Consider the following 57,671-nt stretch of genomic DNA (forward strand, 5'->3'; position numbering starts at 1 on the left):
AAACAGGAAATCAAAGCCACCTTACAATTGGCATCTGTATAAAAAGCGTCATCTGATCGAAAACATGTTCGCAAAGCTGAAAGACTGGCGACGGGTGGCAACACGATACCAACGCTGCGCTCATACCTTCATGTTCGCAATCCACATCGCAGCAAGCTTCATCTTCTATCTTAAAGAATGAGTCCTGAGCTTAAATATACAATATTTCCCGGTATAAATTTTATTTTATCTATAACTATAATTTAAAAATTTTAATATAGTCTTCCACCCTACAAATTGAATACGTCATTTATTATTCTACACTTGCCAGCATAATTTTCAGACGTTTTTCCGCAGAAAGAAAATCTCAAAAAAAAACTTACCCCGATGTGAAGACCCGCACTTTCATTTCGTCTTCCTTTTATGACTCTCTTTTTGAGAACACATCTCAGTTGCATTTAGGAAGCCAGAGCCGATGGATGATATACGACGCCACGCGTCAGCCCCTCTTGTAAGTCTTTACCTTACTCTCCTCATATCCACCATCGCGCCTAGCCTGCTGTCACGGGCGGCTCATGCGGCAGAAAGTAACAGCGAAGCGACACACCATTTTTCAATTCCAGCACAATCACTCCGCACGGCGTTGCAACACTACCTTGAACAATCTGGTGTGCAGGTAGCCTACCCCACCCTTGCCGCAGGGAATGCCCGCTCAACGGCATTATCTGGTACCATGACCGCGCAGGAGGCACTTGCCCGGCTGGTGGCGGGCACTGGCCTCGCGCCCCGTTTCACCGGTGCGCATAGTGCCACCCTTGGCAAGGAGAATTCAGCCATCATGCTGGGGCCTGTGCGTGTAGGGGGGAGAGCGGCGACAATACAGGACGCACAGTCTGCTTACGGGCCGGGTGTAGGGTTTGTGGCAACGCGCAGTGCATCTGCTACCCGCACGGACACACCTTTAATCAGCACTCCCAAGTCTGTTTACGTTGTCACCCGACAGCAGATGGATGACCTCCAGCCCCTGACCATTGGTGCTGCGCTGCGTTATACACCCGGGGTTGTCAGTTTGACTGCAAACGACAGCACACCCTCGGCCAGCCTGTTTCAGCCTGTGCATCAACGAGGGTTTGAGTCCTATACTTTTGTGGATGGCCTTTTGAACGGCACATCCGTCACCGATCCGTTTTTTCTTGACCGGATTGAAGCGCTGAGCGGCCCCTCTTCTGTCATGTATGGGCAGGCCAACCCCGGCGGCCTGATAAACATGACACTCAAGCGCCCAACAGAAAAAGCGCAGGGGCAGGCAAATGTTGGCTTTGGCAATTACGGGCGCTACCAGGGGCAGATCGACCTGAGCGGTCCTTTAAACAAAAGCCGTACTTTGCTGTACCGGCTTATTGGCATGGGTGTGACGCAAGGCTCGCAAACACACTATAACCACTATAAACGCCTTGCGACACAGGGTGATATTGAATGGAAAATAGACAGAAAAACCGATATTACGCTTATTGGGCAATTTGCCTATGACCCACAAAGCTGGAGCCCGTGGATTGGTATTCCCGCCTATGGCAGCCTGATTAAAAGCCCAACAGGGCGCATACCTGTCTCACGGTTTTATGGTGACCCGGCTTTTAATGAAAACTGGAACCGGCAATATATGCTGGAAGCGCTTTTTCACCATGAATTCACAAAAAACCTTCAGTTTAATGTAACAGCGCGGTTTGATGCACAAAGTGATGGAAGTTGCAGCCTGATGTCTGGCGCGGTTAATGTTACAAAAAACATCATGAAACGCTCGGCATTTTGTAATAGCGATTCACACGGGCGCTCCTCACAGTTAACGGCAAATGTGAGTTACAAAGTAAAAACTGGCCCTGTTTCTCACTCCTTTTTGGTGGGTGTTGATTATCGTGGTCAATGGTCGCAGGGAAGCTGGGGTTTTGCTTCTGCCCCCGCTGTCAGCATTACTGACCCGCTTTATAACCAATATACGTTTTCAGATTATATTCAGGCTACGGGCGGTAAATCGACAACGGCAAAATATGCTTACTGGCAAGACGGTATTTACTTTCAGGACCAGATGAACTGGCGGCGTTTTTATGTAACCCTTGCCGGGCGGCAGGACTGGAATGGTTACGGAGAAATGTTTAACAGACCGTTTACATGGAATGCTGGCATCAATTATGTTTCCAAAATTGGGCTTGCTCCCTACTTCAATTATTCAAAATCTTTCATGCCGCAAACCGGGAAGGTTTATAGCGCAGGAAACCTTGTTCAACCCGATCCGCTAAGCGGACACCAGTGGGAGGTTGGACTGAAATATCAGATCCCGCACCTTCAGTCTTTTATGACCGTTGCTTATTATGACCTTTCTGAAAATAATGTGCTGGTCAGTGACCCTTATTTTCCACAATATAGTAGCGAGATAGGGCAGGTAAAATCGCGGGGGGTTGAAGTTTCAGCCCATGCCAATCTTGCACAGGGGCTTGACCTTATTCTGAATTATACATGGAATAAAGTTTACAATGCGCGCACAACTTTAACAGGCAACACCATTTCTGGTGAAAGTGTTTCTCTTTTGGGTAAACGCCTTGTGCAGCAACCTACCAATGCGGCATCAGGCTTCCTTGACTACCACCTACCTAAAAGCCTTGCCCCTGGCCTTTCGGTCAATTTTGGTGTCCGGTATCAAGATAAAAGCTGGGCTGACCAAGCCAACTCTTTACGAAACCCTTCTTTTATACTGTTTGACACAGGTATGAGCTGGAACGCGGGAGACGTGTTTAAAGCTGTAAAAGGGTTGAATTTTCGCCTGAACATGACAAATTTTGCAAATAATGCGTATGTTCAATGTGGTTCAGCCCGGTTCTGCCACTATGGTAACCAGCGCGTTGTTTATGGCACGATTGGTTACCACTGGTGAGCATACCCTACAGTCTGCTCAAGCGGCCTTTTGCGTTATCATAAAGGCCGCAACACCAGAATATGACCGGGGAGATAAAGCATTTTCAGCCCTGCGGTAGCCGCAATGGTTTTGAGTGCATCATCTATCCGGTCCAGACGAAAAGAGCCGCTTATTCGGGTATCTTTTCCTTTTTCTCTCCAAACATACACCGCACCATTCAGGTAGCGTGCCAGAGCCCGCACAGCCTCGGTTACTGTTGCGTTATCCAGCATCAGCTCACCGCGCGCCCAGACTGCAATATCGTCCGGGCTTATGTTTTTCTCAAATACAGCATCTCCATGCCCGCCATAGGTAAAACGCTCCCCTTCGTGCAGGCGCGCTGCAACACGGGGGGGCTGGGAACCATGCACATCAACACACCCCTGAAGAACCGAGACGCTCACTTTCTCCTGCTCGTCCCGCACCTCAAAAACAGTGCCGATGTCCTCTACCTTGCCGTATCTGTCTGCAACCTGAAAAGGCCGAGCAGGGTCATGCCGAACTTTAAAAAGAGCATTGCCGCGCAGTAAACCGATATCCCGGCGGGTGGCTGTGTAATGCACCGTAATAGCGGTATTGCTATCAAGAACAGCCTCGGAGCCATCAGCTAACATGACCGTGCGAACAGACGTGCCGGTCCATTGGTCGGCCTGCCACCATAGTTTGAGGGTGGGTGTGTACAACAAAAAGACTGTCGATGCAGCAAGTGCAGTCAGAGTATAAAGACGTGTTTTAAATTTATGCTTGCGCTGCAGACGGTGCGCGGCAACCTGCAAGGCGTGGTCTTGCAGGGGTGTAACAGCAAGCTTACGCCAGAGTGTGCGCTCATTTTCAAAAATTCTGTTATGTTCAGGGGAGAGATCACGCCATTTTTGAAAATCAGACAGTTCATCCGCTGTCATCTTGCCTGATGCCATGCGAACAATCCAGGACCGTGCAGTTTTTGCTATCTCATTGCGCGCGCTGATCAAGGTTTGTCCGTACTCAGTTGTTTTTTATTGTCATATTATCAAGTTATCACGGCGATAATCAGCAGGATAGTGACACGTCCTGACCCTGACAAAAGAGTATCATTTATCTCTGGCGCAAGACAACCTTTCCAGAGCCTGCTGAATATAACGATTGACAATAGAGACAGATTTACCATGGCGGCTGGCAATTTCAGTTTGCGTCAAGCCCTGGAAACGATTGAGATAGAAAAAGGTTTTCATGGGTTCTGGCATGGTATCTATAATATTTTCAACATTTTCGAGCTGTTTTTTTGCAGCCGTATACTGCTCTGCTGAAGGTTTGTCATCTTCCAGCCAAAGCAGGTCGTGAATACTGTCCTGCACATCATCCTGCCGCCCGATACGACGGGCATGGTCAATGGCAAGGTTAGAGGCCAAACGGTAAAGATAGGCTTTGGGGTTGGTAATTAGGCCTGGCTGCTCAATACGCAGGATTTTCTCAAATAGAGACTGTACAGCGTCTTCTGCTGCTTCTTTATTACGAATAATACGGTACATCAGGCGCAAAAGCACATGCCGTTCATCGACAATAATATCTGTTAGAAGGGCGATTGTGTCCTGCATTTGATGCCGGTATCCAATGAGAGCTAAGGCTTCCTATCATTTTTAAGAATCATTCGCAAATTCTTCTTACGCAGAACATGAACCTGCTGTCAGCAAGTAAATTTTAGTTCTGGCAAACCCCGTTTTATGCCGGATGAGACCCAAGTCATGTGGAATACAACATCGTATTACTGCCATCAGACATATAATTTATCTTCCCCACCAGATAAGCCGCCCCACCAGCAGATAGAGCGCCGGGGTCGTGAACATGGTCTGGGCCTGGCTGACGAGCAGGCCACCAATCAACGCGATGCCCAATGTTTGGCGCAGCTCCACGCCGTATCCGCCCATCAGCACCAGTGGCAGCGCGCCAAGAGCGGCGGCAAAGGTGGTCATGACGATGGGCCGCAGGCGCAGCAGGCACGCCTCGCGGATGGCGCCCCGCGGCGTCATGCCGCGTTCACGTTCGGCATGGATGGCGAAATCCACCAGCAGGATGGCGTTCTTGAGCGAAATGCCGGTCAGCAGCAGCATGGCGATCACCGCCATACCCGAGAACGGCAGGCCGAACAGGTCGAGCGCGACCACGGCCCCGATTCCGGCCGAGGGAATGGTGGAAAGAATGGTCAGTGGATGCCACACGCTCTCGTACAGCATGCCCAGCGTGATCCAGACAGCCAGAACGGCCGCGATAATCAGGATTTCGCTGTCATACGTGCTTTTGTCCAGATCACCTTCGTCACTCTGTAATTCCCCCATGATGCTCGCCGGTAGATGCAGGCTGCGCCATTCCTGATCGATGATCGCCTGCGCCTGTGACAGGCTGACGCCGGAGGCCAGTTCCAACGCCAGGGAGGCGGAACTGGCGTAGCCGATATGGGTAACCGCCACCGGGTCGAGACTAGGGGCAATGCGAGCCACGACCGACAGCGGCACCAGCGTTTCCGCCCCGGTCGCCACTGCTGATCCGGTCGAGGCATTGGCTCCCCCCGCCAGAGAATTGGCGATCTGGTTTTTGAATGCCGTGGCACTCGTTGAGGTTGTGGTGCTGGCCGCAGCCGATGTCACGACCCGGATGGTGTTGGACGCCGAGCTGCCCGAGGCGGAGCCGCCCGAGGGGCTGATCCAGAACTGCTTCAGGATTTCAGGATCACGCTGGAAGCGGTGTTCCACGGTCAGCACCACGTTATACTGCCCGTGTGTGGTGTAGACGACCGAGGCCGTGGTCTGGCCCAGCGCGTCGGACAGGGTGTTGCCGATCACCTGTGGCGTAACACCGACACGGGCAGCGGTATCACGGTCGATTGCCAGCGTGATGCCCTGCCCCGGCGGATCTACATCCGGGTCCACATCCGTGAACTCCCTGTGACGGCGCAGGGCTTTCGCCAGCCTGCGTGTCGCCGGTCCCAGCAGCCGGTCATCCTCGCTGCGCAGGATGTAACTGATCCCGCTGCTGTTCGAGCCGACTCGCATCATGATGTTGCCGGGCGCCTGTGCGTGATATTCGGCGTGAATGTCTTTCCCCATCCGGGCCACCACACGGGCCGCCACTTCCGTTCCCGAAGCGCGCCCGGTGGAGAGATCGCGCAGGGTGGCGAACACCATGCCGTGGCTGGAGCCTTCGCCGGTATCGAGATAGGCGATGACATGGCTGACGGCCGGGTCTTCCAGCAGCACCCTGCTGAACCGCTCCAGCCGCTCTTTTGTCTGCGCCAGTGAACTACCGCTGCCACGCGACCCGCCCGAGACAATGCCGATATCCTGACGCGGGAACACGACCTTTGGCATACGGGTGAACAGGACCACGCCCACCAGCAGGGTCAGCGGCAGCAGCAGCGCGGTCTTGCCGGGATGGCTCAGGCAGACTTCCAGGGTGCGACGATACAGACTGCCTCTGTGTTTTTCATGATCCAGAAAATCTGCGACATCCACTTCTGGATGCACGGCGGTTCTGTTTTCGGCAAAGCGCATGCACAGCGCCGTCAGGCATGGTGTGACCACGCAGGACAGGACCAGCGACACCGTCACGGCGATCCCGACCGTCCCGGCAAACTCCCGGAACAACCGTCCCGTCAGACCGGGGGCAAAGCCAATGGGCAGGAACACCGCCAGCACCGAGACGGTAATGGAGAGCAGTGTGAACGCCACTTCGCTGGCCCCGGCAATGGCGGCGTCATCAATGGACAGCCCGCGCTCGCGCATGCGGATGATGTTCTCGATCACCACGATGGCGTCATCCACTACCAGCCCCGTGACCACCGTCAGCGCCACGAGCGACAGATTGTCGAGCCCAAACCCCGCCAGATGCATCGGTCCGAGACTGGCGATCAGGCAACACGGCACAATGATCGCGGCTGCCATGGATGCGGTCCAGAACCGAAGGACCATCCAGACCACGACCAGCGCCAGAACACAGGAGGCCAGCAGTGTTACCAGCGTGTGGTGCAGGGAGGACCGGATCACAGCCGAGCCATCCCGCGCCACGGCGATATCCGCGCCGGGTGGTATCAGTGTCCGCAATTGTGGGAGGCGCGCTTTCACGGCCTCGACAATGCCGACCAGATTGGCTCCCGGCTGGGCGCGCACCATCAGCGTTAGCGCCGGTTTGCCGTCAAAAAAGGCGGCCGCGTTCACGTCCTGCATGCTGTCAGTGACAGTCGCGACGTCACGCAGCAGGATGGGGCGCCCATTTTTATAGGCAATCACCAGATCCCGATATGCTGCGGCATGATCGGCCTGATCGTTCACGGCCAACTGGTAACGCTGGCCCGCCATGTCGATCACGCCCTTCGGTGTATGCGCATTGGCCGAAGCAAGAGCTGCGCGCAGATTCTCGAACCCCATGCCATATTTGAAGAACAACAGCGGGTTCATCTCCACCCGCACAGCGGGCGCAGAACTGCCCATGAGCATCACATCCCCAACCCCCTGCACCTGTAGCAGCATGGGCCGCAGGGTGGTGTTCACCAGATCATACAGGTGGGACATGGGTTGCATGCCCGGTGTCACTGCAAGGATCAGCACCGGCGTCGCATTCGGATTGGCGCGATGATAGCTGGGATCGGACCCTGGCGTAGTCGGCAGGTCGTGCCGGGCAGCGCGGATCGCCGCTTCCACGTCCCTCGCTGCGCCGTTGAGATCACGGCCCAATTCAAACCCCAGCGAGATGGAGGTCTCCCCCCGCGTGGAGGAGGACATCATCTGCGTGACGCCTGTGATATTGCCCAAATGGCGCTCCAGCGGTGCAGCCACCGTGCGGGCCATGATTTCGGGCGAGCCGCCAGCGTTGGAGGCGGAAACCGAGATCACCGGCAGGTCCACATCGGGCAGGTCGGAAACCGGCAGATGGGACAGCGCCATCAATCCCGACAGCACAGCGGAGAGCAGCAGCAACGTTGTCGCCACCGGGCGATAGACAAACCAGGCGATGAATTTCAAGGAAAATGTCCCGTCCCTGCGGGAGGGCTCACTCTATTAGACGATCGATGCAGGCAGTTTTTCAGCGGACAAAGCGAAAAAAATCTTCGCCTTCTTTCAGCGGGCTTTCAAATCTTGCCCGGCTGACGATGTGACCGTGATGGCCGCAGCCTGCACGGCCAGCCCATGCTCGGCAGCCACCCGACGCAGCAGGGTCGCGACTTCAGGCGCGTTGCAGGCGATCTTCCGTCCGGTATCAGCCTCCACGAAGGTAATCGCGAGAGTTGCTCTGGGCTCCGGAGCCACGCTGTAGCGCCACAGCCGGTCAGGTGTGACGTCACGGCGTAGGATATCGCGTTCTACGAGTAAATTCAGGTTACGCTGGATAGACCCCTGAGAGGGAACGTGTCCCTGCTCCATGATCCTGCACAGCGTTTTCCAGATTTCTAACGCCGTCGCGTGTGGTCCGGCTTCCAGAAGACCGTGGAACAGGATGCGCCGCAGATCGGTCATTTTGATGCCGACTTCCTCGCTGCGTTCTTCCAGCCTACGCACGGCACTGCGGCTGGCGCCCATGCCGGGGCGGATCTGGTTCAGGGCGGGCGGAGAACGGCGATGTTCGGAGAAAGCGAGCATGGTTTTGATCCTGTCACGATCAGAGATAAGAAAACGTCGAAAACCTCAGTTTTCACCGGCATGGATGTAGAATTCGACGGGGACCGTCAGGGTAATGGGATCTCCCGCGACGCTGTCCGGCGGGATGGGTAATGGCTGAGCACGTTTTGGGAGAGCGACTGCCTCCTGGTCCAGCAGAGGATGGCCAGAAGAGCTGGCGAGTGTCACCGAAAGCACATGGCCTTTGCGGTCCATGGAGAAGGTCACCGTCGGCACGCCTTCCTGATGATCGGCCATGGCGTCAGACGGATAGCGCTTGAACTTTTCAAGCTGCGCCAGCAAAGCCCCCTGCCAGGTGACCGGATCATGTGACACCTTGGACGACGACGCACCGGGAGCCGGAGCGGCCTGTGCGGGAGCCGGAGGAGCTTCCGAAGAAGGCGGTGCTGTTGTCGCCTCGGCGGGTGGCGTCTTGTCCGGGATCGGCTTTTTGAGCATCGGCACCGGCTTATGTTTCTTGACCAGCTTCTTTGGCCTTTCGGGCTTGGGAACTGGCACTGGCGGATTGGGCGCAGGTGACGGCGGAGCCGTGATCTTGGGCGGTTCGACCGGAGCCGGATCCGGGATGGACTGGGTCTGTTGCGGTCCCGGAGGGAGATCAGTGGGCGGGGTTGGAGTGGAGAGCGGTTCGGGGGCCATGTCGATGGCAATCGCAGCCGGTGGTGGTTCGGGCACGGCCATGACTGGCGGGGGCAGCCGCATGACCCACCAGACCGCCCCACCACTAACGGCGAGCACGGCGAGGAAAGACAGGCCCCACCTTATCGTGTCCTCACGCCGGGACTGCCGCAACTGTCCGCGCTGCCAGTCGGCAAAGGACATGGAGGAGCTTTCGACAGTCTCACCCTGCCCCTGCACCATGTCCGCGGTGCTGCTCACGGCGTTGTTCCAGATGCTGGCGTAGCAGCGTTGCCGGACGGTACAGGCGTGGAGCCGGCTTCACTCCCTTCTTCCTGCCCCTGCAGATTGACCAGGGCGACCTTGAGATAACCAGCGGACCGCAATTTATCCATCACGCCCATCAGCGTGCCGTAATCGACCGTCTTGTCGGCGCGCAGGAATATGCGCTCGTCCTTCTTGCCTTTTGTCGCCGTTTCCAGCGCACTGGGAAGCGCATCGGTACTGATGTCGTCCTCGCCCAGCGCCAGACCATGATCGGCCTTCACTGTCAGAAACACCGGATCATCCGGGCGCGGCGTCGGCTTTTCGGACGAGGACGGCAGATCGACCGGCACGTTCACCGTGGTCAGCGGGGCGGTAACCATGAAGATCACCAGCAGGACAAGCATCACGTCGATGAACGGCGTGACGTTGATCTCGCTCGCCTCATGCGGGTTCTCATCGGTATGACGGATGCGGATCATGCCGCCTACTCCCCCGCGACCGAACGGGTGTCACGCGATGCGCCAAGCCGCACCACCTGTCCGCTGGCCGTCAGCGCCTGCATGCGCCCCAGATCACGGGAGACAAGACGCATGACCAGTGACGTCAGATCAGCCACCTGTGCGCGGCAGGAAGCCGTCTGGCGGGCGAGATGGTTGTAGATCACCACGGCCGGGATGGCGGCCACCAGACCCAGCGCCGTCGCCAGCAGGGCTTCGGCAATGCCGGGGGCGACAACGGCGAGACTGGTCGCCTTGCTGGCCGCGATCCCGGTGAATGAGGTCATGATCCCCCAGACCGTGCCGAACAGACCGATAAAAGGAGACGTTGCGCCAATGGTGGCCAGCACGCCCGTGCCACGCATGAGCTTGCGGCCCTCGGCGGCTTCAAGACGCTCCAGATGCAGGACGATGCGTTCCTTCAGGCCGTCGCTGTCATCGGGAATGTCCTGGGACCGCGCGCGTTCCGTCTCGGCGGCCATGACCAGTGTGTGAGCGATACCGTTCTGACGGGTGCCTTCCTCGCCGAGATCCAGCGTATTGGCCTGCTCCAGCGTCTGTTCGGCTTTTGTCAGCTTCATCCGCAAGCGCAGCAGCTCGAGCGATTTGGCAATGAAGATCGTCCAGGTCAGCAGCGAAGCCACGGCCAGCAGGATCATCACGCAGCGAACGACCGGGCCAGCGTTAAGGAACATCTCCCACGGAGAAAAGGAAATAGGAGCAAGATCGGTCATGAGAGACCTCCTTTGGAAGACGGTCGGCTCCATGCCCGGATCAGGCAGATGACCGTAACGATGAGGGGAATGGAAAGGGCCGCCCACGACAGGAGCAGCCAGATGCCGTGCTGGCCCAGCAGAGCAGAGAGCAGGCCGAAGGTGGTAAGCAGACCCAATGCGATCGGCCACGGCCAGACAGCAACCGGAGCACGCAACGGAAATGCTGCAAAGGATGATTGGGGCGTTTCGGATCGCAAGGCGTTCATCGCGCGCCCTCCCCTGTCAAGACAGAAACAGGCGTATCCTTAGCATCCTCCAGATCATACCCCAGTGCCCGCAGCCGGGCATCCGTGGCGATCTTCCGTTTGCCAGCCCACAGCACCAGACCGCTGACCAGCACACCAATCACGACACTATCGAGCAGCGCCCAGAGGATTTTCAAAGGCATACCACCGTAATCACCGAAATGCAGAGGGCGAGAGATTTCGAGGAAGCGCAGATACCAAGGCATCGGGTACGCTCCGGTCAGCTCACCCGTGCGGGCATCGACCAGCACCGGAGTGAACAGCCGGGCGCGCAACGGTGTCGCGCCTCGTGTCCACAGCACGTAATGCACCGGGCTGCCGAAGGAGGCACCGGGGAAGGACAGGCCCGTCACCTCGTTACCGGGGGCGGCTTTGCCCGCCGTGTCGAAGGCTGCCTGCACGGAGGATAGATGATCCTGCGAAGGCACAGGCAGGTTGGCGTAAGGTTTCAGGATCTGCCGTACATCGGTCACGCGCCACAGGCCGAACAGCGGCGTCTGGAGTTCATTCACAAACCCCGTAAAGCCCACCACCGTCGCCCAGACTAGTGTGGCGGTCCCCAGCAGGTTGTGCAGGTCCAGCCATGTCAGGCGTGACGCGCGATCCCGGCGAACCGAGCCGAACGGCAACCGCTTCATGAAGCGGCCATACAGCACCGTGCCGGACACGAGGGATGCAACAAAGACGCCACCCATGAGGCCGAGAAACAGGCGACCGGGCAGATACGCGAACAAACTGTTATGCAGGCGATTGCAGACGCCCATAATGATGCCGGTCCAGGTGCGCGGCTCCTTGGGGGAGTCCGCCGGACGGGATTGCTCCAGAACCTTGGCCGTGCGGGCATCGAATTTGATCCAATGACCGGAACTGCGGTCCGGATAATTCTCGTCGTCCTTCAGTGCCTGCCAGCTTGGCGCCATCGAGATCAGAACAGCCGGTTCATCGTCGTCCGGATTAACATTGGTGATGATCTGGCCGGGGTAAAGCGCCCTTGCCTTCTCCACTATGACATCCAGACTGGCATTTGGCGTTCCGGGCGGGAGAACTTCATACGGTGGATCATCGTCGCCGACGAACGTGTTCCAGATTTGCTCGGAAAACAGCAGCGGCAGGCCCGTTACGCATACGATCAGCAGGAACAGCGTACAGACCAAGCTCGTCCATTTATGGACGACAAACCAGTGGCGAAGCGTGCGGTTCGTCATGAAGGCTGCATACTCACAAATGCGTGTAAGAGTGAATCGCAACTATAAAATATACGCAAAACCTCTCCCCTCACCCTTTGTTCGCCGACTTGCTCAACACGACGCACAACTACATGCAAGTTTATGTCACAAGCACTTTATTCCAGATTGAAAACCGAACTCATTCTTCTCATTATCTAAGACGATCGGCGGGAGTATATTTTCATTTTTTTCGATATTTTGTGTCTTACCCAAAATGGACTTGTAACGGTTTTGTGCCTGTATCCGCCCAGACCGCGTTAAACTGTTCCAGATTATCGGGGAGAACAGTAAGGACGTCAGCGTTGCCACCCCCGAAAGAGTGGCTCGTTTCTACGCTGACGCTTGGGCGAAAGAGGTGGATAAATCTCCCAATCCAACACCACTAAAACGCGCTCTAAGTGACGGCTATCGCTAGTCAAAATACAAAGACCAAATTGCCGCAAACGATTTCAGATTTATATCTATGCAATATGTCATTAATGGCATAATCGCGTTCTCGGAAGCAGATGAGCAGGCGCAACGCCATGCTTATTATTGGTTTGAGGAAAAATGATAAAACGCATCGTAGATAAATTATTCATTTTCTATCCCCTTTTTCTTTCTTTATTGGTTGGTTTCCTCTCGGTATTAAGGAGGCAAGATACAAATGGGGATGTATGGAATTACCATCTTTATAATGCTTATGCTTTACTAAGTAACCGACTGGGGTATGATTTAGGGCCTGCCGGTGCGCATAGCTACTTAAACCCATACCTTGATGTAGCTTTCTACTTAGCAACCAGGCATCTAAATCCTTATTTGCTTGCTTATATAATGGGTGCTCTGCAAGGCTTGGTAGCTTATCCAATTATGTATATTTCTAAATACTTCATCGAAAACAAGAAAATACAATTAGCAATAACCGCATTATGCTGCTTCGGAAGCACTTTTTTTGTTGGAGAACTTGGTTCTTCCATGCATGATAATATAACGTCTGTTTTTATCTTGTCATCTTTATGCTTTATTTTATATGGCCTTGGTAAGAATGAATATAAATATATATCAATATCTGGTTTAGTTATTGGGGTTGCATCCGGTCTAAAGCTAACCTCTGCTCTATATATACCTGTTTTCCTCTCTATAATTTTAATATATTATTCAAAAAAAGTGAAAGAATCTTTTTGTTTCTGCTTAACAACCGTTACTGGTTTGCTAATTTCTACAGGGTGGTGGTGCTATAAACTCTATATAGTGTACGGAAGCCCCCTGTTCCCATTTTTTAATAATATTTTCCATTCTCCGTATGCATCTTTAGATAAGGATGCGACCCGCGACATGATGTTTTTCCAAACTGAAGGATTGGAAAAGATCATATACCCGTTTTATTTTGCTGAGCATATAAACCGAGTTGTAACAGCAGTTAACGACAAAAATCTAACTTGCTACTCAAGTATGTTTTGCTTTATTCTTCTTGTAATTTATTTTTCAATTTCCATATCGAAAACAGGATTGATTAAATCCCTAAAAAGGAAAATTAATCTCCTGTATTTATTTTTCTTTTTATCATTCTATGTTTGGCAGTACGTTTTTGGAGTATATAGATATTTTATATCAACAGACTTGATATGCCCTATAATTATATGTTCAGCCATAATTGAAATAATTAATATGCAAAAAATAAAAATAAATAACGCCAATTTTGTTGCTTTTATGTGCTCTGTGCCATTGGTTGCTATTAGTTATATTGGAGGTATACCTGATTGGGGTCGCGGTAGTTACAAAACTCCGTATTTATCAGGAAATATTCCAGTTGAAATTAGAAATGCGGATATTCTTTTTAATGCAAATTTTTTCTCCGCTTGGATTTATCCTGCAATAATTCCGAATGGTCATATTATCCAGATAAATAGAGGGATGTTTGATTTTGGAAGTAAACTATATTGGGATAATTATTATAAATTTATTCCTCATAATAGAGAGCCTAATCAGTATGTTTTATTCGAGGACATAAATAATTCTGATGCGAAGAATTGGGCTATAGATAAATTTAAAGATCACTACTCGTTAAAGATTGATTTTTCTTCGTGCAAGACTTTCTCTCTGCGGTTGTCTAGCTATGAAAGAGGCATAACATATTGCGCACTAAGGAAAATTTAGGCATAGCCGCACACAAAAGGAAGGAGGCATAATGATACGCCTGTCTATTTACGTCGGCGCTTTCGTCGTTGTGTCTGCCGTGGGTTATGCGGCTGTACAGCAGGTTTCTGCGGCACAAAAACATTACAGCGCCCAGTTCTCGACCGTTGTATCTAACGCGCCGTATACCGTAAGCGCACAACATTTAGTCAAAACAAATGATGTTTTCCTTTTACATCATAATGAACTTCTTTCTTTTTCCAAAAAATAGAATCAGTAACTATAAACCAATAACCACCGGTCATTCAGGCTCGTATATTGCGGGTCTGACGTCCCCTGTGTGTCTAGGAACGTCAATTCCCCCGTAAAGCCCAGATATTTACGCTGAACCAGACCTACCCTGTCACGGCAGGGAACATTCAGAAACACAGCACGGGAGTAGCCCTGCGTGTTGATCCCATCCACAAACTCAAGATCCGTGCTGCTGACAGGCTGAATGTTGGCTGAGAGAACGATGTCCTTATATTTCGGGGTGCGCTTGAATGTATCCGGGTCTTGATCCCAGAAATTGTTATCAGCGGCAAGCGCCACAGAGAAAGCCTACGAACAACTGATGTACGGGAAGCTGAAAGACGCATAAAGGCAATTCGAACTAAGATCGAGCGAACAGCCATTGGTATACCTGATGAAGAATCTTGGCCCGCAGCCGTTGTTCGATGGGCTTCAGAGGGGCTTTCTGGGGTGAAGCCCTCTGTGCACACGCGGTATCTTTTCAGCATTCGCAATTTCAATGGAATGTTCTCCGCCTTACTTATTGCGTCTATCGGTACTCGAGATATCGCTGATTGGGTTAGAGACAGAAAGTCAGGCGGCAAGTTATCTCGGAAGGAATGCGGAACGGATATTTCAAACGCATCCATACAGCGGAATCTAACAGCACTATCTCGCCTGATGAGTTTCTGCTGCTCTATCGGTTGACGCACAGATAACCCGGTTCAATCGTTTGACAGAACGATTATCAGAGAGAGAAGCGCGAGCCTAAGCGACCGCCAATACTTCAGGAAATTGAAATTGTGATGCAGGCTGCCCCGGCCGGGGTGGCCGGGATACTAGGCGTTCTCGCAATGACCGGCATGAGGTTGGCAGAAGCTGTAAATCTGGCGCGTTCACAGATCGATTCCAAGAACCAACAAATTCTCCTCCCCAAGACTAAGACCAGTCGCCCCCGCGCTATAGCCTGGGCAACGCCGGGTGGCGATGCGACCTATTTTTTGGAGAGTGGACGCAAACAGGGCTTGCTCTATGTGAGCGAGGCCACAAAAGAAGCGTATGCCAATTTTTCATCTAATGTAGGCCAAGTCCAGAGACGCATACTGAAGGAAAATCCTTTCTTCCCTCGATTTGGCGTACATGACCTTCGTCATGCATTCGCGTTGCGTTGGCTTAAATCTGGGGAAACATTTATCGACTCTCGCGGAATCTTGGTCAAAGCAGCGTAAAAGTTACAGAGCAAAACTATCTGGGTTACCTCACCGTCGAGGAGCAAGAGCGAGTTCAGTTAGGGTCTGAACAAGGGGCTTTCGAATAAGCCCCCCACAATAATCCCCACATGCGCAAATTAATTTGTGGGGTGATGACCCACAAAACCGTTATGGTGGAATATAAATAACTTACAGAAATCAGGGAGTTATTTGGCGGAGGGGAAGGGATTCGAACCCTCGATACAGTTTAACCCGTATAACGGTTTAGCAAACCGTCGCCTTCAGCCACTCGGCCACCCCTCCGCAAGAAGAGTGTAAAGATACACGACGTTTGCACTGGTGCTTTTAGGGGGTTCTGAGCATTCCGTCAAACCCCCTAAAAGCTTATTTTTAGGGATTTTTACATCCCGGTAAAAATCAGGCGTCCAGTTTGGCTTTCAGGGCGTCATTCACCAGGGCCGGGTTGGCTTTGCCCTTGGTTTCCTTCATGACCTGACCCACAAAAAACCCGAACAATTTGTCCTTACCAGAACGGTATTCAGCCACTTTGTCAGCATGTTTGGCCATGATGGCGTCAACCGCTGCGTCAATTACGCCGGTATCCGTCACCTGCTTCAGGCCTTTTTTCTCAACAATGGCATCAGGGCTTTCACCCGTTTCAACCATGTCTTCAAACACATCTTTGGCAATTTTGCCGTTGATGGTGCCGTCAGCAATCAGGTCAAGCATCTTGCCCAGCGCGTCTGCGCTGACAGGGCTGTTTTCAATGGTGCGGCCGGTTCGGTTCAGGGCAGAGAACAGTTCGCCCGTTACCCAAGTGACGGCCAGCTTGCCATCACGGCCCTTGGCCACGGTTTCAAAGAAGTCAGCCACGGACTGTTCCGCTACCAGCACACCGGCATCATAGAACGGCACACCGTATTGCTGCTGGAAGCGGGCCCGTTTAGCATCGGGCAGTTCTGGCAAAGCGGCTTTCAGGCCATCAACCCATTCCTGCTCAATAACCAGAGGCAGCAGGTCAGGGTCCGGGAAATAGCGGTAGTCGTGCGCATCTTCTTTGGAGCGCATGGTGCGGGTTTCACCCCGGCCTGGGTCAAACAGACGGGTTTCCTGATCAACCTCACCGCCATTTTCCCAGATTTCAACCTGCCGCGCGGCTTCAATTTCAATCGCCTGCATGACAAAGCGGATGGAATTGACGTTCTTGATTTCGCACCGCGTGCGGAAAGGCTCGCCCGCTTTGCGCACGGATACGTTGACGTCCGCCCGCATGGAGCCTTCATCCATATTGCCGTCACACGTGCCCAGATACCGCAGAATCTGGCGCAGTTTGCGCAGATAGGCTCCGGCTTCTTCCGGTGCGCGGATATCGGGCTCACTGACGATTTCCATCAGCGCAACACCAGACCGGTTGAGGTCAACAAATGACCGCGTTGGGTCCTGATCGTGCAGCAGTTTGCCCGCATCCTGTTCCATATGCAGGCGCGTGATGCCGATTTGACGAGTCTCGCCGCCCGCCAGTTCGATTTCGATTGAACCTTCCCCGACAATCGGGTGTTCAAACTGGCTGATCTGATAACCTTGCGGCAGGTCAGCATAGAAATAGTTCTTACGGTCAAACCGGCTCTGCAAATTGATGCGGGCGTTCAGCCCCAGACCAGTGCGCACGGCCTGCGCAACACATTCGCGGTTAATAACGGGCAGCATACCAGGAAATGCCGCATCAACCAGACTGACCTGCGAATTGGGCTCTCCACCGAATTTGGTCGATGCGCCAGAGAACAGTTTGGAATGGCTAATGATCTGGGCATGCACTTCCAGCCCGACCACAATTTCCCAAGACCCTGTTTTACCTTCGATTATGTAGCTCATGCACCTGCCTCCGCATGCAGGGTGGGCGTGTGGGCGAAGCCCGCAGCAGCCTCTAGCGCGCCGCCCACAGACAGCACGGTTTCTTCATCAAAATGGCGACCAATAATCTGGAGACCCAAAGGCAGCCCCTTGGCATCCAGCCCCACAGGCACAGACAAGGCTGGCACCCCGGCCATACTGGCGGGCACGGTGAAGATATCGTTCAGATACATCTGCACCGGGTCATCCGCGTTTTCACCCTGCGCAAAAGCAGCACTGGGGGCCGTTGGGGTCAACAGCACATCAACCTGTTCAAACGCCTGCACAAAATCGCGCTTGATCAGTGTACGCACCTTCTGCGCCTTCAGGTAATACGCATCATAATACCCGGCAGACAGCACATAGGTGCCCATCAGGATTCGGTTGCGCACTTCCTCACCAAAGCCCTCGGCGCGGGTCAGTTCATAAACGCCATCAAGCGTTGGGGCATCCTTCCGCACACCAAACCGGATACCGTCATAACGCGCGAGGTTGGAGGAACATTCAGCCGGCGCAATGATGTAATAAGTTGCCAGACCATATTTGGTATGCGGCAGAGACACATCCACAATTTCGCACCCGGCGTCACGCAGCCACGCAATCCCCTGCTCCCACATGGCGGAAATTTCAGGCGACAGACCGGGCGCACGATATTCTGCCGGAATACCAACCCGCAGACCCTTCACGCTTTTGCCAACGGCCTGCGCGAATGCCGGAACCGGCCGGTTGGAGCAGGTGCTGTCTTTTTCATCAAACCCGGCCATGGCTTCCAGCATCAGGCCAGCATCGGCCACGGTGCGTGTCATAGGGCCAGCCTGATCAAGCGAGCTTGCGTAGGCAATCGTGCCCCAGCGGCTGCACCGGCCATAGGTAGGCTTCAGGCCAACAATACCGCAGAATGCGGCTGGCTGACGGATTGAGCCTCCGGTATCCGTGCCGGTTGCGGCCAGTGCCAGCCCAGCAGCCACCGCAGCGGCAGACCCGCCGGAAGACCCACCCGGCACCAGAGCCGTTGCTTCATCTCCCTTGCGCTGCCACGGATTGAGCACCGAGCCAAATGCGGACGTGATGTTGGCCGAACCCATTGCGAATTCGTCCAGATTGGTTTTGCCTACAAAAACAGACCCCGCATCCAGCAGGCGGGCCGTCACCGTGCTTTCATAAAGGGGAATGAAATTGGCCAGAATTTTACTGGCGGCAGTGGTTTTAACGCCTTTGGTGCAGAACAGGTCTTTTACACCAACGGGCAGCCCTTCCATGGCGCGGGCCGTGCCGTTGGCATAACGGGCATCTGCCGCGTCTGCTGCGGCCAGCACGTCTTTTTCAGGCAGAACGGTAATATAGGCGTTCAGCTTCGGGTTCAGGCGATCAATGGCGTCAAGGTGCGCTTTAGCCAGATCACGGGCCGAAAACTTGCGCGCGGCTAGGCCTGCGCGTGCTTCAGTAAGGGTCAGTCTGGTCAGCATCTTATTCAACCACCTTGGGCACAGTGTAGAAAGGGCCAGATGTTTCTGGCGCACAGGACAGAACGGCCTGCTGGCAGTTACCGTCTGTCACCACATCTTCGCGTTGGCGCAGGGCTTCCATTTCCGTGCCGACCATGGGGGGCACGCCCTCAACATCCACCTCGGACAGCTGATCAACCCAGCCCAGGATGCCATCCAGCTTCTGGCGGACGGTTTCAAGTTCGGCATCCGCAAGGCCGATGCGGGCCAGTTTCGCAATACGTCGGGTGGTCGCGAGGTCAAGCGACATGAAAGCAGACTCTCTTCACGCTATTAAGGGGAAAAAAGCCCTAGCATAATCGGGCGCAAGGCAACATACCGTGCAGACATGGCACTTCTTAATCTGACTGACCTGACCGCTACCCTGACCCGCGATGACCGCCTTCTGGGCGTTGACCCCGGCCGCAAACAGGTTGGGCTGGCGCTTTCCGATGTCTCCCGTCTGGTGGCCACACCGCTGGAGACCGTGAAGCGCGGCAAACTGGGGCAAATGGCAACGCATATCCGCGCCTTGGCTACGCGTCATGGGATTGGGGGCATGGTTGTCGGGATTCCCCTTTCGCTTGACGGCTCTTTTGGCCCGGCAGCACAAGCCGCCAAAGACTGGGCCATGGCGCTTTCTGACCTGACAGACCTACCGGTTTGCCTGTGGGATGAACGGCTCTCCTCCTCCGCCGTGAACCGGATGCTGATTCAGGAGGCTGATCTATCGCGCAAAAAGCGCGAAGGCGTTGTGGACCAACTGGCCGCCGCCTACATTCTGCAAGCAGCGCTGGACAGCCTTCCCAGAGCGTAAACCCTGCACGTAAAAACTTAAACAAACTGTTTGGGATGCCTTTGGAATCAAGGCCTTCAGGGCGTGTCCTCATATTTGCCACAAACACTTTTCATGGTCATATCCAACACGTAATTCGTATTTGGAGGCCATTTATGGCGCATATCACCTTCCGCACTTTTGCCACGACTCTGCTTGGGGCGGCTGCTTTTTCACTGTCCCTGCCCGCTGCGCATGCAGAAGAACAGGGCACCCTAAACCGTGCATGGAATGACACGCGCTCTGCCACCACCAATACGTGGGATAAGACGAAGCAGGGCACAGCCAAGGCATGGGATAAAACCAAAGAAGGGTCTGAAAAGGCCTGGAACAAGACCAAAAACGGAACCACAAACGCGTGGGACAAAACAAAGGACGGCGCCGACAAAACTTGGGATAAAACCAAGGATGGTTCCGAAAAGGCCTGGGACAAGACCAAAAGCGGAACCGCAAACGCGTGGGACAAAACGAAGGACGGCGCTGACAAGACTTGGGATAAAACCAAGGATGGTTCCGAAAAAGCCTGGGACAAGACCAAAAGCGGAACCGCAAACGCGTGGGACAAAACAAAGGACGGCGCCGACAAGGCTTGGGATAAAACCAAGGATGGCTCCGAAAAGGCTTGGGACAAGACCAAAAGCGGAACCGCAAACGCGTGGGACAAAACGAAGAACGGCGCTGACAAGACTTGGGATAAAACCAAGGATGGTTCCGAAAAGGCTTGGGACAAGACCAAAAACGGAACCGCAAACGCGTGGGACAAAACAAAGGATGGCGCTGACAAAGCGTGGGATAAAACCAAAAGCGGCACGGAAGATGCTGCGCAATCCACCAAAGACTGGGGCAAGCGCACAGGCAAAAAAATTGGAAACTGGACGAAGCAGGCTGGCCAGGACATCAGCAACACATTTTCGGGCGATAGCAAGTAAGATCGCCTAGGATTTGTCGGGGCAGGCTTATGCTTGTCCCGCTTTTTTACTGGCCTCGCGGTTCTTCATCAGGGCAAGGCTTTCTGGCTCTTTTTCATTGCTTGACGCTTACTGCGTAAAAAACTGATAAATCTTAAAAAAATACTTTTTAGTGCGTGATAGTATTCTTCAAAAACTGTCATGATTTCTCCTTTTTGTTTCTCTTATTAATCTTTGCTTACATGGCATGAATGTGGCTTGTTTCTGACTTTTATTAAGAAATTTTCTTCAATTGGGTTTTCATTGAAATGTCACACCCCAGAGACACGAAAGAGAGTAAACCGCGCCCAGAAAGTGCGTAGGAAGGTCTCATGCCTTATTTTACAAAACGTCTGCCTGTCTTGAAGACAAACGAAAAATGGCGCGAAGCCAGACGGGAGATGTGGCAGGAAACATTGCTTTATATTTGGCAGCAGCCTGACCAACACCCCCGCCTGCCAGTGAGTCGTGCTCCGGCGCCAGTAACGGGTACCCTACAAACGGTAAGCCCGCCGCAGGCCGCACAATAAGCGCTTTCGGGAATTAACAGCGAACACCCGCCGATCAAGTGGCCTGATGGTCTGTTCGGTCAAAGGATGAGTCGGCCCAATCATTGTGTGGGACCGCAATCGGCGGCAGACACACCCGCCCATTGACCCGGTGCAGACACATACTGATAGCAACATCAATGCCTGAATTTTTCCAGGCTGTCCGTGTAAAGTCTCCGCCATACAAAGCAGAAAAAACCCGTAGAGGGTAAAACCCGCCATCAAGCGGAAGCAGCATCTGTAGAAACTTTTCCGCGCAGGCTGGGGTGATAGTGTAGCAACAGCACCCTGCAAACGCCTCTATTTTAGGGGCTCCATAGCTTTTGCTTTTTAGAAACTGTTCTTTCTCTTTCTCAAACAGCACCGTGGCCTTTGGCAGACCATTGCCAAACGATATTTCCAACGGCCAATCGGAATTAAATCCAAATACAAAAATATCGAAATCTGGGTTTTGAGTAATCAGATCTTTTTGAATATCAAAAAAATCATCCGTCAGAACACTATCATCTTCCATAATTGTTATGGGCTGGCCGCTTTCAAGACACAGTTTCCATAACTGTATGTGAGATAACGCAACGGCCAGGCCTATTGCATCATAACAATTAGCTTCCAGAACCAGACCAGCCTGCACAAGATCAGATCTGGAGAGTACTTTCCCATCGACTGCCTCAAAAACAGATATCTTCTCTGCGTGGGGCTTATTGTCTCTCAAGAAGTTAGAGAGCCTGTCGGGTCTGGACTTCAAGTTGATAACATAGTGCTTCATGCTGGCATCCTGAAGGTTATCCTTGGTCTGACCCTACGCCATCTATCATAACGGCGTGAGCATCATCTACCATACGTCAATACTCAACTCCACAGCCGCAATGCCCCGGCTTCTTTTTTAGTTAGACTGTTCTTAAATAAAGAAATTTTTCTTGTTGTGATTAGAGAAAGGCAGTTCAAACGAAAGAACAAAGCAATTCGTTTTGTAAAATAAAAGTTACGGCAATACTTGCCGATTTTATGAAGGGGTCAGTCAGATTTTCAGCTATGAAGGTGTCATAACAACAAGAACAGAAGTTCCAACAATGGCACAATCTGACACACTCCTTGCCAACCCCGCCCCTCTTGGCCTGATGGGCTTTGGTATGACAACCGTTTTACTTAACCTTCATAATGCAGGACTGGTGCCCATGGGGGCGGCCATTCTGGGCATGGGCCTGATGTTTGGTGGCTTTGCCCAGATTATTGCAGGCGTTCTGGAATTCATGAAGGGTAATACGTTCGGCCTGACCGCTTTTACCGCCTATGGCGCGTTCTGGCTGTCTCTGGTCGCGCTGATCGCCCTGCCCAAGTTCAATATTGCTCCGGCCACAGACCCTAGCCTGATGGGAAGCTATCTGCTGGTGTGGGGACTGTTCACGTTCATCATGTTCCTTGGCACGCTGCGTGCAACACGGGCGCATCAGACAATTTTCGCGTCTCTGGTTGTGCTATTTGTACTGCTGGGACTGGGTGACCTGCTGGCAGAACCCAGCCTGACCCTGATTGCTGGATATGAAGGCATCTTCTGCGGCCTGTCAGCCATCTATCTGGCAGCAGCAGAAATTCTGGAAGCACAGTTTCATTACGCCGTGCTGCCCGTTGGCCCCTATTCTCCGCCACTGCGCGTGGCTGTGGCCTGATCCGGCATACACGTTAGGTTCTCCTGACTGACTTGTTCTCTGTATTCTCCGCTTCTTACTAAACCGACATCACAGACCCCACCCTTTACATTTGGGTGGGGTTTTTGTGTTTGGGTAAAGTGCCAGCATTGTCTGCTACTTTGCGCATAAAACCATGTGCTGGGTTGGCAATAGGTCTTTCTTAGTGGGAACAAACGCGCCTTATAAACGTCTATGTCCTTCATCCTTGGCGTAACGCTGTCTGGAAGAAGAGAAGTCACCATGCATATCCTCGCCCGCACAACATTTGCTGCCGCCAGTATTCTGCTTATGTTGCTGGCTGTCCTGCTGGTCGGGTTTGGTCTTTCTGATCTTGTCACCCAGCTTTTTCACCGGTCATGGCAATCTGCCCAGACGGCCGTTGTGCATGCCATCAGCTACGTGGTGATTGCACTGGCCGTTTTTGATGTGGCCAAATATTTCATGGAAGAAGAAGTGATTCTATCACGCGGCAAGCACACCCTTGCTGAAGCCCGTGTCAGCCTGACCAAATTCATTACCAGCATTATTATTGCTGTGTTTGTTGAAGGCCTGGTCGGTGTTTTTGAAACCCGCGGAGAGGGAGCCGCAACGGTGGTTTACCCAGCAGCCTTGCTTCTGGTTGCCACGCTGATGGTTCTGTCTTTGGGTATTTACTTGAAATTAAGCGTCCAAGCTGAAGGCGAAAAAAAGAAAGAACAGCTTGAAGACTAAAAAAACAGCGTCCCTGCCCATAACTGGCAGATTGCGTTGACATGGATAGGTTTTTGGGAAAACTGGAGCAGCCAAAGCTGCCGGATAAAGATGGTGGGCGCAACAGGGATTGAACCTGTGACCCCTACCATGTCAAGGTAGTGCTCTACCGCTGAGCTATGCGCCCACGATCTTTATCTGGGGCGCGTTCTATCCTTCTTGCGTTCAAAGCGCAACCCCACAATTATGCGTAAATGAAAAATATCGCCCACACCCTTATCCGTCGCGGCCTGAATCGGGTTTTTCCGGGCGATATCGCACCCTTAGCAACAGGTGCAGACACTATGACTGCTCCAGCCCCGGTCGTGTTTTCTGGTGGGCTGACGACGCCGCTTGTCCTGGCATCACCCCATTCTGGCCGATTTTACGCCGACTCATTTGTACAAAGCAGCCGACAGTCCTTGGCCTTGCTTCGCAGCGGGGAGGATAGTTTTGTGGAAGAACTCGCCGCCGACGCCCACGCCCTTGGACCAGCTCTGCTTCATGCCACTTTTCCCCGCTCCTTCTGCGATGTGAACCGGGCGGCGTGGGATCTGGACCCGCGTATGTTTACAGGCCCTATCCCGGCTTTTGTTAAAGCCACCCATCGCGGGTTATCTGGGCTAGGGTCTATTCCCCGTATTGTGGCTGACAACCGCTCAATCTACCGCACGCGCCTCCCGTTCATGGAGGCTGCGCTGCGTATCCGCGATTACTGGATGCCGTATCATGCAGCGCTGGCAGATACCCTCACCAAGACACAGGCGCAGCACGGTTTATGCCTGTTGCTGGACCTTCATTCCATGCCCGACACGCCAGACGCTCCCTCGCCCGATTTCGTTCTGGGCGATGGGCACGGCACAACCTGCGACGGCCGTTTTATCCAAACCGCAGAAGACATTTTGCGTGCGCTAGGATTCAAAACCACACGGAATGACCCTTATGCTGGCGGATATGTGACACGTCATTACGGCCGCCCCAGTCAGGGGCTGCATGTGTTGCAAATTGAAATGCGGCGCGGGCTTTATATGGATGAAACCACGCGGGAAAAAACAGAGAACTTCTCCGCTATCCAGAAAGCTCTGGCAATCCTTGCAAAAGCGCTGCTTGACGACCTTTCGACGCCGCCCCTCCGCAGCTAAGAGGCTCGGTCGCGCCTAATGTTTCCTCAATAAAAAAGCCTGCCAGCAGACGCTGACAGACTTTTCTGAAAACCGGGGTTCACTCTTTTCCTTACACCGACCGTGACGGTGCAAGAAACCCGACAAACACGCCTTAGCTGCGGCGGTTCGCTTTTATAAGGCCCGAGACAAATTCCCATCCACGGCCAACGTCGCGGATAACACGCGCAATGGCAGGGGCCGTGGTGGGGCGCAGCAGGCGCTGATCATACCCCGAAAAGCGGCGATCATCCTCGGCAAGGCACAGATCCATAAATTCCGGCAGGCTGAGCTGCACGTTGGCAATATCCTTGGCACCCGTGACGGTGAAGTTATTGTCCTGCGTATGCACTTCGCCTTTGTCATCCACGCTTTTGGCAAGGCTGAGGCGTTCGTACCCCAGAAAAGCCCAGACGGCCCAGACCTTTGCTTCAAAATACGGACGGCGATACCACGGCATGACGGCCCGGTACCAGGCCAGCCAGTTGGCGAACAGAAGAATATGACGGCATTCTTCCTGCATAACGGGCTCGAACGTATCAATCAGTTCGGCAGGGAAAAATTCAGAACGCTTGGCCAGTTCAAACAGCCCGAAGGCAAAGAAGCTGTCCACACATTCTGAAAAGCCCGTCACCAGATAGGCCCACTCAACATCCTTGGGCTCAATATACGGTGGCTCCGGGGCCATAGTAATGTTGTATGCCGCAACCAGCTTGGACAAAACTTCCTTGTGCCGGTTTTCTTCCCACGCATTGCGGGAAATTGCGTCCTTGATATCCGGGTCCTGCACCAGCCGGGCATAGGCGGCCATACGCAGGCGGGCCTTCCCTTCTGTCTGCACGGCAATATCCCAGATAGGCAGGGACGTGACACGGTGCAGGGTTTCCGGGTCAAGTTTGGGCCAGTCGATAACAGATGGCTTGTAGGGATTGAACGTGTCGCGAAACATCTGGGCGATGGCGCGTTTGTGTTCGTCCGAACCCGGCTTCAGTGGCCCCTGAGCCGGGCTGACCCAGTGGCGGGCACGGTAATCAGCCTCGACCACGGCATCGCTATTCGGCGGGGGTGGCAGATCATCAATGCTGTCTGGCAGGCGGGAATAGATATCTGAAAGAGAACCCATTGTCAGGAACCCATGTGCTGGGAGCGCATCCCCTTCCCCTCGCCCCATAATGCGCTGTGCCGCGCGGGCGAAAGGCAGGAGAAAAGCCCGGGAGAACAAATTCTCAAGCCCCCTGCCCTGTGAGGGCGGGAGGCCGAGATGTTCTTCGATTTAGTGAAGATCAGAAAGCTGGGAAATGATCTTGGTCACTAAGCCATAATCAATCGCTTCCTGAGCGGACATCCAGTAGTTACGATCTGTGTCCTTGGCGATTTTTTCGTACGTCTGGCCTGTTTCACGGGCGAACAGACGGTTCAGACGTTCACGCATTTTAATGATTTCGCGCGCTTCGATATCGATATCTGTTGCCGGACCACGCACACCACCCATTGGCTGATGCAGCAGGAAGCGTGTGTTGGGCAGGCAGAAGCGGCGGTCTTTGTGGCCTGCTGCAAAAATCAGCGCGCCCGCAGACGCTACCCACCCCGTGCCGATCATGTTCACCGGGGCAATCGAATCGACAAAGCGGATCATGTCATGAATCGTGTCACCACTTTCCACATGCCCACCCGGGGAATTTACGTACACATCAATCGGCTTGTCAGACTCGCCAGCCAGCGCCAGCAGGCGGCCCGTTACGTCACGGGCGACCTTGTCATTAATACCACCGAAAATAAGCACTTTGCGCTGCTTGAACAGCTTGTGCTCAAGCTCACCAGCGGGGGCGCCGGGGGCTTTCACATCGTCTTTTTCGGGGGTTTCCGGTGCATCCGGTTCATCATCCAGCCTGATGGTGTCGCGGGGAATCATACCCGTCATGCCTGTCTCCGCATGGTGTGTGTCTCTGGTCATACGTCTTATCCTGCGCCGCCTGCGCGCTTGTGCCAAGGGGCAATCATGCGCAGCGGCATACTCCGGCCACAGGTGATCTCGCCACAACGGGCGTAAGGCGGTAAGGTGCCCCCTGATTTTCATCTGGCTTAGTCCTCTGGCCCAACGGAGCATCCGTCCCATTATGCAGCAAGAGCGCCCTGAACAGAACCGGCAGAACCGGCAGCCCGTTCGCACCGTTCTTTTTCAGGCAGGCGCTGCCAGCACGGACACCGACACAGCGGGGGCTGTGCATCAGCCAACCCCGCAGACCGGTTGCGGTATCATGGGGCCGGTTCGGCTGGGGCTGATGGTGACAACAGGCCTGCTGGTATTGGGCGGCTGCCGCCATCAGGATGCCGTGGACAGCACGCTGGAATGGACGCAGAAAATGCGCGGCGGCGTTATTGCTACACAGCGTCCCCCGCCACCGGGCCGGTATGATCCCTACCCCCACGTCGGGCTGACACCGACAAAAGCGCCTGATCTGCCATCACCACAGGCACGGGCCATGTTGACTGAACAACTGATCCGTGACCGCAACCTGACCTACCGCACGGTTGCGGCCAACGGCACGCTAACGCCCGTTATTCCGCCCCCACCGAACGCAGCGGCAGCCCCCAAGCCTGATGCCGGAAAAGCCGCCGCTAGTTCACCCGCACAGAACGCAGGCGCAGCAGCCAAAAACGCTGCGACAAATGGGGCACCCGGCAAACCGGGTGACGCCGCAGCCACACCGGATCAAGATGCGCCCAGCCTGCCACCGGGTATGTCGGGTGCCATTATGGATGCGGCTGAATCTTCCCCAACGCAGGATGCGCAGAAAACCGCGGCCGCCACACAACAGGACGCGAAGGCCGCGACTGATGCCGCGGCAAAAGCCGCCAAAGCCAAGAAGAAGGCGGATCAGGCCGGACAGGACGCAGACATGCCTGAACTGTCCATGCCTGAAGTGAGCAACAACGCACAAAAACCGTCCACACCGCCCGCTGCTATTCCGCAGATTCCGGCCGGGCCACCTGCCCCACCTGAATTTCCCGGTTTTGACGTGCCCTCTGACGCCAACCTGCGTGATGCCCCCCGCCCGAATTATGATCTGAACGAGCCCAAAGGCACGGCCCTGCACTTTATGCCGCAGTCTGACCAGCTTTCATCAGGTCAGGACGACACACTCGCCAAACTGGTGCAGAAAACACCACATGGGCCGTTTTATGTGAGGGGCTTTGGGAATTCAGCATCACTCTCTGCGCAAGATCAGGCCGATGCTGTGCAGCTTGGCCTGTTGCGGGCCGAACGCGTGTCAAAAGAACTGATCAAACATGGGGTGCCGTCTGACACCATTCATATCCGTGGGGATGCTTTTGGTACCGGGGTGCGGGTCGCTAACTCACCCTGATGCGCGGCTCTTCTAGACCAGTGGCAACACTGACTGATACTGCGCCCGCTGCATGGCCGGGAAACTGGAGACCGCAAAACCTTGCCAGCCATGCGTTGGCAAGCCAGCAAACAGGCCATGGGGGAGTTGCCTGATCCGTTTCTGCCATTACTATGTTTTTGCTCCGTAATCGTGCGGGATATGAACCCCCTTATTCAGGGCCCATGACGTCAATGACTGAAGAATTCCATCGCATCCGCCGCCTGCCGCCTTATGTCTTTGCCTCGGTAAACCAGGCCAAAGCGGCAGCCCGAGCCCGGGGCGAGGATATTATTGACCTTGGCATGGGCAACCCTGACAGCCCCACCCCGCCCCACATTGTGGAAAAGCTGGTGGAAACGGTGCAGAATCCGCGTGCGCATGGCTATTCAGTCAGCAAGGGGATTCCGGGCCTGCGGAAGGCACTGGCCGGATATTACGAACGCCGCTTCAACGTGAAGCTTGACCCAGAGCGTGAGGTCATTGCCACCCTTGGGTCAAAGGAAGGGCTGGCCAATCTGGCATCAGCCATTACCAGCCCGGGTGACACCATTCTGGTGCCTAATCCGTCTTACCCCATTCATCAGTTCGGGTTTATTATTGCCGGGGCGTCCGTTCGCTCTATCCCGGCCACGCCAGATGACAACATGCTGCGCGCACTTGAGCGCGCCGTGCGCCATTCCGTGCCAAAACCGACGGCGCTGATTGTCAATTTCCCGTCTAACCCGACCGCCTATCTGGCTGATCTGGATTTTTACAAGGAACTGGTGGCCTTTGCCCGTCGGGAAGAAATTTTCATTCTGTCTGATCTGGCATACGCTGAAATCTACTTTGGCGATCTGGTGCCCCCGTCTATTCTGGCCGTGCCGGGCGCCAAGGACATTGCGGTCGAATTCACATCCCTTTCAAAAACATACTGCATGGCAGGCTGGCGCATGGGCTTTGCCGCCGGGAACGAACGACTGATTTCCGCGCTGACTCGGATTAAATCCTATCTGGACTACGGGGCCTTCACCCCTATTCAGGTGGCAGCCGTTGCCGCGCTGAACGGCCCACAGGATTGCGTAGCCGACATCCGCGCCCTGTATAAGGAACGACGCGATGTGCTGATCCGTGGGCTGCATGCCGCGGGATGGGATGTGCCGTCGCCTGAAGGCTCGATGTTCGCGTGGGCCCCTATTCCCGAACAGTTCCGTGATTTGGGAAGTGTGGAATTCTCCAAACTGTTGCTGAAGGAAGCTGGGGTGGCTGTGGCCCCCGGTCTGGGCTTTGGCGAACATGGGGAAGGCTTTGTGCGTATCGGGCTGGTTGAAAATACCCAGCGTCTGCGTCAGGCCACACGCGCCATTCGTGGCTTTCTTTCAGCGCATGGGGTGAAGCCTGCCGCACCCTCTGTCTCTTCTTCTGCCCCTTCTTCTGCCAGCAAGCCGGAGCCTGTCCAATCGTGAGCGTTTCTTCCTCCTCTTCTCCTCTTCGTCTTGGTATTGCTGGACTTGGCACGGTCGGTGCCGGGGTTATTCACCTGCTTGAAACCAATGCAGAGCTGATTACGGCCCGTGCAGGCCGGTCCTTGCATGTTGTGGCTGTCAGCGCCCGCGACCGCACGCGTGACCGTGGGGTAAACCTGTCTGGCCTGCGCTGGTATGATAACGCGGTTGATCTGGTCTCCGACCCGGACGTTGACGTGGTGGTTGAACTGATTGGCGGGGCCGAAGGTCAGGCCCGTGCGCTGGTTGAAGCAGCTTTGGCTGCTGGCAAACCGGTTGTGACCGCCAACAAGGCCCTGCTGGCCATTCATGGCCCGGCACTGGCAAAAGTCAGTGCGGAAAAATCGGCCCCGCTTCTGTTTGAAGCCGCTGTGGCTGGGGGCATCCCTGCGATCAAGACCGTGCGTGAAGGGCTGGCGGCTGACCGTCTGTTGCGTATTGGCGGCATTCTGAACGGCACCTGCAATTATATTTTGACCGTCATGCGGGAAACCGGGAAGGATTTTGGCACGGTTCTGGCTGACGCCCAGAAGCTTGGCTATGCCGAAGCCGATCCCTCGACCGATATTGATGGGCTGGATGCTGCGCACAAACTGACTATTCTGGCCGGGCTGGCTTTTGGCCGCCCCGTAGCGTTTGACAGTGTGCACGTTGAGGGCATTCGCCGTATTGGCGCAGCAGACCTGAATTTTGCCCGCAAGCTGGGCTATCGCATCAAGCTGCTGGGGTTGGCCCGTATGGGGGATGCCGGGCTTGAAGCCCGCGTGACCCCTTGCCTTGTGCCTGAAGATGCCCCCATTGCACAGGTTGATGGCGTCTTTAACGCGGTTGTGGCCGAAGGCGCTTTTGCGGGCCGCCTGATGATTGAAGGCCGTGGGGCCGGGGCTGGCCCAACCGCCAGTGCCGTTACGGCTGATCTGATTGATATTGCCCGTGGCAACCATATTCCCGTCTGGGGTGTACAGGCTGCTGATATTACGTCTGTACAGGCTTGCCCTCTTTCTGCCGGAAAAGGCGCGTTTTATCTGCGCCTGCGGGTAGAAGACCGACCGGGCGTGATTGCTGACATCACCGCCGTGTTGCGAGACTGTGGTGTTTCGTTGCGCAGCATGTTGCAGCCCACGCCTGAAAAGAATGACACCGCCCCGCATGTGCCGCTTGTTCTGGTTACGCACCAGACATCAGAAGCAGCCATGCAGGATGCCGTGACGCGCATTGATGGCCTTGATGTGGTGACGGACACCCCGGTGATGATCCGGATTGAAACGGACTGACAGCAGGTTGGAACATCCTTCTGCCTGACTGTTGATCCACGCCTTGAAAATATGAGGATTTCTTTTGATGTCTGACACGACCGAGCCGAAACAGTTTGTTGTTTCTGACCGCAATCTGGCTCTTGAACTGGTGCGCGTTACAGAAGCCGCAGCCCTTGCTTCCTCTCACTGGACGGGGCGCGGCAAAAAGAACGATGCTGACGGCGCGGCGGTTGAAGCCATGCGCGTTGCCTTTGACACCGTAGCCATTGACGGCACAGTTGTGATTGGTGAAGGCGAAATGGACGAAGCACCGATGCTGTATATCGGTGAAAAAGTGGGCGCTGGTGGCCCGGCCATGGATATTGCGGTTGATCCGCTTGAAGGCACCAATCTGTGCGCCAAGGATATGCCGAACGCCATTACGGTTGTGGCTCTGGCTGAAAAAGGGAATTTCCTGCACGCGCCAGACGTTTACATGGACAAGATTGTTGTTGGCCCCAATCTGCCCGACGGTGTGGTTGACCTTGAATCCTCCATTGAAAACAACCTGCGTAATCTGGCCCGCGCCAAAGGCAAGGATATTGCCGATATTGTTCTGTGCACGCTTGACCGTGAACGGCACGAGGAACTGATTGCCAAAACCCGTGAAGCCGGTGCCCGCGTACGGCTGTTAAGCGATGGCGACGTAGCGGCCGCCATTGCCGCGTGTATGGATAACAGTCAGGTCGATATTTATGCAGGTTCGGGCGGTGCGCCAGAAGGTGTTCTGGCTGCGGCTGCTGTTCGTTGCGTTGAAGGTCAGATGCAGGGACGCCTGCTGTTTGAAGATGACGCCCAGCGTGACCGTGCGCAGAAAATGAACCCGGGCAAAGACCCTGACCGCAAACTGGGCCTGCATGACATGGCTGCGGGGTCTGTTCTGTTCTCCGCTACCGGGGTAACGTCTGGCACGCTGCTGCGCGGGATTCGACGCCTGCCAACACATGCTGTGACACATTCACTGGTCATGCGGTCAAAGTCTGGCACAGTGCGCTTTATTGAAGGCCACCACAATTTTGGCACCAAGACATGGACGCCAAAATAAGGTTTGCCTGATTTATACGCCGCATTGCCAGACATGAACGTCATGACACCCCTCAACGGCACGGACCAGACGGAAGCCCGTGCCGCACTGGGCGTTGATGCCAGCCTGACCGGACGCCGCTGGATGTGGCGGCCGGGGGCAGACAGCCCTGATCTGATGCGCCTGGGGGCTGCCATTGCCCAACGGGCCGGGCTGCCTGAAATTGTCGGGCGGCTGCTGGCATTGCGGGGCCTTTCGTTAGACAATGCAGCTGATTTTCTGGACCCGAAATTACGGGCCCTGATGCCTAATCCCTCCATTCTGCATGATATGGATGTTGCGGCTGCCCGCATGGCAAAGGCTGTTCAACAAGCAGAAACCATTGGTATTTTCGGCGATTATGACGTGGATGGCGCGTGCGCTTCCGGCATTTTGGCCTCTTTTTTTGAAGAACTGGGATGCGCGGTTCACACCCATATTCCTGACCGCATGACAGAAGGCTACGGCCCCAATGTGCCCGCCCTTGAGGGGTTAGTGGCACAAGGCGCGGCCCTTCTGGTCTGTGTCGATTGCGGGACTGCGGCTGCTGATATTCTGAACCAGATGGCAGGCAAAGCTGATCTGGTGGTGCTTGACCACCATAAATCTGAAGATGCGCTGCCCGCCATTCTGGCCACGGTCAACCCCAACCGTCCTGACTGTTCATCCGGGTTGGGGCATATCTGTGCGGCGGCGCTGGCGTTTCTGGCCGCAGTTGCCACAGCGCGTGACCTTCGCACTGCGGGATGGTTTGAAAACCATCCTGCCCCAGACCTGATGCGCCAGCTTGATCTGGTCGCATTGGCAACCGTGTGTGACGTCATGCCGCTACAGGGGTTAAACCGGGCTTTTGTAGCGCAGGGCCTGAAAATTATGGCCCGACGCCAGCGCACAGGTCTGGCCGCACTGATGGAAATTGCGGGTGTGACCAAAGCGCCCGATGCGTTTTCCTGCGGGTTTGCGCTGGGGCCACGCATCAATGCCGGGGGCCGCATTGCGGAAGCCGCACTAGGGCTTCGGCTTTTACGCAGTGAAGATGCGCACGAAGCCAAAATCATGGCTGAACGTCTGGATGCTGTGAACCGCCGCCGTCAGGGCGTGGAAGCGGATATTCTGGATCTGGCCATGCAGCAGGCCGCTGCCCAACGGGACGCCGGACACCCCGTTATCTTTTTGGCCGGAAAAGACTGGCACCCCGGCGTGGTAGGTATTGTCGCAGGCCGTATCAAGGAACAGTTCAACCGCCCGGCTTTGGTTGGTGCCACACAGGACGATGGCTCAATCAAAGGGTCGGGCCGGTCTGTGCCAGGGCTTGATCTGGGCACCGTTATTATTGCAGCACGTCAGGCCGGGTTGCTGACAACTGGCGGCGGCCATGCCATGGCGGCAGGATTTTCGCTTCCGGCTGATAACATCGACGCCTTTCATACCTTCCTTGATGAACGGCTGGCCGGTGCCGCCGAACTGCCTGACGCTGTTGATCTGGAAATTGACGCGGCCCTGTCTGTCGCCGGTGCGACGGTTGAACTGGCCCAGAACATGGCCAGCCTAGCCCCGTTTGGCGCGGGCAATGCCGAGCCACTGGTCGCGCTCTCGCACGTGCAGATTGTCAAATCTGATCGCATTGGGCGCGATGGCAACACGTTACGCCTGTTATTGAAAGGGTCTGACGGCGGCCGCCTGAAAGCTCTGCTGTTCCGTGCAGGCGACAACCCGTTGGCCCCAACGCTTGAGGACACCACGCGCCCCCCACTGCATCTGGCCGGTTATTTGCGGGCTGAAAGCTGGAATGGCCGCACAGACGTTACCTTCTTCATTCAGGATGCCGCCCGCGCATAACAGTCTGTTGGCGATGGTATTGGGGCCTTAGGGCCAAGCACAGGAAGTGCCATACGCTGAGTAGATGGTAGATCCGGCTACGCTTTTTCCGGTTTCAATCTGGTCTCTGACCGTCGCTGCCCAACATCTCCAAAATATAAGCTGGGCAGAAAACCGGCTCTAAAGACCAGAGCGCGGTCGCCTGCGCCGGAGAAAATTCCTGCCTTAATTGATCACCGCCTGTATGCGTCGTCACATCGGTTAGCGGTGCGAAGGTATGTTCAGGCGCTCCGTTCTGTGGCGAAACGGATACCCAGCCCCATGAACGCAACGCCGGCAACCCGGTCTATCCACTGCCGGCATCGCAGAAACATGGCAGAGAACCGACGCAGGCTTAGCAATGTTGCGACCAGTGCGTACCATCCTATTGCCATACCAAACATCATCACCACGCAGGAAAGCCCAAGCCCCATGGACGCCTGTTGCGGCAAAGACGCTGCAAAAAGTGATGTGACAAAAACCGGCACCTTCGGGTTCGCAAGGTTTGTCAGCAGCCCCATACGGAAGCCCTTTACGGTTTCCATATTTGGTGCAGACTGCATGGTGTCTTCCGGCTGTTTTTTCCAGCTCCCAACAAACAGCCTGACCCCCAGCGCGAACAGATACAAACCGCCCCCTATTTTCAAAACCAGATAAAGCCAGGGTGCCGCTACAAACAAAGCCCGAATACCAAAGAAACCGGCCAAGCCCCACAGCCCGACCCCAACCGCAATACCCAATGCCGCCCGAAGTGCTGCCATACGGCCCTGCAAAATGGCGAGCCGTGTCACAAGGAGAAAATCGAGACCCGGCATGATTGTGACGACAATCCAAAGTGCGGCAATACTGCTGATAACGGAAAGATCTTGCGTGAAAGTCATAGGGTTCTTTTCGGTTGAGGGACGTCAAAACAGAGGTGATGGGGGCATTCTTATCGCCCCTGACGGGCCAGCACGACAAGAGATTTGACGGCATTGCCTGAAAATGAAACAGAACCTGACATTCTTACCGCCGGAGCCTAAGCATGAGCGTGCAGCCTATTGTCTTCTTCCCCGACCAACGCCTGAGACAGTGTGCAGCCGCCGTCACAACTTTTGACAGCGCTTTACGCACACTGGCGCAGGATTTACTGGATACCATGCGGGCCGCACCCGGCATTGGCATTACCGGCCCCCATATTGGCGCGATGCACCGTGTCGTTGTGTTAGACCTTCCCGATGGCAGCGGCCCAAAGACCTACGTTAACCCGGAACTGGTCTGGCTGTCTGATGACATCGTGCAGGAAGAAGAAGGCAGCATCTCTCTGCCCGGTGTCACAGAAGATGTAGAACGCGCCGCCAAGGTGCATGTCCGATATCAGGATCTGGATGGCACCTTCCATATGGAAGAGGCTGACGGTCTGCGGGCCGTATGCCACCAGCATGAGATTGACCAACTGAACGGTGTTTTCTGGTTGCAGAAACTCTCAAGCCTGCGGCGTAATCGGGTTATGGCGCGTTATGCCAAACTTCAAAAAAGCAAAAACGCTTCCTGACGTCTGATATATGGCAGAGTCATCAGGCACGATGCCTGCGCGCCATGGAACATCTAAGCGAAGGTGCGAGTGTGACGGATGTTGCCTTTGATGTGGGATATGACAATGTTAGTGCGTTTATAGCCATGTTCCGCCGGGTAACAGGCATGACACCGGGCCAGTTTAGCCAAAACCGTTAATCAGCATTGCTAATCAGGGCCGTTAATCAGCCCTGCACATAGACCCATGCTTTTTTGCCTGACGCCAACGGCACTTCTATCCGCTTATAATCCGCGACCTCATAGGCATCCGCTGCCTGTAATTCGGCGGCAGTAATCGAAAATACCTTGCCTTCAACTTTATCTTCCGGGTTATTGCTTGGGCTGACTACCGGGTGAAAGCGCTTGCCACTTGCCTGAATCACCGCCGGGTCCGTAATTTCAAGCATGTCTGTGCGATAGCCGAGCATGGCGTCATCCTCACCACACAGCAGACGCCCAAAGGATGAAAGCTGAACGCCCTCCTGCTGCAATGTGCCGTAAGAAAACAACAGAACTATTGGCCGCTCTGACATAACCGTTCTTTCCTTGAAACGTTGAGACAGACTGCATGGTGGTTGCTGGGGATGACCCCTTACCCTTGGTTCAGATTGGCTGATATCCCTGCCAGGCCGCTGTCACAGGAGCCCCTTCAGCCTGAGGTGTCAGGTGGATGTAGAGACCATCAATCTGTTCAAGCGGAATACAATCATCCACTTCCATAAAGTTGTCCCTGTGCTGATGGTCACAATGGGTCAACAGCGTCTTCTTCGCGCGCGCCTTTGCTTCTTCCGCTGTGGAGGCCACAAGAAATGTAAATTCATGCTCCTCGCGCAAGGCACCGGGCATGTACCCGCCCATATTGATAAAATAGAGGGTTTTGTCGGTATCCTGTTTCTCTGTGCTCAGGGTTACGGCATGGCCGTCTGCCCAACTGACAAGACCATAGGCATCAATGTGCAAGGATTTACGCGTGCCATACCAACGCTGGCCTAAAGAGGCATGGGCATCTTCCGGTTTTTCAGCAACAGCAAACTGCACGTCATGCACTTCAATATTTGCTCCCGGAGCGGCCCCGCCCAGATAGAAAACATACAGATTCATAGCTGTGTTTTTCCTCCCAATTTTTACATATCACGTAACAAGGGCATGCCCGGATACAATGAAGATGCTGCGGGCTGCCGCCCCTGTGCTCGTTTTTGCTGCCTTTAAGAATAACGCTGCGTCAGATACCAGCTTAGATGCATTCTGACGGCAGGCCATTCCGTGGCGGTAATGCTATAGACGCAGGTATCACGCAGGGATCCATCGGGCATGCGGCTATGACACCTTAAAATACCGTCAAGTTTGGCACCCAGCCGTTCAATGGCGCGCCTGCTGGTCTGGTTCAGCACATGGGTGCGCAATTCAACGGCAAGACAATTCAGCGCCTCAAATGCATGAGAAAGCAGCAGAAACTTGGCTTCTGTATTGAGTGGAGTGCGCCGAACGCTGGCGGCATACCAAGTGCCCCCAATTTCCACACGCGGGCTGACACGGTCTATATTCATCAGCGTTGTCATGCCAACAATCCGGTTTTCTGGCAGGCTGACAACTGTATAGGGCAACATGGTTCCGGCCTGCTGCAGGGACAGCCTGCGCGTTATATCCTGCTCTATCCCTTCCGGTTTGGGCACGATTGTGCACCATGTTTCCCACACTTTCCCGTCCTGAACGGCGGCACGCAGCCCTTCGGCATGGTCAGGACTAAGCGGAACAAGTTTGACGTGCTGCCCTGTAAGGCAGACTGGATGAGTCGGAACGGTGGAAGAAAACACGGCAGAATTTCCAGACTGGCATTGCGCAATGCGGGTACATAAAAAAGGAGAGCCACAGCTCTCCCTTTTCTGTGCCACATCCATGGCCGGACAGTAAGCACCGCGTGGGCTAAAACAATCAGTCTTCCTGTGCGGTGCCCCGACGGGCTTCCACTTCTTTTTTCATGGCTGCCTGAACCTTTTCAAACGCCCGCACCTCAATCTGGCGCACCCGTTCGCGGGAGATGCCATATTCATGTGCAAGGTCTTCAAGTGTTGACGGCTCATCTTTCAGGCGACGTTCCGTGAAGATGTGTTTTTCACGGTCGTTCAGCGTTTCCATCGCCGATGCCAGCAGTGCCTTACGGCCGGACATTTCCTCGTTCTCGGCGTAGATTTCTTCCTGATTATGCTGGTCATCAACCAGTCGATCCTGCCATTCGCTGGTTTCATCCGTGCGCATGGGGGCATTCAGGCTGTGATCAGGGGCCGCCATACGGCGGTTCATGTTCACAACGTCCTGCTCTGGCACACCCAGAGTGGTGGCAATCTTGTTCACCTGTTCAGGCTGCAGATCACCATCATCAATAGCCTGCATCTGCCCTTTCAAGCGCCGCAGGTTAAAGAACAGCTTTTTCTGTGCCGCCGTGGTGCCCATTTTGACCAGCGACCAGCTATGCAGAATATATTCCTGAATGGCAGCGCGGATCCACCACATGGCATAGGTAGCCAGACGGAAGCCCTTATCGGGGTCGAAGCGGCGCACGGCCTGCATCATACCCACGTTGCCTTCACTGATAAGTTCGTTCACCGGCAGGCCATAGCCACGGTAGCCCATGGCAATTTTGGCTACCAGCCGCAGATGGGATGTCACAAGCTTATGGGCCGCCGTGACATCCCCCTTATCTTTCCACAGGTGGGACAGGCGCAGTTCTTCTTCAGGGGTCAGGATAGGATATTTACGGATTTCCTGAAGGTAACTTGAAAGATTATTTTCAGGACCAACATTGATAACAGATGAGGCCATGGGTCAGCACTCCTTTGAACCGGGAAGCTCCCTACGGGTACATCAGGTAATTCAGGCTGCCTGATGATAACCGAGATATGAAAGGCGAGTTCCGGCCAATAAGTGAAAAAGGACTATACGTCCTCCTCCCTCGCCCCCCAGTATGAGCAGCACGACGGAAGAGACGCCCGTTCCGACGGCCCATCACAAGCGCATCCGGAAGGTGGTTGAGGGTGCGCCGTAATCGTTTCCATGTCAAGGAAATGCGGCGTATCTGGCAGTTTAACGGGAATCTGCCGCAATGGTTCCGGCCCCGCACACCCAGACTCGCATATCTCATGGCACAGAACATAATGGGAAGAACATTCGGCGTTCTGGCGACTGGGTGTGGCTTCAGAAGCCAATCGATGCGTCAGGACTGTCTGTTACCTGAAAACACCGCAACGCCGCAGACGCCTGCTTTTCTGTCAGATGGCCTTATGCGCTTGGTCTCCGACCACTTTCCGGTGGTTTGCCTATGAGACTACGGGAAGAACCCGGCCAACGCAGAGCCCTGCGCGCCAGCAGAAAAGCCGAAAGCCCAAACACAAGGCAGAGGGCACTTTGCACGCCCACTGAAAACCACCAACCATTATGGACATCTGCTGGCAATTGCCAAAGCAGGAAGCCAACATAAACCGCCTGCCCTATGCTTACCGCCGTCAATAACAGGCGCGATGGGCGGCAGGTCGCCCCTGTTTCCCGTTCTATCATGCGTTTCTTTCCGGTTTGGGGGAGGTCATACCCAACGCCCGGCCCAAGGCCTGCATGTCTTCTGGCATAGGTGCTTCAAACAGCAGGACCTCGCCCGTGCGGGGATGCGTGAACCCCAGCCGTGTGGCGTGCAACGCCTGCCGTGGGAAATCGAGCGCTGCCGCCTTGCCCTCCGCTGTCAGAAGTTTGGCTGCCCCAGGAATACGGCGCAGATAGACAGGGTCCCCAATCAGCGGGTGGCCGTTTGCTGAAAAATGCACCCGGATCTGATGTGTGCGGCCTGTCGCCAGTTTGCAGGTGACAAGGGCAGCCCCCATGTCAAACGCCTGGAGGGTGCGATAGTGCGTCAAGGCCCATTTCCCACCGTGGGTTGTAATGGCCATACGCTTGCGGTCGCGTTTATCGCGGCCAATATCGCCTTCATAATCGCCTTCGGCTGGGTTGGGACACCCCCAGCAAAACGCCAGATAGGCACGGTCAATCTTTCGGGCGGCAAAATCTTCAGACAGTGCCAGATGCGCTTTTTCCGTTTTGGCCGCCACCATCAGGCCGGATGTGTCTTTATCCAGCCTGTGCACAATGCCGGGGCGGCGTTCCCCCCCAATGCCTTTCAGGCTATCGCCACAATGGGCAATCAGACCGTTGACCAGTGTGCCTGTCTCGTTTCCCGGTGCGGGATGAACCACCAGCCCAGCCGGTTTGTTCAGCACAATCAGGTCATCATCTTCATAGAAAATATCGAATGCAACGTCTTCACCCTGCGGCACTGCTGGGGTGGCAGCCGGTATATGCAGCACCAGTTCCATACCAGCCCGCACCGTTTCTGCCGGTTCGGTCACAATTTTATCGCCACACCGCAAATGACCGGTTTCGATCAACCCTTTGACGCGCGAGCGGGACAGCGCCCCCGCAGAGACCAGACCAGACTGGGCAGACACATACCGATCAACCCGCTCCCCCGCGTGGTCGGGCAGCACTGTAAACGTCAGATCGGTGCCCCCTGATGGGGATGTCACGATAGAAGTAGGGTGCGTCAAAAAATCTGTCCTGTCTGAACTCTGAAAAAAGCGGTCACTCTCCGCACAAAGCCTGTTCCATCCTGCTGCGTCAAGCACACTCACGGCTCGGCCTTTCGGCCTTACCAAAACCCGTGAAAAACCCTGTGCGCTGGCGGCCTACAGTGCCCCCGTTTTTTCGCAGGGTGATGGCTGGCTGGGATATGTTTGATGGGATACACTTGCCACCATGACCATCCAGCCCAGCCCGCCCACACCCTTACCATCCCATGACGCCATACAGGCGGTGGCAAAAGCATATCAGGGCGTTGTACGGCGGCGGCTGGTTATTCTGGCTGTGCTGGCAGGGGCTATTCTGCTGTCCCTTCTGCTTGATTTCTCGATTGGTCCGGCCGGGCTGACGCCTGCACAATTAGTGCATATTCTCCTGCACCCAGACGCGGCCCCGGCGATGGAGCGTGTCATTGTCTGGCAGATCAGGCTCCCTTACGCCTTAATGGCCGTCTGTGTCGGGGCAGCATTGGGGCTGGCCGGGGCCGAGATGCAGACCATTCTGGCAAATCCGCTCGCCAGTCCTTTCACGCTGGGAGTGTCTGCTGCCGCTGCGTTTGGGGCGTCTCTGGTGATTGTGCTGGGGTGGCATCTGCCGGGTGTGACCGATAACTGGCTGATTGCCAGCAGCGCATTTACCTTTGCTGTTGGGTCCGTCCTGCTGCTGGATGCCGTGGGGCACCGCAGAAGTGCCACCACCGGCACCGTGGTTCTGTTTGGCATTGCGCTGGTGTTTACTTTTCAGGCTTTGGTCGCCCTGATCCAGTTTGTGTCGGATGAAGACGCGTTGCAAGAACTTGTATTCTGGACCATGGGCAACCTGACCCGCACCACATGGCCCAAACTAAGCCTGCTGGCGGGTGTGGGTGCGGTCATTACGGTCTTTTCGCTACGCGCAACGTGGAGCCTGACGACCCTGCGCATGGGGGAAGAACGCGCGGCCAGCCTGGGCGTAAATGTGGCTCGTATCCGCAGGGCATCGCTGTTGCGTATCAGCCTGCTATCGGCACTGGCTGTCGCGTTTGTTGGCGTGATTGGATTTGTCGGGCTTGTTGCCCCCCACATTGCGCGCCGCCTGCTGGGGGAAGACCATCGGTTTTATCTGCCCGGCAGCATGTTGGCCGGGGCTTTAATTCTCTCCCTTTCCGCATTGGTCGGGCGTGTTCTGGTGCCGGGGGTTGTCGTGCCGACCGGCATTGTGACCGCGCTGGTCGGTATCCCGTTTTTTCTGGCAATCGTGCTGCGCCGGCAGGGACTATCATGACCCAGCCAAGCCAGACACATTCGTCCTTAACGCACACCACCGCTGCCGCTGTGACGAAAGACACTCCCAACCTCACCGGGCTGACAGCGCATGACGTTACCGTTCGTTTCGGGCGGCGCACCGTGTTGCACGATGTAAATGTTGGTCCTTTCCTGCCCGGCACCATCCATGCGTTACTAGGCCCGAATGGCAGCGGAAAATCGACCCTGATGCGCGCCATGGCCGGGCTGGTGCCCTGCACCGGCACCATCAGCCTGAATGGTCACATCCTTTCGGCTCTGTCCTTGACCCAACGCACACGCAACTGCCTGTATCTGCCACAAGCCCTGCCCGCCCCGGTTCATTTACAAGTTCTGGAAGCGTTGATGGCCGCGCGTCATACCGATGCCCGCCCTCCGGCAAGCCTATCGGCTAATCCAGCCAACCACACCGACGCCATGCAGGACGCGCTGGAACGGCTGACCCAGTTTGGCATCAGCGCACTGGCCCTGCGGTATCTGGATGAACTATCTGGCGGCCAGAGACAGTTGGTGGGGCTCGCACAGGCTTTCAGCCGCAACCCGCAGGCCGTGTTGCTGGATGAGCCCCTGAGCGCGCTTGATTTGCACCACCAGTTTGCGGTGATGGAGATTCTTCGCAAAGAAACAGCAACACGTCAGCTTGCGACCGTAATTGTGCTGCATGACCTGAATATTGCGCTGAATCTGACAGACACCGTTACCGTGATGCTGGAGGGGCGGATCATGGCGTCTGGCCCCCCGGCAGAGGTTCTGACCCCTGAACTTCTGCGGGAAACCTACCGCATTCGGGCGCGCATTGAACACGGGGCCGATGGCCGCAAGTTTGTCAGCGTAGATGGCATTGCCTGATACCCGCTGACAGTTTGCGCTGTTATGTTCCGCAGAACGTGTGCCTGACCCGTTCTGCCGCAGTCGCAGGCAGAGCATAGCGTTCACGGCCCGGCTGTTCAGTATAGGGATTTGCCAGAACGGCCAGCAAGTTTTCAAACGCTGAATAGTCATTTTCTGTCACAGCTTGCACAATCATTTCCTCAACCAGATGATTGCGCGGAATGTAGCAGGGGTTGGTCTGCATCATGGCCGTGGCACGGGCATTCGGGGTGATTTCCGGCTCCTGCGCCAAACGAGCCTGCCATTGCGGTAGCCACTCTGCCAAAGGCACCAAACTCTCAGGCAGCAGTAGAGCATCAGCGTTTTCTGTCAGGGCCTGATGCAGGTCTGGCTGGCTGATGGCCCGGAAAGTCTGCGTAAAATCAAGCTGTGCTGATGCCATGGTTTCAAGCAGGGTGCGGGCCAGCGCGATATCCCCCTCCTGCACCGTTATCAGGCCCATTTTGGCCCGCAAACCCTGTAGATAAGCTGCCTGAAACTGGGGTTCAAACTGCGCCAGGGCTGTTTGTGCCAGTGCTATGGCGGCCTCATCATCTTCCGCCAGAAGGGGCAGCAAGGCCTCGGCCAGACGGGTGAGGTTCCACAAGGCCATGTTGGGCTGGTTGCCGTAAGCATACCGACCGTGTTCATCAATAAAACTGAACACGGTGCCGGTGTCATACTGTTCCATAAAGGCACAGGGGCCGTAATCTATGGTCTCACCTGAAACGGCCATGTTGTCGGTGTTCATCACACCATGAATGAAGCCGATCAGCATCCATTGCGCGACCAGATCTGCCTGTGCTGCTATTACCTTTTCAAGCAGTGTCAGATACGGGTTTTCTGTCTGTGCGGCGTCTGGGTAATGGCGTTTTATGGCATAATCGGCCAGCAAACGAAGGCCTGCAATATCTTCCCGGGCGGCAAAAAACTGAAACGTGCCCACACGAATATGACTGGCTGCAACACGGGTCAGCACTGCACCGGGCAGCGGTGTTTCGCGTAGAACCATCTCACCTGTGCGCACTGCAGCCAAAGACCGTGTGGTCGGCACACCCAGTGCGGCCATTGCCTCACTCAGCACATATTCACGCAGAACGGGGCCGAGGGCAGCCTTGCCGTCACCCCGACGGGAAAAGGGGGTACGCCCTGACCCTTTAAGCTGAATCTCCCACGTCTTGCCGGCGGCGTCCGTTACATCCCCCAGCAACAGGGCGCGGCCATCGCCCAGACGTGGCACAAAATGGCCGAACTGATGCCCGGCATAAGCCAGCGCCACCGGCTGCACCCCTTCCGGCATGCTCTGCCCTGACAACATGGCCACACCCGCCGGGCTGGCCAGCCACGCCGCATCCAACCCCAGAGCCTTGGCCAAAGGGACATTCAACCTTAGCAGTTGGGGCGCGGCCACAGGGGACAGATCAACCGGCGCATAAAACCGCTCTGGCAGGCTGGCATATTGTTGTGTGAGAGAAAAACCATTCATGACGCTGAACCACCCAGCCTGACAGTGACAAAAGACGGCGTGCTGCCGGGATACACAAACCCCACCCTAGCGCGCCACGGCATGCAGACCAACCAGAACCCAGCCTTCTGCCGCCCGGTCTGGCCCTGCCTGTATGAACATGATAAGGAACACATCCCCTTAAACGCAGCCGCGCGGGCCGGTTTCTTACTGCATATCCATGCGCGTAAGGGCCAAGCCAGCACGACAGAGCATAGTGGGCAGCCCTGCCCAGCACACCAAGGCCGCGGAGACGCCAGAAGTTATGAGCACGACGAAAGAGACAGTCTTCCAGATTACGCCCAAGACCGACGCTGTCAGCCCCGCTGAACGCGCCGCTTTGCTGGCAAACCCCGGCTTTGGTCGTGTCTTTTCTGATCACATGGCTGTCGTGACCTATACGCAGGGTAAAGGTTGGCACACACCGCAGGTTCTGCCCCGCCAGCCACTACTGCTAGACCCGGCTGCCTCGGTTCTGCACTACGCGCAGGAAATTTTTGAAGGCATGAAGGCCTACCGCACCCCGGAAGGTGAGGCACAACTTTTCCGCCCGGATGCCAACGCCCGCCGCTTCCGCAAATCTGCCGAGCGCATGGCTATGGCTGACCTGCCGGAAGACCTGTTTCTGGATGCTGTAAACCAGTTGGTGAAAATTGACGCTGGCTGGATCCCTGACCCGGAAGTGGGCACGCTGTATCTGCGCCCCTTCATGATTGCGACGGAAACCGCGCTTGGAGTAAAGCCGTCATCTGAATACAAGTTTATTGTTATTGCCTGTGCTGCTGGCGAATATTTCTCTAAAGACGCCGGGCCAGTGAGCGTCTGGGTTGAGGAACGCACCGTGCGTGCGTCCCGCGGGGGTACGGGTGCAGCCAAATGTGGTGGCAACTACGCCGCCAGCCTGACCGCCCAGCAGGAAGCCAAAGAACACGGCTGCCATCAGGTTCTCTTTCTTGACGCGGTTGAACGCAAATGGATTGAGGAAATGGGCGGCATGAACATTGTCATGGTGTTCAATGATGGCTCCATCCAGACACCGCCGCTTGAAGGTACCATTCTGCCCGGTATTACGCGTGATTCCCTGCTGACGCTTGCGCGCGACAAAGGGCTGACAGTGCGCGAAGAACCCTACGCCATTGACCAGCTTTATGCAGATGCCAAATCTGGCCGCCTGCGTGAAGTATTTGCCTGCGGCACGGCCGCCGTTGTCACCCCGATTGGCACGCTGAAAAGTGCTGAAGGTGACTGCGTTATCAATAACGGCCAAACGGGTGAACTGACTGCAGCCCTGCGCAAAACGCTGTGCGATATTCAGTTTGGCCGCACGGCAGATACCCATGGATGGGTGCATAAGGTCGGGTAATTTATCCGCCCTTTTATCCGCCAGTAACGCGTAAAAAAACATCGCCCGGATAACCTGTCCGGGCGGTGTTTTTGTTTCGGCATAGCGGAAAACGGCGCATCCGCCAGACCGTCAGGTCTTTATACGCGCACCAGAAAACATGCGCGCTTACAAGGGAGAATGCACGGCCGCATCATGCTCTATTTCGCACTGTTTGGCATCGGGTTTGGGTGCCGTGTTCCGAAGTGCCTGCAACTCGGCACGGGCAGCATCCAGATCTGCGCGGAAAGCCGGGTTGCCGTGCATAGCAGCAACTTCCCCCGCCCCCACCAGATAGCCACTCTGCACATCGCTTTCCCAGTGAACGCCGCAGACAATACGGCTTTCCCCAAACACGCGCCCGCGCTGCAAAATGGCCGTGCTGCGGTCTGGGAGGATTTCGGTCAGCACCAGCGCAAGACTCCAGCCCAGCATGGTATGGCCGGAGGGGTAAGAGCCTGTCTTGGCTATTTCCTCGCGCTCTTCTTCCGTGCAGATGGCATTGTCCGTGCCGACAAACGGGCGTGCGCGATGCCAGTAATCCTTGCCCTTCCACATATCTGGTACTTCGGTGCTGCCCATTTTACGGAGCAACGCAACCAATCTGGGTGTTTTGGACGCATCAATCGTAAAGCCCGCTGCACAGGAAAAACTGTTGAGCAGATCAGGCAGATGCAGTCTGGCATCTGACGCCGCCAGAGCCCAGCGTGCGTCATTTTTCCACCCACGCGTTGTGGCAAACGCTGTGTCATCGGTCTGGTGGCGCAAGCTGCCCGGTTTGGGCGGTGGGGGCAGATATTGAGTCGGGTCTGGCGGCGTGCCCCCTGCAAAATAGGATGCAGGCTGCTGCCCTGTCTGCGCCTGCGCATGGGCAGCCTGTGCTTGCGCGCGTGTCTGTGCGGGCGTTGCAGCGGCCTGCCCTGCCTTGCCCGCTACAGTCTGCGAAGACGGTGCATGCGGCTGGGGTTGAGGCTGATCGGCTGGTGACTGTGACTGTGACTGTGACTGTGACTGTGACGTTGGTGTGTCAGCACCATAGGCAGGCGCAAGCACTGTGTTCAGAAAGGAAACACCCAGAGCCGACGCGAAAAGGACGTGTTTTTTCTGCATAATTTTTCTTGATCCTTTTCCCGCTTTCAAACCGCAGACGTTCTTGGATGTCTGGCGCATAAACCCCTCAAACAAAGCCGTGGTGTTACTGGCGGACGTATTTACAGGCTTTCAACAATCTGCCCGTGTGAAAGTTTTAAGACAACCCACTGCCCTCCCGCTTTTGTGCGTAGCTGCCACCCGCCCCTGCCCCCATTGCTTGGGTCGGCCATTCCCCAAGGCAACGTGCCGGTAACGAAAGCACAAAACTTTCTAAAATAGGTACCTTGCATTGAATGGTTCCGGTGTGTATTCAGTAGCTGTCACCAGATACCAATGAGAGTCGCGTTGTCCCAAACGCACTTTCCAGACAGGAAAAGCCGTGGAACCCAACCTTGTTCAATTCAAGAAAGGCGTGCTGGAGCTTTGCGTATTAGCCTTACTGGCGCGCACAGATTCCTACGGCTACGACATTGCCAGCCGCCTGTCTGATGCCATAGATATGGGGGAAGGCACGATCTATCCGCTTATGCGCCGTATGCAGAAAGATGGTCTTGTTTCCACATATTTTGTTGAATCTCCTTCTGGCCCGCCACGCAAATACTACGCGCTGACAGAAACGGGGCAGCGTAACCTTGAAGCGCAGAAAACCGCATGGGTTTCCTTCACCCAAGCCGTATCTGCCATTCTGGGCGCGCCAGACGCACCCGCCGCCAAACCGGCCACTGACAGTGCAGAAACACCCGAAACAACCGGGCATAGCCCCCTTACCGTGCAAAAAACACTCAGGAACATCCAGCCATGATTAAGGCACCCACAAGCAAGCAGTTGTTCCTTGACCAGTTGCGGGCCGGACTAAAAGGCCTTCCCCGCACGGTTATTGATGAAACAGTTGCAGATTATGAAGCCCATTTTGAAGCCGGGCGGGCAGCAGGACGCAGCGAAGCCGATATTACCACAGGGCTGGGTGATCCAACCAGACTGGCGCGTGAATTGCGGGCTGAAGCCGGTGTACGCCGCTGGGAAGATGAACGAAGCCTGAGCAATGCTCTGGGGGCCATTCTGGGCATCATGGGGCTGGCAGCGCTTGATCTGCTAGTTGTGCTGCCGGTGCTGCTGACCGTTGGGTCCTGCGTGTTTGCCTTTATTATTGCCGGGGCCATTATCTGTCTGGTGGGCAGCATCATGCTGCCATTTGCCTTAATCGACCTGAACCCGCTACCGGGCGCAGACTGGCTACAGGGTATTCTGATCAGCCTTGGTCTGGCCTGTGGTGGGGCCTCGGTTGTGGCGTTCTGCACCCTGCTGACCATTGGCGCAGTCAATCTGCTGACAGGCTACGGCCGCGCCCATTACCGCCTGATTGCTCCGTCTCATTCTGCCTGACGCATCCTAAAGATATTAAAGGACAACGTACCATGATCCGTGGCCTCACCATGATTGCCGTCGGCGGAGCCGTTGCTTCTGCCCTATGCTTCGGTGTTGCGTCCTCTCGCGGGCCAACCAGCTTCTCATTGGTTGATCTGGAATGGGGTGATCATACGCCCAGAGGGCCGCAACTGACCCGTACCATTCCGTGGGATGGCGCGCATGAAATCACCATCAACCTTCCTGCCCAGATTATTATTAAACAGGGACCAAAAGCTGAAATTACGCTTCAGGGTTCTGAAAAGCTGGTGCAGCGCGTGGTGTTAAAAGATAACACGCTGGATACAGATGATGATACGCCCTATCACCACTCTCATTTTCACAATGCCAGACTGGTTTTGACCATCACAGCCCCTGAACTGAACACCATTACAATGAATGGCTTCGGGTCACTTGATATACAGGATTATGACCAGAAAACACTTGATCTGATCATAAACGGGGCCGCCAGTGTCAAAGGGCATGGGCGCGCTGAAAACGTGAAGGTGGAAATAGATGGGGCAGCTTCTGTCAAACTGACGGATATGGAGATTACTAATCTTGATCTATCCATGAACGGTGCGGGTTCGGCCAAAGCAGGGCCAACTGGTCATGCCAAAATCTCGATTGACGGTGCGGGTTCCGTCAAATTGACAAAAGCGCCAGCCTCTCTCACCAAACAGATTGATGGTGTCGGCAGTGTCAGCGTCCCCGATGGCACACCGGAAAGTCACGACCATCCCCCATCAGGGAAGCAAGACAAATCGACAGACAAACAGGATGAGAGCGAAGACCTGTCTTTCTAATGGTAATCTGGCCTCCTGATAGCGCCACAATTTATCAGGAGGTTTCACGTCTGATAATAGTCCCGCCACCGCTATACTCATTGTTTTGAACGAAGCAGGATTCCGTAGTACACCTGCTCTCTTTCTGGGTATGATCGTCTTGCTTCAGGCGAAAATCAGTTCGGTTTGGCCTTCACCATAACAAGGATGTTCACGGTATGCTTACGACGCTTATCCAGTTTCAGGCTACCGATAACAAAGCCCGTAATATTGCGGCCGTTCAAAACCTGGTTGAAACCGCATTCAGCCGCCAGAGAGCACGGCTTATCAGCCTACCCGAAATGTGGTCTTGCCGGAATGCTGACAGGTCAACACGTTTTGCGATGGCCGAGCCCCTACCCCGCCCCAATAGCACCGATACAGGCGGTGACGCCTATCAGGCCATGCAGCATATGGCACGACATTATGAGGCGTATGTGCATGGCGGGTCTATTGCCGAAAAAACTGGAGAGCAGCTTTACAATACCACACTGGTTTTCAACCCGCAGGGGGAGGAGATTGGTCGTTACCGAAAAATGCATCTGTTTGATGTGACTGCGCCAGATGGAACTATTTACCGCGAGAGCAAAGATTTTGGCGCAGGGAATTCAGTTGTCACATGCCAGATAGATAATTTTACCGCAGGGCTAACCATTTGTTACGATCTGCGCTTCCCTGAACTGTTCCGGGCGTTGCGGGGCAAGGGGGCAGACGTCATTTTCGTCCCCTCAGCGTTTACTATGGAAACAGGAAAAGACCACTGGGACGTTCTGCTACGTGCCCGTGCGATTGAAAATCAGGTCTGGATTATTGCCGCTGGTATCTGTGGATCTTACCGCAGCCCCACCGGCGATGTTAAGTCCAGCTACGGACATTCTCTGGTCTGTGACCCTTGGGGCCATGTCGTTGCACTGGCATCAGACGGGCCGGGGTCAGTGACCGCATGGATTGACCATGCCCACATAGAAAAAGTAAGGGCAGCCATCCCTCTTGCCACACATCGCAGACCGGAACTGAACGGATTCGAACACTGTAAATGACAACAGGCCGAGCGTCTTATGCCCGGCCTGCTGACGTGTCATCCAGAATTATCTTAAATTACTTACGCTAAAATACCGCCATGCCCTAGCCGTGGGTTGGCATAACGAACTCTGCACCAGACCGGATGCCAGCGGGCCAACGCTGTGTGACAGCCTTCATGCGTGTAAAGAAACGTACCCCTTCCGGGCCATGCATATGGTGGTCACCAAACAGGGAGTCTTTCCACCCACCGAAGGAATGGAAGGCCATGGGTACCGGAATGGGCACATTCACGCCAACCATGCCAGCGGTCACGTTATGAGTGAACGTGCGGGCCGCATCACCATCTCGCGTGAAAATGGCTGTTCCATTCCCAAACGGGCTACCGTTGATCAGCTTCAGGGCCGCATCAAAATCAGGCGCACGCATGACACACAGAACCGGGCCAAAAATCTCCTCGCGGTAAATGTCCATTTCAGCCGTCACGTTATCAAAAAGTGATCCACCAATGAAAAAGCCTTTTTCATGGCCGTCTACTTTGATATCGCGCCCGTCAACCACCAGCTTTGCACCCTGACTGACGCCTGCATCAACCAGCCCTTTTACGCGGGCCAGATGTTGCGCCGTTACCAGCGGACCCATCTCACTGGCTTCATGCGTGCCATTGCCAATGGTGATGGCTTTTACCTTCTTGGCTAGTTCAGCCACCAGGGTATCGGCAATCGGGCCAACGGCCACCGCAACAGAAATGGCCATACACCGTTCCCCTGCGGAACCGTAGGCAGCACCAATTAGCGCATCGACTGTTTTTTCAAGGTCACAATCAGGCATGACCAGTGCATGGTTTTTTGCGCCGCCCAACGCCTGTACACGCTTACCATTGGCCGTGCCTGTGGCATAAACATGCTGCGCTATTGGTGTAGAGCCTACAAAACTGACAGCGGCAATATCAGGATGTGCCAGAATGGCATTCACCATATCCTTATCACCGTGAACGACCTGAAACACACCATCAGGTAGACCGGCTTCTTTCAGAATTTCTGCCAGAAGCACCGATGCTGACGGGTCTCGCTCTGATGGTTTCAGAATGAAGCAGTTTCCGGTTGCCAGCGCCATAGGGGCCATCCACAGCGGCACCATGACGGGAAAATTGAAAGGCGTAATTCCCGCAGCAATACCTACAGGCTGACGCATGGTCCATGCATCAATACCGCGACCAACCTGTTCGGTATATTCCCCTTTCAGCAGTTCCGGAACGCCGGTTGCAAATTCAACCACTTCCAGCCCGCGGGTGACTTCCCCTTTCGCGTCAGACAGAATTTTTCCGTGTTCGGATGTGATAATTGCTGCCAGGTCATCCATCCGCTGCTCAATCAGATCACGCGCACGGAACAGAATACGGGCCCGTGCCAGCGGCGGAGTTTCAGCCCATGCCGGGAAAGCAGCCTTGGCAGACGCAACAGCGGCATTCAGATCATCCTGCGTGCCCAGAACAACCTTTTTACTGACGTCCCCCGTAGCCGGATTAAAGACATCCCCGTAACGGGTGCTGCTTCCTTTGGTCGGCTTGCCGCCAATAATGTGGTGAATAGTATCCATTTTTCTTATCCTTTTTTTACTGATAATCAAACTTCGCCAACAACGTCATGCGACAGGGAAACAGCCTGTGTTCGTTCGCCTTTGCGCACGCTGAGTGTTTCAGGCACCCAGAGCAGTGTTATGAAAAACCCGATCAGACACAGCCCCATAGGGTAAAGCAGGCCCGCATAGGGGTTTCCGGTTTGCGTCACCAGCCACAGACTGACCAGCGGCAGGAAACCACCAAAAATGCCGTTACCGATATGGTATGGAACAGAAATGGAGGTATAGCGCACGTTGGCCGGGAAACTTTCGACAATGAATGCGCCATAAGGGCCATACACAGCCGCCGCAATCACAACCAGAACGAACACACAGGCCGAAATGGTGGGGTAACTGACAGTTTCAGGCGTGCTTGCATGGCGGATGATTGAGAAAATAGGAATATAGAACAGCACAGCGGCCGCCATACCTGCCAGAGACAGCCGTTTACGGCCTATACGGTCAGACAGTGCCCCAAACAGCACGAAGAATGGCACACCCAGAAAAGCACCAACCGCCACTGAAAGAGTTGCTGGTAGGAAAGGCATTTTCATGAATGTCTGAATATAATACAGCGCGTAAAACTGTGCCGTGTAGAAGGTGACAGCCTGTGCACAAGCCACCCCGAACAGAAACAGGATGATACGCCGCGCATTACCGGGAATACGAAACGCATCGCGCACCGGAGATTTGGACAGCTTACCTTGTTTGTGCATTTCAACAAACACGGGTGATTCAGAAAGCCGTAGGCGGATACGCAGGGAAACAGCAACCAGAACGATCGACACCAGGAAGGGTGCGCGCCAGCCCCATGTGCCGAAGGCATCTTCCCCCAGCCACAGGCGCAGGGTCAGCACGATACCAAGCGACAGCACAAACCCGGCCGACGCCATGGCCTGAATATAGCTGGCCCACTTTCCGCGCTCGCCGGGTGGCGAATGTTCGGCCACATAGGTTGCGGCCCCACCATACTCGCCCCCCAAGGCCAAACCCTGAATAATACGCAGCAAAATAAGCAGCACGGGTGCCGCGTATCCGGCCTGGGCGAAGGTTGGCAGCAGACCAATGGCTGCGGTTGAACACCCCATGATAAGAAGTGTGACCAGAAAAGTCTTTTTACGGCCGACACTATCCCCCATATAGCCAAACAGCAGGCTGCCAAGTGGGCGCACGGCAAAACCGGTTGCAAATGTGGCAACACTGATCAGCGTTGCTGCAACGTCATCTCCCGGCGGGTAAAACAGCCGGGCAAAAAAAATGGCCAGACTTCCGTAAAGAAAGAAATCATACCATTCAATTACTGTGCCAACACTTGACGCCAGCACCAGAGAGCGCATGGACCGCCCGGCTTCTGCATCGGATGTCATTATTTCAGCCTCCTGTCAGGAGTGTTCTTGTTTTTATGCAACCGCAAACGGTCAGGCCCAGACTTTCCGATACAGATCGATAATTTCGGTATGGCTTGGCACGCGCGGATTATTGTCTGGTGAACCGGAAGCAAGCGCCTGTTCTGCCATTAACGGCAACAGACTGTTCCAGCGCCCTTCCTCAAGCCCATAGGTGGCCGGGGTGGGTACATCCAGTTCGCGATTACGTTCACGCAGGGCGGTCACCAGCGCAGCACAGGCAGCGCTATCTTCCGTGCCTGATGGCACAATGCCCATCACGCGGGCGCAGGTGGCGTAGCGGGTTTGCGCACCACTGACTGACCATGCGGTAATTTCAGGCAGCAACATGGCGTTAGACAACCCGTGGGCAACATGGAAATGCGCCCCTATCGGGCGGCTCATGCCATGTACCAGCGCGACTGATGCGTTAGAAAACGCCATGCCAGCTTCAAACGCACCTTGCATGACCTGTTCACGCGCTTCCCTGTTTGTGGGTTCGGCACAGGCTATGGGAAGGGCATACCAAATGCGCTTCATGGCAGCCAGCGCCAGAGCATCTGTAAAAGGGGACGCCCGTTTGGAAACATACGCTTCAAGCGCATGGGTCAGCGCGTCAATCCCGGTATCGGCCGTCAGGCGGCGTGGCATGGTCAATGTCAGCTCATAATCGACAATGGCAATGTGCGGCAGGTAGGCGTACCCCGCACACAGCATCTTTTCGTCGGTTTTTTCATCTGTGATGACTGTCACACGCGTGGCTTCAGACCCGGTACCGGCAGTGGTGGGGATGGCAATAATGGGCAAGCCCACTTCATCCTGCACGTGCGGGACTTTCAGAGCGGATGGTGTGCCACCATGTTTTGCCAGCACTGCTACCATCTTGGCCGTATCAATCGGGCTGCCACCGCCTAGCCCAATGACGCAGTCATGCACGCCACAGTTGAGTGCCTTCAGCGCCGCCTCAACGGACGCAACCGTTGGGTCTGGCACGGCATCGGGGAAGGCCCCTGACTGGATGCCTGCTTCAGCCAGCAGGATTTGCACCCGCTCCAGCAAACCGGTTTTTGCCATAAAACTGTCGGTAATAATGAAGGGGGCAGAAAGCCCGGCCTGCTTCAGCGCCGCGGGAAGATCATTCAAAGCCCCACCGCCAATACGCACCAAAGAGGGCAGATAAAGTGCTGTCATAGCCTTATCTCCTGAGAAAGGTTACGGCGCTGGGCCGTTCCTTTCCGGCTGTTGTTCTTGTCCGTGCAGTGAACGCGCAAAATGCCTCACAAGAAAATCAGGAGATTTCGCCCACTTGGTGTGCAAATCTGCACACCAGCACCACAAACAGGGACACCCAAGCCCATGAAACGCAGCCTGGACTGGAGAAATCTGCAGTTTTTTCTGGCTGTGGCGCGGTCTGGTTCACTGTCAGAAGCGGGCCGATTATTGGGGGTTGATCACGCAACTGTGGGCCGACACATCGTGTCTTTGGAATCTTCAGTCGGAAAAACGCTGTTTGAACGGCACCTGCGCGGTTATGCACTGACCCGCTACGGGCAGGACCTGCTGACCACGGCAGAAGCCATGGACCGTGAAGCCACCCTTGTCGCACAGGCAACCAGTCCCGCCTTTGGGTTGACAGGCATTGTGCGCATTAACGCGCTGGAAGGATTTGCAAATTTCTTTCTGGCATCGCGCATCGGGCCGCTATTGGCAGACAACCCTGCCCTGACGGTTGAAATCCTTACCATTCAGCAGATTGTCGCCCTTTCACGCAGGCAGGCTGACATTGCCATTACCGTCACCCCATCGGACGATGACCGTTTTGTCTGTGAAAAACTGACGCCGTATCATTTATGTGTTTATGCCACGCGGGCTTATCTTGAGCGTGAGAAAACGATCAAAAAACCTGATGATTTTTCGTCTCATCTGTTTGCCGGCTATGTGGATGAAATGATCTTCATGCGTGAGCTTGATTATCTGGGTGATCTGGGCGTTTCCCGTAAAATGGTACGGATACAGAATTCAAGCGTGCAAGCCCAGATGGAAGCAGCCTGTTCTGGCCTGTGTATGGCCGTTTTACCTACGTTTGTTGCTGCAACCCGGCCAGAACTGGTGCCAGTTCTGCCCCAGCAGATACGCCTTGAACGCCATTACTGGCTGATTACCCGCGCGGACGAGCAGAAAACACCCCGCGTTGACCGCGTGTGCGACTTTATTCGCGAGGAAGTTGTAAAAAGCGGCGCACAATTTGCCCGTTAACGCATCAACACACCCCAAGCACCATGATCTCTTTTTTGACGCAGAGTGTTTCCGTGAGCGTACAGAAACAGAAATCGCGCCTTACAACTGAGTCGATTTTGAAAAAAGATTGATCACAAGGACACCCAGCATAATCAAGGTGATGCCAAGAATAGCGGGAAGATCAAGGGACTGCCTGAAAAAGACAAAACCGATAACGGAAATAAGCACAATCCCGACACCGGACCAGATGGCATAGACCAACCCGGTAGGAATGGTCTTCATTGTTTGGGACAACAGGTAAAACGCGCAACAATAACCAAGGACACTCAAGACGGCAGGCAGCCAGCGGGTAAAGCCGTCACATGCCTTCAGGCACGATGTCGCAAAAACCTCGCACAGAATTGCACCCATCAGGTAAAGATACGATTTGTCTCCCACGCAAAAAACTCCCGCCTACGCGCCAATTAGTCTGATTTCTTAAAACGAAATACGGGAGTGAAGCCCGAATACCAATTCATCCGCCACCTTGTGCCCCGGCCACTTCTGGTTTTCCAACCCGCCCGATGGGTTGAAGATGTACTGAAAATCCGGCTGCAAGACAAACCATGGCATGATTTCAGCCTGATAGGTCAACTCCATATGGTTTTCCGTTCCGGGGGCGTGTTGCCCCTGCGTGCGATAATATGCCCGCGCCCCATAACTGGCACGACCAAGCCCCCACCCTAAGCCCAATGTGTCATTTTCGCGCTTGGCAAATGGTGCTTTCAGATTGATGCCGGCATCCACGGCATAGCCAATCATGTTCCTGTCACCGGGGCTGCCCGTTGCGCGGGCAAAAACGCCAACGGACGTTGGGGATTTTTGTGAAGGCCGCCAGACCATCTGGTCTACAATGCCATAAAGCAGCCAGTTGCCCCGCACCATACGTGGTTGCGTTACATCCCCCCGGGCATAAGCTGCACCCAGTGATTGCCCATGCACATCATACCGCCAGTCTGGGAAACGGGCTGTATCGTAATATCCACCCAGCTTATACACACCCGGCAGACCATGACCGGTCCGTTTTCTGTCTGGGTGATCATCATCCGGTTCGGGGTTCAAGGCATATTGCACTTCACCCATAAGCAGTGCGCCTGTGTTCATATTGAAACGGCAGCCACAGGCATCGTTCGTGGTCTGGCTTGTCGGGTCCTGCACGTTGCCCTGCCCCTGATTCTGCACCGTGAAGGAATTCCACTGGTTGCCGGGCGGGTTATCATCGGCTGCTGCAAACATCAGGGTCAGATTATCCGCGGGGCGATAGCGCAGCCGGATGGCAGGGGACGCCAAAGGCCAGGACGGGCCACCCGCATATAAATTGGCCGACGGCCCCATAGGCCAACTGAAATTGGCGTTCAGATAGAGGGCACCATAAGTCGTTATCAGAAACTCGGTATCGAGATCCTGCTGGCCGATCTTGATATCCAGTTTGTCGTGCCAGAATGCCTGTTCGTACCATAATTCAAAAAGGCGAGTAGACCGATCAGCCTCAATCCCGCTGACGGGGTTATAATTATATAACCGATCCTGCGTGATGGAGCGCCCGTGAATTTGCAGGGCACTGACATTGAACACGGCATCTTTCAGCCCGATCATTTTCTCCAGATCAACGGTCAGGGTGGGCATGGTCACACCGTTGAACGATGGTCCGGTTCCCCTGCTGCCCCGCCCAGCACCAGGCACACCCCCGGTCAGATTGCCCCAGAGTTCATCGACTTCCTGCAAGTCAAACGTAATGCCGTAGCGCCCCAGCCACGGGCGCAGACCGCCAATATCGCCCAGAAGGTTATCGTCATTATCATCGTCATCGGTATCGGGTGGTGGGGGCGGCGGAGGCGTGGGTACGGCCTTCTTGCCGCGGCCAATACGCGGGTGTGTCGCCTTGCCGGGGGCCATCCCCACACCGCGCTGTGCGCCGGGTTGCCGCCGCATACGCGTAGACGCCGGGCCAATACGCTGCACCATGGGGCCGGAATCCCCCAGCCATTCCTGATCAATCTGCACCTGGGAGGGGTCTGTGTGGGGCGTCTGTGCAGTGGCCTGTGGTAGGGCTTCGTAGCTGCCGACCGCGCCACCCAGCAGGCAGACGCCCAGCACCATTTTGCGCTGAAAGCGTCTTTTACGCCTCAATTTGCTCCGAACCGCCACACCAGCCCCTGCCGCCACTACCTGCTACGGTTGTCTCTACCGTATTTCGCTTCTCCTGTCTTAACGCAGAAAGATGGAGGGTGTTCAGCTTCCTGTCAGGTTGGGCCGCTATGTCAAAGCTGTAGCTGGGCTGAATACCCAGCCCGTTAATGGTATTGCTGTGTAAGGTTTCTGCCGAACCATGAGGCTTTTTGCCCTATCTTCTGCGCTGATGGTCTCTGTACCGCTGCTGTGGTGGCCGGTCTCCCCGGCATGGGGACAGGATCATGATGCCTCATCATGGTCCGCACATACCACGCATGCATTTCGCGCAACTGAAGAAACTGATGTGCCACCGGCCGTATCCGGCGGCCGCCTGTCTTTCCCGGCAGCGCTGGCACTGGCATGGCGGATGGACCCGACCCGCAATGAACTGGGCGTAACCCAGAAAGCCGCAAAATCACGCGCCAAGGCCGCCCGGTCATGGTTTGCTGGCGGGCCTACCGTGTCGGGCAATTATTTTGATGACCACTTCATTGGCAGTA

55 protein-coding genes, 2 tRNA genes and 1 pseudogene (1 of these 58 running past the window's edge) are annotated in these 57,671 nt (G+C 55.1%); 26 read left to right on the plus strand and 32 right to left on the minus strand.

The window, feature by feature from the left end; all coding sequences use genetic code 11:
* Positions 1-181 (plus strand): annotated as a pseudogene (locus tag Abin_RS06345) (IS5/IS1182 family transposase); the annotation flags it as partial.
* Positions 182-454: 273 nt separating this feature from the next.
* Complete coding sequence (locus Abin_RS06350) at positions 455-2,905, plus strand: TonB-dependent siderophore receptor (protein WP_084593497.1); 2,451 nt, start codon at positions 455-457, stop codon at positions 2,903-2,905.
* Positions 2,906-2,943: 38 nt separating this feature from the next.
* Here Abin_RS06350 and Abin_RS06355 read toward each other — a convergent pair whose 3' ends face one another.
* The 9 genes from Abin_RS06355 to Abin_RS06395 all read right to left on the minus strand — a co-directional run bounded on the left by Abin_RS06355 (position 2,944) and on the right by Abin_RS06395 (position 12,179).
* Positions 2,944-3,897 carry a FecR family protein gene (locus Abin_RS06355; protein ID WP_048845530.1) on the minus strand — a complete coding sequence of 318 codons (954 nt, stop codon included), beginning with the start codon at positions 3,895-3,897 and terminating at the stop codon, positions 2,944-2,946.
* 99 nt (positions 3,898-3,996) lie between these two features.
* Positions 3,997-4,449 carry an RNA polymerase sigma factor gene (locus tag Abin_RS06360; RefSeq protein WP_158319891.1) on the minus strand — a complete coding sequence of 151 codons (453 nt, stop codon included), beginning with the start codon at positions 4,447-4,449 and terminating at the stop codon, positions 3,997-3,999.
* A gap of 240 nt (positions 4,450-4,689) precedes the next feature.
* Positions 4,690-7,917 (minus strand): efflux RND transporter permease subunit, encoded by a 3,228-nt coding sequence (locus Abin_RS06365; RefSeq protein WP_048845532.1) that lies wholly within the window; start codon positions 7,915-7,917, stop codon positions 4,690-4,692.
* 96 nt (positions 7,918-8,013) lie between these two features.
* The gene (locus tag Abin_RS06370; RefSeq protein ID WP_048845533.1) at positions 8,014-8,532 is read right to left on the minus strand and encodes a transcriptional repressor; all 519 of its coding nucleotides are present in this window, start codon (positions 8,530-8,532) and stop codon (positions 8,014-8,016) included.
* Positions 8,533-8,577: 45 nt separating this feature from the next.
* Positions 8,578-9,450: an energy transducer TonB family protein gene (locus Abin_RS06375; protein WP_371862241.1), complete on the minus strand. Its 873-nt coding sequence runs from the start codon at positions 9,448-9,450 to the stop codon at positions 8,578-8,580.
* Positions 9,447-9,935 (minus strand): TonB system transport protein ExbD, encoded by a 489-nt coding sequence (exbD, locus tag Abin_RS06380; RefSeq protein ID WP_048845535.1) that lies wholly within the window; start codon positions 9,933-9,935, stop codon positions 9,447-9,449. The genes Abin_RS06375 and exbD overlap by 4 nt, the downstream gene beginning before the upstream one ends.
* A 5-nt stretch (positions 9,936-9,940) precedes the next feature.
* Positions 9,941-10,687, minus strand: a complete 747-nt coding sequence (exbB, locus tag Abin_RS06385) for a tonB-system energizer ExbB (protein WP_048845536.1) — start codon at positions 10,685-10,687, stop codon at positions 9,941-9,943.
* Positions 10,684-10,935, minus strand: coding sequence for a hypothetical protein (locus tag Abin_RS06390; RefSeq protein ID WP_048845537.1), 252 nt, complete (start codon positions 10,933-10,935; stop codon positions 10,684-10,686). The genes exbB and Abin_RS06390 overlap by 4 nt, the downstream gene beginning before the upstream one ends.
* Positions 10,932-12,179 (minus strand): PepSY-associated TM helix domain-containing protein, encoded by a 1,248-nt coding sequence (locus Abin_RS06395; protein ID WP_048845538.1) that lies wholly within the window; start codon positions 12,177-12,179, stop codon positions 10,932-10,934. The genes Abin_RS06390 and Abin_RS06395 overlap by 4 nt, the downstream gene beginning before the upstream one ends.
* Positions 12,180-12,749: 570 nt before the next feature.
* Between Abin_RS06395 and Abin_RS06400 the strand changes: the two genes are divergently transcribed.
* Together Abin_RS06400 and Abin_RS06405 are read left to right on the plus strand one after the other, a co-directional pair.
* The gene (locus Abin_RS06400; RefSeq protein WP_048845539.1) at positions 12,750-14,336 is read left to right on the plus strand and encodes a hypothetical protein; all 1,587 of its coding nucleotides are present in this window, start codon (positions 12,750-12,752) and stop codon (positions 14,334-14,336) included.
* 31 nt (positions 14,337-14,367) lie between these two features.
* The gene (locus tag Abin_RS06405; RefSeq protein ID WP_048845540.1) at positions 14,368-14,586 is read left to right on the plus strand and encodes a restriction endonuclease; all 219 of its coding nucleotides are present in this window, start codon (positions 14,368-14,370) and stop codon (positions 14,584-14,586) included.
* A 2-nt stretch (positions 14,587-14,588) separates the two neighbouring features.
* Here Abin_RS06405 and Abin_RS06410 read toward each other — a convergent pair whose 3' ends face one another.
* Positions 14,589-14,906: a phage baseplate plug family protein gene (locus Abin_RS06410; RefSeq protein WP_052948175.1), complete on the minus strand. Its 318-nt coding sequence runs from the start codon at positions 14,904-14,906 to the stop codon at positions 14,589-14,591.
* Between the two features lie 485 nt (positions 14,907-15,391).
* Between Abin_RS06410 and Abin_RS06415 the strand changes: the two genes are divergently transcribed.
* Positions 15,392-15,814: a tyrosine-type recombinase/integrase gene (locus Abin_RS06415; protein WP_255319412.1), complete on the plus strand. Its 423-nt coding sequence runs from the start codon at positions 15,392-15,394 to the stop codon at positions 15,812-15,814.
* A gap of 193 nt (positions 15,815-16,007) precedes the next feature.
* Here the strand turns inward: Abin_RS06415 and Abin_RS06420 are convergent.
* The 4 genes from Abin_RS06420 to gatC form a co-directional block, all read right to left on the minus strand.
* Positions 16,008-16,099: transfer RNA gene (locus Abin_RS06420), tRNA-Ser, on the minus strand.
* A gap of 114 nt (positions 16,100-16,213) precedes the next feature.
* Positions 16,214-17,668 carry an Asp-tRNA(Asn)/Glu-tRNA(Gln) amidotransferase subunit GatB gene (gene gatB / locus Abin_RS06425; RefSeq protein ID WP_048845541.1) on the minus strand — a complete coding sequence of 485 codons (1,455 nt, stop codon included), beginning with the start codon at positions 17,666-17,668 and terminating at the stop codon, positions 16,214-16,216.
* On the minus strand, positions 17,665-19,152 hold the full coding sequence (gene gatA / locus Abin_RS06430; protein ID WP_048845542.1) for an Asp-tRNA(Asn)/Glu-tRNA(Gln) amidotransferase subunit GatA: 1,488 nt from the start codon (positions 19,150-19,152) through the stop codon (positions 17,665-17,667). Before gatA ends, gatB begins: the two co-directional genes overlap by 4 nt.
* 1 nt (position 19,153) lies before the next feature.
* Positions 19,154-19,441: an Asp-tRNA(Asn)/Glu-tRNA(Gln) amidotransferase subunit GatC gene (gene gatC, locus Abin_RS06435; RefSeq protein ID WP_048845543.1), complete on the minus strand. Its 288-nt coding sequence runs from the start codon at positions 19,439-19,441 to the stop codon at positions 19,154-19,156.
* A gap of 78 nt (positions 19,442-19,519) precedes the next feature.
* Here gatC and ruvX point away from each other — a divergent pair, with 78 nt between their 5' ends.
* The gene (ruvX, locus tag Abin_RS06440) at positions 19,520-19,987 is read left to right on the plus strand and encodes a Holliday junction resolvase RuvX (protein WP_048845544.1); all 468 of its coding nucleotides are present in this window, start codon (positions 19,520-19,522) and stop codon (positions 19,985-19,987) included.
* A gap of 134 nt (positions 19,988-20,121) precedes the next feature.
* A complete protein-coding gene (locus Abin_RS06445; RefSeq protein WP_258027417.1) occupies positions 20,122-20,934 on the plus strand; it encodes a phage tail tape measure protein in 813 nt (270 codons plus the stop codon).
* A gap of 582 nt (positions 20,935-21,516) precedes the next feature.
* Here the strand turns inward: Abin_RS06445 and Abin_RS06450 are convergent.
* Positions 21,517-22,266 carry a glycosyltransferase family 25 protein gene (locus tag Abin_RS06450; protein ID WP_084593498.1) on the minus strand — a complete coding sequence of 250 codons (750 nt, stop codon included), beginning with the start codon at positions 22,264-22,266 and terminating at the stop codon, positions 21,517-21,519.
* Between the two features lie 304 nt (positions 22,267-22,570).
* Between Abin_RS06450 and Abin_RS06455 the strand changes: the two genes are divergently transcribed.
* Entirely contained in the window at positions 22,571-23,167 is a 597-nt protein-coding gene (locus tag Abin_RS06455; RefSeq protein ID WP_048845547.1) for an acetate uptake transporter, read from the plus strand.
* A gap of 261 nt (positions 23,168-23,428) precedes the next feature.
* The gene (locus tag Abin_RS06460) at positions 23,429-23,899 is read left to right on the plus strand and encodes a hypothetical protein (RefSeq protein ID WP_048845548.1); all 471 of its coding nucleotides are present in this window, start codon (positions 23,429-23,431) and stop codon (positions 23,897-23,899) included.
* A 91-nt stretch (positions 23,900-23,990) separates the two neighbouring features.
* Here the strand turns inward: Abin_RS06460 and Abin_RS06465 are convergent.
* A tRNA-Val gene (locus Abin_RS06465) sits at positions 23,991-24,065 on the minus strand.
* Between the two features lie 67 nt (positions 24,066-24,132).
* On the opposite strand from Abin_RS06465, the gene Abin_RS06470 reads away from it, so the two are divergent.
* Positions 24,133-25,059 carry an N-formylglutamate amidohydrolase gene (locus Abin_RS06470; protein WP_048845549.1) on the plus strand — a complete coding sequence of 309 codons (927 nt, stop codon included), beginning with the start codon at positions 24,133-24,135 and terminating at the stop codon, positions 25,057-25,059.
* 133 nt (positions 25,060-25,192) lie between these two features.
* On the opposite strand, the gene Abin_RS06475 is transcribed toward Abin_RS06470, so the two are convergent.
* Both Abin_RS06475 and Abin_RS06480 read right to left on the minus strand, forming a co-directional pair.
* Positions 25,193-26,200 carry a ferritin family protein gene (locus tag Abin_RS06475; protein WP_048845576.1) on the minus strand — a complete coding sequence of 336 codons (1,008 nt, stop codon included), beginning with the start codon at positions 26,198-26,200 and terminating at the stop codon, positions 25,193-25,195.
* Positions 26,201-26,350: 150 nt separating this feature from the next.
* Positions 26,351-27,031, minus strand: coding sequence for an ATP-dependent Clp protease proteolytic subunit (locus Abin_RS06480; protein WP_174766869.1), 681 nt, complete (start codon positions 27,029-27,031; stop codon positions 26,351-26,353).
* Between the two features lie 163 nt (positions 27,032-27,194).
* Between Abin_RS06480 and Abin_RS06485 the strand changes: the two genes are divergently transcribed.
* The 5 genes from Abin_RS06485 to recJ all read left to right on the plus strand — a co-directional run bounded on the left by Abin_RS06485 (position 27,195) and on the right by recJ (position 34,147).
* Positions 27,195-28,445, plus strand: coding sequence for an OmpA family protein (locus Abin_RS06485; RefSeq protein ID WP_146867708.1), 1,251 nt, complete (start codon positions 27,195-27,197; stop codon positions 28,443-28,445).
* A 212-nt stretch (positions 28,446-28,657) separates the two neighbouring features.
* On the plus strand, positions 28,658-29,911 hold the full coding sequence (locus tag Abin_RS06490) for an LL-diaminopimelate aminotransferase (RefSeq protein ID WP_048845550.1): 1,254 nt from the start codon (positions 28,658-28,660) through the stop codon (positions 29,909-29,911).
* The gene (locus Abin_RS06495) at positions 29,908-31,224 is read left to right on the plus strand and encodes a homoserine dehydrogenase (protein ID WP_048845551.1); all 1,317 of its coding nucleotides are present in this window, start codon (positions 29,908-29,910) and stop codon (positions 31,222-31,224) included. The genes Abin_RS06490 and Abin_RS06495 overlap by 4 nt, the downstream gene beginning before the upstream one ends.
* A 67-nt stretch (positions 31,225-31,291) precedes the next feature.
* On the plus strand, positions 31,292-32,290 hold the full coding sequence (gene glpX / locus Abin_RS06500) for a class II fructose-bisphosphatase (protein WP_048845552.1): 999 nt from the start codon (positions 31,292-31,294) through the stop codon (positions 32,288-32,290).
* A gap of 33 nt (positions 32,291-32,323) precedes the next feature.
* Positions 32,324-34,147: a single-stranded-DNA-specific exonuclease RecJ gene (gene recJ, locus Abin_RS06505; RefSeq protein WP_048845553.1), complete on the plus strand. Its 1,824-nt coding sequence runs from the start codon at positions 32,324-32,326 to the stop codon at positions 34,145-34,147.
* 260 nt (positions 34,148-34,407) lie between these two features.
* On the opposite strand, the gene Abin_RS06510 is transcribed toward recJ, so the two are convergent.
* Complete coding sequence (locus Abin_RS06510; RefSeq protein WP_084593500.1) at positions 34,408-35,046, minus strand: LysE family translocator; 639 nt, start codon at positions 35,044-35,046, stop codon at positions 34,408-34,410.
* 143 nt (positions 35,047-35,189) lie between these two features.
* Here Abin_RS06510 and Abin_RS06515 point away from each other — a divergent pair, with 143 nt between their 5' ends.
* Positions 35,190-35,699, plus strand: coding sequence for a peptide deformylase (locus Abin_RS06515; protein WP_048845554.1), 510 nt, complete (start codon positions 35,190-35,192; stop codon positions 35,697-35,699).
* Between the two features lie 8 nt (positions 35,700-35,707).
* Positions 35,708-35,878, plus strand: a complete 171-nt coding sequence (locus tag Abin_RS06520) for a helix-turn-helix domain-containing protein (RefSeq protein WP_373321496.1) — start codon at positions 35,708-35,710, stop codon at positions 35,876-35,878.
* Between the two features lie 26 nt (positions 35,879-35,904).
* On the opposite strand, the gene Abin_RS06525 is transcribed toward Abin_RS06520, so the two are convergent.
* From Abin_RS06525 to Abin_RS06550, 6 genes are all read right to left on the minus strand, one after another.
* A complete protein-coding gene (locus Abin_RS06525) occupies positions 35,905-36,252 on the minus strand; it encodes a gamma-glutamylcyclotransferase family protein (protein ID WP_048845555.1) in 348 nt (115 codons plus the stop codon).
* A 70-nt stretch (positions 36,253-36,322) separates the two neighbouring features.
* Complete coding sequence (locus Abin_RS06530; protein ID WP_048845556.1) at positions 36,323-36,820, minus strand: DUF1543 domain-containing protein; 498 nt, start codon at positions 36,818-36,820, stop codon at positions 36,323-36,325.
* Between the two features lie 104 nt (positions 36,821-36,924).
* On the minus strand, positions 36,925-37,533 hold the full coding sequence (locus Abin_RS06535; RefSeq protein ID WP_048845580.1) for a GNAT family N-acetyltransferase: 609 nt from the start codon (positions 37,531-37,533) through the stop codon (positions 36,925-36,927).
* Positions 37,534-37,651: 118 nt separating this feature from the next.
* Entirely contained in the window at positions 37,652-38,539 is an 888-nt protein-coding gene (gene rpoH / locus Abin_RS06540) for an RNA polymerase sigma factor RpoH (protein WP_048845557.1), read from the minus strand.
* 456 nt (positions 38,540-38,995) lie between these two features.
* Positions 38,996-39,271, minus strand: coding sequence for a VIT1/CCC1 transporter family protein (locus tag Abin_RS06545; RefSeq protein ID WP_048845558.1), 276 nt, complete (start codon positions 39,269-39,271; stop codon positions 38,996-38,998).
* The gene (locus Abin_RS06550) at positions 39,268-40,290 is read right to left on the minus strand and encodes an RluA family pseudouridine synthase (RefSeq protein WP_244895003.1); all 1,023 of its coding nucleotides are present in this window, start codon (positions 40,288-40,290) and stop codon (positions 39,268-39,270) included. Before Abin_RS06550 ends, Abin_RS06545 begins: the two co-directional genes overlap by 4 nt.
* Before the next feature lie 226 nt (positions 40,291-40,516).
* On the opposite strand from Abin_RS06550, the gene Abin_RS06555 reads away from it, so the two are divergent.
* Positions 40,517-41,602 (plus strand): FecCD family ABC transporter permease, encoded by a 1,086-nt coding sequence (locus Abin_RS06555; protein WP_048845559.1) that lies wholly within the window; start codon positions 40,517-40,519, stop codon positions 41,600-41,602.
* Positions 41,603-41,652: 50 nt separating this feature from the next.
* Complete coding sequence (locus Abin_RS06560; protein ID WP_048845582.1) at positions 41,653-42,471, plus strand: ABC transporter ATP-binding protein; 819 nt, start codon at positions 41,653-41,655, stop codon at positions 42,469-42,471.
* 22 nt (positions 42,472-42,493) lie between these two features.
* Here Abin_RS06560 and Abin_RS06565 read toward each other — a convergent pair whose 3' ends face one another.
* On the minus strand, positions 42,494-43,978 hold the full coding sequence (locus tag Abin_RS06565) for a protein adenylyltransferase SelO (RefSeq protein WP_048845560.1): 1,485 nt from the start codon (positions 43,976-43,978) through the stop codon (positions 42,494-42,496).
* 283 nt (positions 43,979-44,261) lie between these two features.
* On the opposite strand from Abin_RS06565, the gene Abin_RS06570 reads away from it, so the two are divergent.
* Positions 44,262-45,359, plus strand: coding sequence for a branched-chain amino acid aminotransferase (locus tag Abin_RS06570; RefSeq protein WP_048845583.1), 1,098 nt, complete (start codon positions 44,262-44,264; stop codon positions 45,357-45,359).
* A 147-nt stretch (positions 45,360-45,506) separates the two neighbouring features.
* Here Abin_RS06570 and Abin_RS06575 read toward each other — a convergent pair whose 3' ends face one another.
* Positions 45,507-46,487 (minus strand): acid phosphatase, encoded by a 981-nt coding sequence (locus tag Abin_RS06575; protein ID WP_084593505.1) that lies wholly within the window; start codon positions 46,485-46,487, stop codon positions 45,507-45,509.
* A gap of 361 nt (positions 46,488-46,848) precedes the next feature.
* Between Abin_RS06575 and Abin_RS06580 the strand changes: the two genes are divergently transcribed.
* The 4 genes from Abin_RS06580 to Abin_RS06595 all read left to right on the plus strand — a co-directional run bounded on the left by Abin_RS06580 (position 46,849) and on the right by Abin_RS06595 (position 49,737).
* Positions 46,849-47,271 (plus strand): PadR family transcriptional regulator, encoded by a 423-nt coding sequence (locus tag Abin_RS06580; RefSeq protein WP_084593506.1) that lies wholly within the window; start codon positions 46,849-46,851, stop codon positions 47,269-47,271.
* On the plus strand, positions 47,268-47,852 hold the full coding sequence (locus Abin_RS06585; protein ID WP_048845561.1) for a DUF1700 domain-containing protein: 585 nt from the start codon (positions 47,268-47,270) through the stop codon (positions 47,850-47,852). Before Abin_RS06580 ends, Abin_RS06585 begins: the two co-directional genes overlap by 4 nt.
* A gap of 32 nt (positions 47,853-47,884) precedes the next feature.
* Positions 47,885-48,679 carry a GIN domain-containing protein gene (locus tag Abin_RS06590; protein WP_048845562.1) on the plus strand — a complete coding sequence of 265 codons (795 nt, stop codon included), beginning with the start codon at positions 47,885-47,887 and terminating at the stop codon, positions 48,677-48,679.
* A 197-nt stretch (positions 48,680-48,876) separates the two neighbouring features.
* The gene (locus Abin_RS06595; RefSeq protein WP_048845563.1) at positions 48,877-49,737 is read left to right on the plus strand and encodes a carbon-nitrogen hydrolase family protein; all 861 of its coding nucleotides are present in this window, start codon (positions 48,877-48,879) and stop codon (positions 49,735-49,737) included.
* 85 nt (positions 49,738-49,822) lie between these two features.
* Here the strand turns inward: Abin_RS06595 and Abin_RS06600 are convergent, their stop codons facing one another.
* From Abin_RS06600 to Abin_RS06610, 3 genes are read right to left on the minus strand one after another with little or no spacing between them, the layout of a single operon-like run.
* Complete coding sequence (locus tag Abin_RS06600; protein WP_048845564.1) at positions 49,823-51,316, minus strand: CoA-acylating methylmalonate-semialdehyde dehydrogenase; 1,494 nt, start codon at positions 51,314-51,316, stop codon at positions 49,823-49,825.
* A 26-nt stretch (positions 51,317-51,342) separates the two neighbouring features.
* Positions 51,343-52,704 (minus strand): MFS transporter, encoded by a 1,362-nt coding sequence (locus Abin_RS06605; protein WP_048845565.1) that lies wholly within the window; start codon positions 52,702-52,704, stop codon positions 51,343-51,345.
* Positions 52,705-52,755: 51 nt separating this feature from the next.
* On the minus strand, positions 52,756-53,913 hold the full coding sequence (locus tag Abin_RS06610) for an iron-containing alcohol dehydrogenase (protein ID WP_048845566.1): 1,158 nt from the start codon (positions 53,911-53,913) through the stop codon (positions 52,756-52,758).
* 165 nt (positions 53,914-54,078) lie between these two features.
* On the opposite strand from Abin_RS06610, the gene Abin_RS06615 reads away from it, so the two are divergent.
* Positions 54,079-54,978, plus strand: coding sequence for a LysR family transcriptional regulator (locus Abin_RS06615; protein WP_048845567.1), 900 nt, complete (start codon positions 54,079-54,081; stop codon positions 54,976-54,978).
* 81 nt (positions 54,979-55,059) lie between these two features.
* Here the strand turns inward: Abin_RS06615 and Abin_RS06620 are convergent, their stop codons facing one another.
* Both Abin_RS06620 and Abin_RS06625 read right to left on the minus strand, forming a co-directional pair.
* Positions 55,060-55,398: a DMT family transporter gene (locus Abin_RS06620; protein WP_255319389.1), complete on the minus strand. Its 339-nt coding sequence runs from the start codon at positions 55,396-55,398 to the stop codon at positions 55,060-55,062.
* A gap of 39 nt (positions 55,399-55,437) precedes the next feature.
* Positions 55,438-57,099, minus strand: coding sequence for a carbohydrate porin (locus Abin_RS06625; RefSeq protein ID WP_052948177.1), 1,662 nt, complete (start codon positions 57,097-57,099; stop codon positions 55,438-55,440).
* A gap of 229 nt (positions 57,100-57,328) precedes the next feature.
* Here Abin_RS06625 and Abin_RS06630 point away from each other — a divergent pair, with 229 nt between their 5' ends.
* Positions 57,329-57,671, plus strand: the 5' end (the start) of a protein-coding gene (locus Abin_RS06630; RefSeq protein ID WP_255319388.1) for a TolC family protein. 1,184 nt of this gene lie beyond the right edge of the window; 343 of the gene's 1,527 nt are visible here — the first part of the coding sequence; its start codon is at positions 57,329-57,331; its stop codon lies beyond the right edge, outside the window.

Origin of the sequence: Acetobacter indonesiensis, assembly GCF_000963945.1 — a bacterium.
Classification (GTDB): Bacteria; Pseudomonadota; Alphaproteobacteria; order Acetobacterales; family Acetobacteraceae; genus Acetobacter; species Acetobacter indonesiensis.

Bases quoted from the DNA above. Each gene is read 5' to 3' on its own strand.
- Abin_RS06350 (WP_084593497.1), top strand. From the start codon at position 455: ATGGATGATATACGACGCCACGCGTCAGCCCCTCTTGTAAGTCTTTAC.
- Abin_RS06370 (WP_048845533.1), bottom strand. From the start codon at position 8,532: ATGCTCGCTTTCTCCGAACATCGCCGTTCTCCGCCCGCCCTGAACCAG.
- exbD (WP_048845535.1), bottom strand. From the start codon at position 9,935: ATGATCCGCATCCGTCATACCGATGAGAACCCGCATGAGGCGAGCGAG.
- exbB (WP_048845536.1), bottom strand. From the start codon at position 10,687: ATGACCGATCTTGCTCCTATTTCCTTTTCTCCGTGGGAGATGTTCCTT.
- Abin_RS06390 (WP_048845537.1), bottom strand. From the start codon at position 10,935: ATGAACGCCTTGCGATCCGAAACGCCCCAATCATCCTTTGCAGCATTT.
- Abin_RS06395 (WP_048845538.1), bottom strand. From the start codon at position 12,179: ATGACGAACCGCACGCTTCGCCACTGGTTTGTCGTCCATAAATGGACG.
- Abin_RS06400 (WP_048845539.1), top strand. From the start codon at position 12,750: ATGATAAAACGCATCGTAGATAAATTATTCATTTTCTATCCCCTTTTT.
- Abin_RS06405 (WP_048845540.1), top strand. From the start codon at position 14,368: ATGATACGCCTGTCTATTTACGTCGGCGCTTTCGTCGTTGTGTCTGCC.
- Abin_RS06415 (WP_255319412.1), top strand. From the start codon at position 15,392: ATGCAGGCTGCCCCGGCCGGGGTGGCCGGGATACTAGGCGTTCTCGCA.
- gatB (WP_048845541.1), bottom strand. From the start codon at position 17,668: ATGAGCTACATAATCGAAGGTAAAACAGGGTCTTGGGAAATTGTGGTC.
- gatA (WP_048845542.1), bottom strand. From the start codon at position 19,152: ATGCTGACCAGACTGACCCTTACTGAAGCACGCGCAGGCCTAGCCGCG.
- gatC (WP_048845543.1), bottom strand. From the start codon at position 19,441: ATGTCGCTTGACCTCGCGACCACCCGACGTATTGCGAAACTGGCCCGC.
- ruvX (WP_048845544.1), top strand. From the start codon at position 19,520: ATGGCACTTCTTAATCTGACTGACCTGACCGCTACCCTGACCCGCGAT.
- Abin_RS06445 (WP_258027417.1), top strand. From the start codon at position 20,122: ATGGCGCATATCACCTTCCGCACTTTTGCCACGACTCTGCTTGGGGCG.
- Abin_RS06450 (WP_084593498.1), bottom strand. From the start codon at position 22,266: ATGAAGCACTATGTTATCAACTTGAAGTCCAGACCCGACAGGCTCTCT.
- Abin_RS06455 (WP_048845547.1), top strand. From the start codon at position 22,571: ATGGCACAATCTGACACACTCCTTGCCAACCCCGCCCCTCTTGGCCTG.
- Abin_RS06460 (WP_048845548.1), top strand. From the start codon at position 23,429: ATGCATATCCTCGCCCGCACAACATTTGCTGCCGCCAGTATTCTGCTT.
- Abin_RS06470 (WP_048845549.1), top strand. From the start codon at position 24,133: ATGAAAAATATCGCCCACACCCTTATCCGTCGCGGCCTGAATCGGGTT.
- Abin_RS06475 (WP_048845576.1), bottom strand. From the start codon at position 26,200: ATGGGTTCTCTTTCAGATATCTATTCCCGCCTGCCAGACAGCATTGAT.
- Abin_RS06480 (WP_174766869.1), bottom strand. From the start codon at position 27,031: ATGACCAGAGACACACACCATGCGGAGACAGGCATGACGGGTATGATT.
- Abin_RS06485 (WP_146867708.1), top strand. From the start codon at position 27,195: ATGCAGCAAGAGCGCCCTGAACAGAACCGGCAGAACCGGCAGCCCGTT.
- Abin_RS06490 (WP_048845550.1), top strand. From the start codon at position 28,658: ATGACTGAAGAATTCCATCGCATCCGCCGCCTGCCGCCTTATGTCTTT.
- glpX (WP_048845552.1), top strand. From the start codon at position 31,292: ATGTCTGACACGACCGAGCCGAAACAGTTTGTTGTTTCTGACCGCAAT.
- recJ (WP_048845553.1), top strand. From the start codon at position 32,324: ATGAACGTCATGACACCCCTCAACGGCACGGACCAGACGGAAGCCCGT.
- Abin_RS06510 (WP_084593500.1), bottom strand. From the start codon at position 35,046: ATGACTTTCACGCAAGATCTTTCCGTTATCAGCAGTATTGCCGCACTT.
- Abin_RS06515 (WP_048845554.1), top strand. From the start codon at position 35,190: ATGAGCGTGCAGCCTATTGTCTTCTTCCCCGACCAACGCCTGAGACAG.
- Abin_RS06525 (WP_048845555.1), bottom strand. From the start codon at position 36,252: ATGTCAGAGCGGCCAATAGTTCTGTTGTTTTCTTACGGCACATTGCAG.
- Abin_RS06530 (WP_048845556.1), bottom strand. From the start codon at position 36,820: ATGAATCTGTATGTTTTCTATCTGGGCGGGGCCGCTCCGGGAGCAAAT.
- rpoH (WP_048845557.1), bottom strand. From the start codon at position 38,539: ATGGCCTCATCTGTTATCAATGTTGGTCCTGAAAATAATCTTTCAAGT.
- Abin_RS06545 (WP_048845558.1), bottom strand. From the start codon at position 39,271: ATGATAGAACGGGAAACAGGGGCGACCTGCCGCCCATCGCGCCTGTTA.
- Abin_RS06555 (WP_048845559.1), top strand. From the start codon at position 40,517: ATGACCATCCAGCCCAGCCCGCCCACACCCTTACCATCCCATGACGCC.
- Abin_RS06565 (WP_048845560.1), bottom strand. From the start codon at position 43,978: ATGAATGGTTTTTCTCTCACACAACAATATGCCAGCCTGCCAGAGCGG.
- Abin_RS06570 (WP_048845583.1), top strand. From the start codon at position 44,262: ATGAGCACGACGAAAGAGACAGTCTTCCAGATTACGCCCAAGACCGAC.
- Abin_RS06575 (WP_084593505.1), bottom strand. From the start codon at position 46,487: ATGCAGAAAAAACACGTCCTTTTCGCGTCGGCTCTGGGTGTTTCCTTT.
- Abin_RS06585 (WP_048845561.1), top strand. From the start codon at position 47,268: ATGATTAAGGCACCCACAAGCAAGCAGTTGTTCCTTGACCAGTTGCGG.
- Abin_RS06590 (WP_048845562.1), top strand. From the start codon at position 47,885: ATGATCCGTGGCCTCACCATGATTGCCGTCGGCGGAGCCGTTGCTTCT.
- Abin_RS06595 (WP_048845563.1), top strand. From the start codon at position 48,877: ATGCTTACGACGCTTATCCAGTTTCAGGCTACCGATAACAAAGCCCGT.
- Abin_RS06600 (WP_048845564.1), bottom strand. From the start codon at position 51,316: ATGGATACTATTCACCACATTATTGGCGGCAAGCCGACCAAAGGAAGC.
- Abin_RS06605 (WP_048845565.1), bottom strand. From the start codon at position 52,704: ATGACATCCGATGCAGAAGCCGGGCGGTCCATGCGCTCTCTGGTGCTG.
- Abin_RS06610 (WP_048845566.1), bottom strand. From the start codon at position 53,913: ATGACAGCACTTTATCTGCCCTCTTTGGTGCGTATTGGCGGTGGGGCT.
- Abin_RS06615 (WP_048845567.1), top strand. From the start codon at position 54,079: ATGAAACGCAGCCTGGACTGGAGAAATCTGCAGTTTTTTCTGGCTGTG.
- Abin_RS06625 (WP_052948177.1), bottom strand. From the start codon at position 57,099: ATGGTGCTGGGCGTCTGCCTGCTGGGTGGCGCGGTCGGCAGCTACGAA.